At 61.6% G+C, this 57175-nt stretch carries 52 protein-coding genes (1 of these 52 only partly in view); 18 read left to right on the top strand and 34 right to left on the bottom strand.

What is annotated here, in order from left to right; genetic code table 11:
* Window positions 1-518 carry the 5' portion of a hypothetical protein gene (locus AB7828_RS07200; RefSeq protein ID WP_441229794.1) on the bottom strand. 46 nt of this gene lie to the left of the window's left edge, so only the first 518 of its 564 coding nucleotides appear in the window; the start codon lies at window positions 516-518; the stop codon falls past the left edge of the window.
* 217 nt (window positions 519-735) lie between these two features.
* Between AB7828_RS07200 and AB7828_RS07195 the strand changes: the two genes are divergently transcribed.
* Window positions 736-2079, top strand: a complete 1344-nt coding sequence (locus AB7828_RS07195) for an alpha-hydroxy acid oxidase (protein ID WP_441229793.1) — start codon at window positions 736-738, stop codon at window positions 2077-2079.
* Between the two features lie 266 nt (window positions 2080-2345).
* Complete coding sequence (locus AB7828_RS07190) at window positions 2346-2993, top strand: hypothetical protein (protein ID WP_441229792.1); 648 nt, start codon at window positions 2346-2348, stop codon at window positions 2991-2993.
* Window positions 2994-3152: 159 nt separating this feature from the next.
* On the opposite strand, the gene AB7828_RS07185 is transcribed toward AB7828_RS07190, so the two are convergent.
* The 3 genes from AB7828_RS07185 to AB7828_RS07175 all read right to left on the bottom strand — a co-directional run bounded on the left by AB7828_RS07185 (window position 3153) and on the right by AB7828_RS07175 (window position 8748).
* Complete coding sequence (locus AB7828_RS07185) at window positions 3153-3857, bottom strand: hypothetical protein (protein ID WP_441229791.1); 705 nt, start codon at window positions 3855-3857, stop codon at window positions 3153-3155.
* A 30-nt stretch (window positions 3858-3887) separates the two neighbouring features.
* A complete protein-coding gene (locus AB7828_RS07180; protein ID WP_441229790.1) occupies window positions 3888-4910 on the bottom strand; it encodes a DUF4238 domain-containing protein in 1023 nt (340 codons plus the stop codon).
* A gap of 94 nt (window positions 4911-5004) precedes the next feature.
* Window positions 5005-8748, bottom strand: coding sequence for a vitamin B12-dependent ribonucleotide reductase (locus AB7828_RS07175; RefSeq protein ID WP_441229789.1), 3744 nt, complete (start codon window positions 8746-8748; stop codon window positions 5005-5007).
* A 754-nt stretch (window positions 8749-9502) separates the two neighbouring features.
* Here AB7828_RS07175 and AB7828_RS07170 point away from each other — a divergent pair.
* On the top strand, window positions 9503-10402 hold the full coding sequence (locus AB7828_RS07170; protein ID WP_441229788.1) for a DMT family transporter: 900 nt from the start codon (window positions 9503-9505) through the stop codon (window positions 10400-10402).
* Here AB7828_RS07170 and AB7828_RS07165 read toward each other — a convergent pair.
* Entirely contained in the window at window positions 10365-10976 is a 612-nt protein-coding gene (locus tag AB7828_RS07165; RefSeq protein ID WP_441229787.1) for a cytochrome b, read from the bottom strand. The genes AB7828_RS07170 and AB7828_RS07165 overlap by 38 nt on opposite strands.
* A gap of 177 nt (window positions 10977-11153) precedes the next feature.
* Between AB7828_RS07165 and AB7828_RS07160 the strand changes: the two genes are divergently transcribed.
* Window positions 11154-12614 (top strand): glycosyltransferase family 2 protein, encoded by a 1461-nt coding sequence (locus tag AB7828_RS07160; RefSeq protein WP_441229786.1) that lies wholly within the window; start codon window positions 11154-11156, stop codon window positions 12612-12614.
* Window positions 12615-12617: 3 nt separating this feature from the next.
* Here the strand turns inward: AB7828_RS07160 and AB7828_RS07155 are convergent, their stop codons facing one another.
* Complete coding sequence (locus AB7828_RS07155) at window positions 12618-13814, bottom strand: GAF domain-containing sensor histidine kinase (protein ID WP_441229785.1); 1197 nt, start codon at window positions 13812-13814, stop codon at window positions 12618-12620.
* 200 nt (window positions 13815-14014) lie between these two features.
* Entirely contained in the window at window positions 14015-14521 is a 507-nt protein-coding gene (locus AB7828_RS07150) for a BA14K family protein (RefSeq protein WP_441229784.1), read from the bottom strand.
* Between the two features lie 287 nt (window positions 14522-14808).
* On the opposite strand from AB7828_RS07150, the gene AB7828_RS07145 reads away from it, so the two are divergent.
* Window positions 14809-15219 carry an NADH:ubiquinone oxidoreductase subunit NDUFA12 gene (locus tag AB7828_RS07145; protein WP_089264087.1) on the top strand — a complete coding sequence of 137 codons (411 nt, stop codon included), beginning with the start codon at window positions 14809-14811 and terminating at the stop codon, window positions 15217-15219.
* Between the two features lie 306 nt (window positions 15220-15525).
* Window positions 15526-16941: an aspartate ammonia-lyase gene (gene aspA / locus AB7828_RS07140; protein ID WP_441229783.1), complete on the top strand. Its 1416-nt coding sequence runs from the start codon at window positions 15526-15528 to the stop codon at window positions 16939-16941.
* A 22-nt stretch (window positions 16942-16963) separates the two neighbouring features.
* Here the strand turns inward: aspA and aroQ (AB7828_RS07135) are convergent, their stop codons facing one another.
* The 4 genes from aroQ (AB7828_RS07135) to AB7828_RS07120 form a co-directional block, all read right to left on the bottom strand.
* A complete protein-coding gene (gene aroQ / locus AB7828_RS07135) occupies window positions 16964-17401 on the bottom strand; it encodes a type II 3-dehydroquinate dehydratase (RefSeq protein ID WP_439085052.1) in 438 nt (145 codons plus the stop codon).
* Between the two features lie 14 nt (window positions 17402-17415).
* Window positions 17416-18696, bottom strand: a complete 1281-nt coding sequence (locus AB7828_RS07130) for a TRAP transporter large permease subunit (protein WP_068736733.1) — start codon at window positions 18694-18696, stop codon at window positions 17416-17418.
* Window positions 18693-19268 (bottom strand): TRAP transporter small permease, encoded by a 576-nt coding sequence (locus tag AB7828_RS07125; RefSeq protein WP_439063991.1) that lies wholly within the window; start codon window positions 19266-19268, stop codon window positions 18693-18695. Before AB7828_RS07125 ends, AB7828_RS07130 begins: the two co-directional genes overlap by 4 nt.
* Before the next feature lie 61 nt (window positions 19269-19329).
* Window positions 19330-20349, bottom strand: a complete 1020-nt coding sequence (locus tag AB7828_RS07120; protein WP_441229782.1) for a TRAP transporter substrate-binding protein — start codon at window positions 20347-20349, stop codon at window positions 19330-19332.
* A gap of 163 nt (window positions 20350-20512) precedes the next feature.
* On the opposite strand from AB7828_RS07120, the gene AB7828_RS07115 reads away from it, so the two are divergent.
* Window positions 20513-21247, top strand: coding sequence for a GntR family transcriptional regulator (locus AB7828_RS07115; RefSeq protein ID WP_184517019.1), 735 nt, complete (start codon window positions 20513-20515; stop codon window positions 21245-21247).
* Here the strand turns inward: AB7828_RS07115 and AB7828_RS07110 are convergent.
* Genes AB7828_RS07110 through AB7828_RS07100 form a run of 3 tightly spaced genes read right to left on the bottom strand, consistent with a single transcriptional unit; the run spans window position 21244 to window position 23519 of the window.
* The gene (locus AB7828_RS07110) at window positions 21244-21735 is read right to left on the bottom strand and encodes a GFA family protein (RefSeq protein WP_441229781.1); all 492 of its coding nucleotides are present in this window, start codon (window positions 21733-21735) and stop codon (window positions 21244-21246) included. The genes AB7828_RS07115 and AB7828_RS07110 overlap by 4 nt on opposite strands.
* Window positions 21736-21764: 29 nt before the next feature.
* Window positions 21765-22712: an alpha/beta hydrolase gene (locus tag AB7828_RS07105; protein WP_441229780.1), complete on the bottom strand. Its 948-nt coding sequence runs from the start codon at window positions 22710-22712 to the stop codon at window positions 21765-21767.
* A gap of 27 nt (window positions 22713-22739) precedes the next feature.
* The gene (locus AB7828_RS07100; RefSeq protein ID WP_120289342.1) at window positions 22740-23519 is read right to left on the bottom strand and encodes an SDR family oxidoreductase; all 780 of its coding nucleotides are present in this window, start codon (window positions 23517-23519) and stop codon (window positions 22740-22742) included.
* 225 nt (window positions 23520-23744) lie between these two features.
* Here AB7828_RS07100 and AB7828_RS07095 point away from each other — a divergent pair, with 225 nt between their 5' ends.
* On the top strand, window positions 23745-24665 hold the full coding sequence (locus AB7828_RS07095; protein ID WP_175368875.1) for a DUF2155 domain-containing protein: 921 nt from the start codon (window positions 23745-23747) through the stop codon (window positions 24663-24665).
* Between the two features lie 15 nt (window positions 24666-24680).
* Here the strand turns inward: AB7828_RS07095 and aat are convergent, their stop codons facing one another.
* The gene (gene aat, locus AB7828_RS07090) at window positions 24681-25367 is read right to left on the bottom strand and encodes a leucyl/phenylalanyl-tRNA--protein transferase (RefSeq protein ID WP_439079929.1); all 687 of its coding nucleotides are present in this window, start codon (window positions 25365-25367) and stop codon (window positions 24681-24683) included.
* A 287-nt stretch (window positions 25368-25654) separates the two neighbouring features.
* Here aat and AB7828_RS07085 point away from each other — a divergent pair, with 287 nt between their 5' ends.
* Both AB7828_RS07085 and AB7828_RS07080 read left to right on the top strand, forming a co-directional pair.
* The gene (locus tag AB7828_RS07085; RefSeq protein WP_441229779.1) at window positions 25655-27010 is read left to right on the top strand and encodes an NAD(P)/FAD-dependent oxidoreductase; all 1356 of its coding nucleotides are present in this window, start codon (window positions 25655-25657) and stop codon (window positions 27008-27010) included.
* 446 nt (window positions 27011-27456) lie between these two features.
* Window positions 27457-28902, top strand: coding sequence for a DASS family sodium-coupled anion symporter (locus AB7828_RS07080; RefSeq protein ID WP_441229778.1), 1446 nt, complete (start codon window positions 27457-27459; stop codon window positions 28900-28902).
* Between the two features lie 57 nt (window positions 28903-28959).
* On the opposite strand, the gene upp is transcribed toward AB7828_RS07080, so the two are convergent.
* From upp to AB7828_RS07065, 3 genes are read right to left on the bottom strand one after another with little or no spacing between them, the layout of a single operon-like run.
* The gene (upp, locus tag AB7828_RS07075; RefSeq protein ID WP_068736713.1) at window positions 28960-29589 is read right to left on the bottom strand and encodes a uracil phosphoribosyltransferase; all 630 of its coding nucleotides are present in this window, start codon (window positions 29587-29589) and stop codon (window positions 28960-28962) included.
* A gap of 40 nt (window positions 29590-29629) precedes the next feature.
* Window positions 29630-30874 carry a URC4/urg3 family protein gene (locus AB7828_RS07070; protein WP_441229777.1) on the bottom strand — a complete coding sequence of 415 codons (1245 nt, stop codon included), beginning with the start codon at window positions 30872-30874 and terminating at the stop codon, window positions 29630-29632.
* A 10-nt stretch (window positions 30875-30884) separates the two neighbouring features.
* Window positions 30885-32141 carry a GTP cyclohydrolase II gene (locus AB7828_RS07065; RefSeq protein WP_092143569.1) on the bottom strand — a complete coding sequence of 419 codons (1257 nt, stop codon included), beginning with the start codon at window positions 32139-32141 and terminating at the stop codon, window positions 30885-30887.
* A gap of 251 nt (window positions 32142-32392) precedes the next feature.
* On the opposite strand from AB7828_RS07065, the gene AB7828_RS07060 reads away from it, so the two are divergent.
* A complete protein-coding gene (locus AB7828_RS07060; protein WP_309946016.1) occupies window positions 32393-32890 on the top strand; it encodes a Crp/Fnr family transcriptional regulator in 498 nt (165 codons plus the stop codon).
* Here the strand turns inward: AB7828_RS07060 and AB7828_RS07055 are convergent.
* The 9 genes from AB7828_RS07055 to AB7828_RS07015 form a co-directional block, all read right to left on the bottom strand.
* Window positions 32817-33656: a metallophosphoesterase family protein gene (locus AB7828_RS07055; RefSeq protein WP_093758389.1), complete on the bottom strand. Its 840-nt coding sequence runs from the start codon at window positions 33654-33656 to the stop codon at window positions 32817-32819. The genes AB7828_RS07060 and AB7828_RS07055 overlap by 74 nt on opposite strands.
* A 147-nt stretch (window positions 33657-33803) precedes the next feature.
* On the bottom strand, window positions 33804-34898 hold the full coding sequence (locus AB7828_RS07050) for a response regulator (protein WP_089264104.1): 1095 nt from the start codon (window positions 34896-34898) through the stop codon (window positions 33804-33806).
* A complete protein-coding gene (locus AB7828_RS07045) occupies window positions 34895-35335 on the bottom strand; it encodes a response regulator (protein ID WP_089264105.1) in 441 nt (146 codons plus the stop codon). The genes AB7828_RS07050 and AB7828_RS07045 overlap by 4 nt, the downstream gene beginning before the upstream one ends.
* Window positions 35332-36855, bottom strand: coding sequence for a sensor histidine kinase (locus AB7828_RS07040; protein WP_309946020.1), 1524 nt, complete (start codon window positions 36853-36855; stop codon window positions 35332-35334). Before AB7828_RS07040 ends, AB7828_RS07045 begins: the two co-directional genes overlap by 4 nt.
* A 114-nt stretch (window positions 36856-36969) precedes the next feature.
* Window positions 36970-38322, bottom strand: coding sequence for an acetyl-CoA carboxylase biotin carboxylase subunit (gene accC, locus AB7828_RS07035; RefSeq protein ID WP_120289360.1), 1353 nt, complete (start codon window positions 38320-38322; stop codon window positions 36970-36972).
* A gap of 30 nt (window positions 38323-38352) precedes the next feature.
* Window positions 38353-38847, bottom strand: coding sequence for an acetyl-CoA carboxylase biotin carboxyl carrier protein (gene accB, locus AB7828_RS07030; RefSeq protein WP_089264108.1), 495 nt, complete (start codon window positions 38845-38847; stop codon window positions 38353-38355).
* Window positions 38848-38898: 51 nt separating this feature from the next.
* On the bottom strand, window positions 38899-39366 hold the full coding sequence (aroQ, locus tag AB7828_RS07025; RefSeq protein ID WP_093758393.1) for a type II 3-dehydroquinate dehydratase: 468 nt from the start codon (window positions 39364-39366) through the stop codon (window positions 38899-38901).
* A 288-nt stretch (window positions 39367-39654) separates the two neighbouring features.
* Window positions 39655-40392, bottom strand: a complete 738-nt coding sequence (locus tag AB7828_RS07020) for a DUF1236 domain-containing protein (RefSeq protein WP_441229776.1) — start codon at window positions 40390-40392, stop codon at window positions 39655-39657.
* 113 nt (window positions 40393-40505) lie between these two features.
* Window positions 40506-40712 carry a DUF6894 family protein gene (locus tag AB7828_RS07015; RefSeq protein WP_184516984.1) on the bottom strand — a complete coding sequence of 69 codons (207 nt, stop codon included), beginning with the start codon at window positions 40710-40712 and terminating at the stop codon, window positions 40506-40508.
* Between the two features lie 134 nt (window positions 40713-40846).
* Between AB7828_RS07015 and AB7828_RS07010 the strand changes: the two genes are divergently transcribed.
* Entirely contained in the window at window positions 40847-41014 is a 168-nt protein-coding gene (locus AB7828_RS07010; RefSeq protein WP_441229775.1) for a hypothetical protein, read from the top strand.
* A gap of 141 nt (window positions 41015-41155) precedes the next feature.
* Entirely contained in the window at window positions 41156-43180 is a 2025-nt protein-coding gene (locus AB7828_RS07005; protein ID WP_441229774.1) for a pyrroloquinoline quinone-dependent dehydrogenase, read from the top strand.
* 1 nt (window position 43181) lies between these two features.
* On the opposite strand, the gene AB7828_RS07000 is transcribed toward AB7828_RS07005, so the two are convergent.
* The 3 genes from AB7828_RS07000 to AB7828_RS06990 form a co-directional block, all read right to left on the bottom strand.
* Complete coding sequence (locus tag AB7828_RS07000) at window positions 43182-44090, bottom strand: cation diffusion facilitator family transporter (protein ID WP_089264113.1); 909 nt, start codon at window positions 44088-44090, stop codon at window positions 43182-43184.
* 197 nt (window positions 44091-44287) lie between these two features.
* Entirely contained in the window at window positions 44288-45070 is a 783-nt protein-coding gene (locus tag AB7828_RS06995; RefSeq protein ID WP_093758397.1) for a DsbA family protein, read from the bottom strand.
* Between the two features lie 133 nt (window positions 45071-45203).
* Window positions 45204-46463, bottom strand: a complete 1260-nt coding sequence (locus AB7828_RS06990) for a GGDEF domain-containing protein (RefSeq protein WP_441229773.1) — start codon at window positions 46461-46463, stop codon at window positions 45204-45206.
* A 105-nt stretch (window positions 46464-46568) separates the two neighbouring features.
* Here AB7828_RS06990 and AB7828_RS06985 point away from each other — a divergent pair, with 105 nt between their 5' ends.
* Window positions 46569-47786, top strand: a complete 1218-nt coding sequence (locus AB7828_RS06985; RefSeq protein ID WP_441229772.1) for an adenylate/guanylate cyclase domain-containing protein — start codon at window positions 46569-46571, stop codon at window positions 47784-47786.
* Window positions 47787-47897: 111 nt separating this feature from the next.
* The gene (locus AB7828_RS06980) at window positions 47898-49025 is read left to right on the top strand and encodes a patatin-like phospholipase family protein (protein WP_441229771.1); all 1128 of its coding nucleotides are present in this window, start codon (window positions 47898-47900) and stop codon (window positions 49023-49025) included.
* Between the two features lie 240 nt (window positions 49026-49265).
* On the opposite strand, the gene AB7828_RS06975 is transcribed toward AB7828_RS06980, so the two are convergent.
* From AB7828_RS06975 to AB7828_RS06960, 4 genes are all read right to left on the bottom strand, one after another.
* Entirely contained in the window at window positions 49266-50525 is a 1260-nt protein-coding gene (locus AB7828_RS06975) for an ATP-binding protein (protein WP_441229770.1), read from the bottom strand.
* Window positions 50522-51247, bottom strand: coding sequence for a response regulator (locus tag AB7828_RS06970; protein WP_089264118.1), 726 nt, complete (start codon window positions 51245-51247; stop codon window positions 50522-50524). The genes AB7828_RS06975 and AB7828_RS06970 overlap by 4 nt, the downstream gene beginning before the upstream one ends.
* A gap of 105 nt (window positions 51248-51352) precedes the next feature.
* Entirely contained in the window at window positions 51353-52201 is an 849-nt protein-coding gene (locus AB7828_RS06965) for a DUF3313 family protein (RefSeq protein ID WP_441229769.1), read from the bottom strand.
* Between the two features lie 114 nt (window positions 52202-52315).
* Window positions 52316-53728, bottom strand: coding sequence for a M48 family metalloprotease (locus AB7828_RS06960; RefSeq protein ID WP_439062663.1), 1413 nt, complete (start codon window positions 53726-53728; stop codon window positions 52316-52318).
* A 114-nt stretch (window positions 53729-53842) separates the two neighbouring features.
* Here AB7828_RS06960 and AB7828_RS06955 point away from each other — a divergent pair, with 114 nt between their 5' ends.
* The 3 genes from AB7828_RS06955 to AB7828_RS06945 all read left to right on the top strand — a co-directional run bounded on the left by AB7828_RS06955 (window position 53843) and on the right by AB7828_RS06945 (window position 57127).
* Window positions 53843-55045, top strand: a complete 1203-nt coding sequence (locus AB7828_RS06955; RefSeq protein WP_441229768.1) for a pyridoxal phosphate-dependent aminotransferase — start codon at window positions 53843-53845, stop codon at window positions 55043-55045.
* 11 nt (window positions 55046-55056) lie between these two features.
* Window positions 55057-55668 (top strand): biotin transporter BioY, encoded by a 612-nt coding sequence (locus AB7828_RS06950; RefSeq protein ID WP_441232206.1) that lies wholly within the window; start codon window positions 55057-55059, stop codon window positions 55666-55668.
* A 118-nt stretch (window positions 55669-55786) separates the two neighbouring features.
* Window positions 55787-57127, top strand: a complete 1341-nt coding sequence (locus tag AB7828_RS06945) for a dicarboxylate/amino acid:cation symporter (RefSeq protein ID WP_120289380.1) — start codon at window positions 55787-55789, stop codon at window positions 57125-57127.
* Window positions 57128-57175 lie beyond the last annotated feature (48 nt).

Genomic DNA, 57175 nt, shown 5'->3' with positions numbered 1-57175 from the left:
AACTGGAGGCCCAGTTGTTCGCCTTCCAGCGTCAGGACGACGCCCTTGGCGTTGCGCATCTGGATGGCGCGCCTGCCTGCACCGACCGCCACACCTGCACCGAGCGCCGTATAAATGCCTTCGATGTCCGAAGCCTGGTGCATATTTTGCGCCGCGCCGACCAGATCGGTCGAGGAGCCCCCAAACGTCAGGCCCGCGCTCACGCCGCCGATGCGAAACGGATACATCTCACCACGGAAGCTGAGGATTCCGCTCCCTGCCTGCGCTCCGATGAACCATCCGGCCTTGAAGAACTTGAAGCGGACTTTGCCGGTTTCCGCGTGAGCGGGCAGCGACAGTGCGGCGGACAGCAGAGTTGCGACGGCGAGAAGAGTGAGGCAGCGAGTCTTTGGAAAGCGCATATTGATATTCCGGTCATGGGGCTGCCGCGTGGCGGCACTGCGGCAACTAGATAGGGCATCGCGGGAATCGTCAATGACGTAGGCGCGACGCGCGGTCGCCTCCCAAGGGCGCAACATCCGACGTCAACGCGTGGCGCAAGTGCGAAGCGTATTGCGCCGATACGACGATGGTGGATCACGCAGCGCTCATCCGGCCACCGCTTGCCGATGGACATGCGACCAGAATTGTCATTATATCGCCGGAATGTCATCGCCACCCTGAAGACACTGACGTGACGACGACACAGACCAATCTGCCTAACCTGCGGCACTCATTCGCATTCGAAAGAACACGATGACAGGTCTCTCGCGCAGGACGACGCTGGTGAAGGCGACACATGCAGCCGGGGCGCCGGACATTTCAGAGCGCACGATGATCGCGCGCCGCCAACTCCTACGCTTTTTCGCCGCCAGTCCTCTTCTCACGGCGACCTCTCTCGGTACGATCTCCACCCTGTTGACGGCTAACTCGGATGCGCTCGCGCAGAGCTACGACGTGCTGCGCGGCTCGCGAAGAGCGTTCGGCCCGGACGGCATCATCACCGCTCCGGCCGATGCGCTGGACGTGTTTGAGTTCGAGCCGGCGGCGAAGAAGGCCGTGCTCAGCCAGGACGCGCCGGCCCACTGGGGCTACCTCCAGAGCGGCGTCGACGGCGACGTGACGCGCGACGCCAATCACACGGCTTTCGCGAAGTACAACATCCGCGTTCAGCGCCTCATCGATGCGCGGAAGATCGACACCAGCGTGAAGATATTCGGCGAAACCTGGGCCAGCCCCATCTTCATGTGCCCGGTCAGCAGCCTCGGCGCCTACGATCCCGAGGCGGGGGTCACCGTGGCGCGCGCCGCTGCCAAGCGCAACCATCAGATGATTCTCTCGACGGTCGATAATGCGAGCATCGTCGACGTCAACAAGGCGCACGGCCGACCCGCCTGGTTCATGTTGTATCCGACCGACGACTGGAACGTGACGCGGGCGCTGGTGCAGCGCGCCGAGAACGCGGGCTCTCCGGCGATCGTCCTCACGGTCGACCGCCAGGGCGGCCGCAATACCGAGACCCTGTTCCGCGAGCGGCGCCAGGACCTGCGTGAGTGCTCGGGCTGTCACACACCGGGCTTCACCAACGAGGTCAGCCGCAAGGCCAACTTCGCGGACATCGACGTTTCCAAGGTCACGAACCTCTACGGCACCGGGATGACGTGGGAATTCGTCGATCGCCTGCGCGGGATCGTCAAGGGCAAGCTCGTGCTGAAGGGCATCATGACGGGTGAGGATGCCAAGGAGGCGTTGCGCCATGGCGTGGACGGCCTGATCGTCTCCAACCACGGCGGGCGCGCGGAAGAGAGCGGGCAGGCGACAATCGGTGTGCTGGCAGAGGTCGTGGATTCGGTGGGCGGGCGCATCCCGGTGCTCATCGACGGGGGTGTACGCCGTGGCACCGATGTCCTGAAGGCGCTCGCCTTGGGCGCCACGGCCGTCGGCATTGGCCGGCCATACGTGTGGGGCCTGGCGTCGTTCGGCGAGGCCGGCGTGGACCGGGTGCTGCAGATCCTGGACGATGAGTTCATCACGATCATGCGGCAGGTGGGGGCGCTGGACATCACCCACATCACGCGGCGCTGCGTCACCAGTGCCTAGCCGTGCCCGACCTCCGATGAAGCAACAGCGCCTCGTGCCTCGACCATGGCCGTCGACGGTTTGACCGCGCACGACAAGACTCCAAGGGACTAGGGAAAATGCAGTTGAAGCGAGTAGGGCGCAATAGCGAAGCGTATTGCGCCGCGTAAACATCCTGACGTTGGCGGATTACGTTTCGCTAATCCGCCCTACGCTTGCTACGATTGCTGAATAGGCCAAAGGCGGGCACCCTACAGGATCTTCTTTCGCTCAGCGGTGATTACTCAATGATATCAAAAATTCTAACCAACGCTGAACGATTGATTTCGGATGCTGAGTTCATGCATGCCGGTAAAAGAAGCCGATCGGCCGCAACTCTGATTGTAATTGCCCTAGAACAGCTTGGGGCATTTGTGGAGGCTCTCACAAAAGAAACCTACCCGGATGCTGAAGTTTACATGGGGATTTTCGGCGATCGGGCCAACGCGCATGCAAGACGTCAGGACGCTCTAGCAGGCCACGTCATGAACTATGCTTTCGGCGCCTTCCACAATCGCACAATGGGAAAGCGCTATGCGATCGAGTTCAAAGACAAGTCTCCGGAAGACTTCACTGCATGGCTGTTACGGAAACAGCCTTTCCACTTCACCGACGACGAGCAGGCCGACCAGAGGTCTTGCCCCGACATAAAGGCCGCACATGTCCTGATGCATTTTGTCAGAACGAATGTACTAAAAGACCTGAGGGAGTACGGACTTTATGAGCATAACGCTCGGACTTTCACCGAGAAGGAAATCGAGCAAACAATAGAATTGGCTGCTCGCGTTCGCGCCATGCTTGAAAAATCCTGGGTTATTCCGGAGCCGTTCAAATTGGTCGGTGTTAATATGCCGGAGGGGATGACGTTCGACCTCGACGGCAAGCGGCTTATGTGAGTTTGCTCCATGCGCTAAGGGTGGCGCGCTTCAAGATACAGCGAGCGAGTAGGGCGGAATAGTGCATCGTATTCCGCCGATACGACGATGGTCGGTTGCGCTGCGCTAAGCGTTTCGAAATTAATCTCGGATGTCGCTGTGCTCTTCCGGGCTACGCTTTCAAGCTAAAGATCTTTCGCAGGCGTCCGCAAATGCAGGAATATGGTCTGTTATTCGATTGTAGGCATAGGTGAACACCTCTAGGCTATTGATAAGCGAAGCCAAAGCAAGCACCTTTGTCGACGAGTGGTCCCTCACATCTTTACCGAAGTGGGTAGTGAAGTTGTCGTCGGTCCGCTTTGAATAGATCGCAGCAGATCCCGCCCAATTGGGATGAGAAATCTCGCTTAGCCGATCATACTGTTTGGCCGCACCGGGAAATGTCTTGTCTAGTTTACCTATGAAGGTGAGCACGTTGATGGAACGCGGCATATCAGGGAAAATGTTCTTCGATCCAACAAACAATTGTCCAAGCCTCTCATAGAGAGTTTTGTGATCGATGCCCGAATTCATGTGATCTTCGATTGTCTCCAGAAGATACCAAATGGCAGCGCAGCATTCCATCATGTGGCGAACGTTTGCGATTCCAGCGACAAGATCGCCGCGTTCAATTAAATCGCAGGCAGCGCGAGCGAATTCTTCCACTCGCCAAGCTTGAGTCTCACGAAACGAAAGGGCGATTGTTGGAGCCTTTGAGCTACAAATATCTCCATCTTTGGTGCGAAAAGAGCCTGCGTCGATAATGGTGGGAAGGCTTTTGGAAAGCAATCCGACACGCTCTCGAGCCTCAGCAAGCGTCCGCTGTTCGTTCAAGGAATTTGGCATGAGCCCTCAGGGAATTGACGATTCGAAGTCTCACGTAAACTGAATTCCGACGCCTTCACGCCAATGCGGTCTCTCAGTTATGGCTCGAATTGCGAAGTCAAAAGTCTTGCGAGTGCATGCAATATATCTGAATGAGCTCAGCACCTGTAGGGAGTTCAAGAACAGCAGAGTGTCCGGGGTCATAGGAATAACGCGCTCATTTTTTATCAACGCATAGTAGTCCCTTGCTCGGCGAACCTCTTTCCGTCGAGACTCAATTTCCAGTATATCCACTGGCGACAGGCCTGTCGGCGAGAGAAATCCCTTGCCGAAGATCGCGTTCGTCTCAGAGTCGGTTGCTATGTGGGCTGCTTCGGTCTCTTGCATGGTGAGCGGGCACATGTACGCAAGGACAACGTCGCGTGACAGGGGATAGTATATTTCGATATGTGGAACGGCGAGGCCGATGTTTCCATATGGGCCATATTGCTTGCTGTTGTGCATTACCGCCGGGTTGTCCGAGATGTACAATTCTCCGGTGCAGTCTTTAACTATCAGATAGAAATGCTTCGAAATTAGCGCGCCCGCCAATTCGTCCAGTTTTGAAAAGGTGGCGTTCAGTGCTGCGAATTTTTCATATTCATCGTCGGGCATTTCCTCCTTAAGTGGGTTTTGGTCGATCTCCGGCCAGCGGCGCCGGATCTCCGCGCCGACTGCGGCTTGATCCAGTCGCCGCTTCTTTGATCGTAAAAATTGCACAACAACAAAGGTGTGCAAAATAGCCTCATCCATCGGGGTGAGAAAAGTCAGCGATTTTCGCGCAACTATCTGAGTGATTATCGGGGCAGCTTGATCTTCGATGTACGTGAACCGATTCTCAAACGAGAGAATGTCTTCACCAATGCGGACGTTTGTGAAATCCTTCTCGCCCATGGCCCGATAAGGCGGAAGCTTGAATTGTTTTAGAGTATGCTTGTCCAGTATTGAGAGTTGTCCATTGGTGGCAAAATTCTCGAGTATGAATCGAGGAACGTAGTGATTGTAGCGCGGAAGCTTGTTGTGAGATTTTCCCATTGAATGTCCGCTTTTCTAGTTCTCCTGATTACTTCTCTTCAAAAATAGAAAAAGGCCGCTCTTTCGAGCGGCCTTTTTGATTTAAGTTAAGGTGTTAAGAACACCCTGTCGTGCTGCCGCACGTATCGCACTTCATACAGGTCCCATTTCGCACTAGCGTGAAGTTCGAACACTCTCCGCACATGTCGCCTTCATAGCCCTTGGCTTTGGCTTCGGCGCGGCGTTCGGCCTTGGAGGGCGCGGCGGCTGCGGCGCTTCCCGCTTTGCTCCAGGCTTGCGCCTCGAGTTTTTCGGTCGGCGAGAGCGCGTGCTCTGGCTCGGCGGTCTTGAGGGCCACCGCGGCATCTCCGCTTCCGTGACGGGCGGTGGCGCCCGACGCGTTCAGCGAGGTGACGTTGCCCGACGCGCGGGCGTCGGTGTTGTCGGCCGGGGCCGGCGCGCGCATGACGACGAGGTTGTCGGTGCGCGAGCGGGTCAGGCCCTTGGAGACATACTTGTTCTGATCGGCCGGCGCCTTGCCTTCGTCCTCGCCCTTGCCGAGCGCATCGAAGCCCGACTCGGAGACGTCCACATGGCCGAGATCGAAGCGCGACATGTAGGAGACCGCGAGTTCGCGGAACACATAGTCGAGGATCGAGGTCGCGAACTTGATGCTGTCGTTGCCCTGTACCGGGCCCGCGGGTTCGAAGCGGGTGAAGGTGAAGGCGTCGACATATTCCTCCAGCGGCACGCCATACTGGAGGCCCAGCGAGACGGCGATGGCGAAGTTGTTGATGAAGGAGCGGAGCGCCGCGCCTTCCTTGTGCATGTCGATGAAGATCTCGCCGAGGCGGCCGTCATCATATTCGCCGGTGCGCAAGTACACTTTGTGACCGCCGACGACGGCCTTCTGGGTGTAGCCCTTGCGGCGATCCGGCATCTTCTCGCGGTCGCGCATCACCACGATGCGCTCGACCAGACGCTCCACCACCTTCTCGGAGATCGCGGCGGTGCGGGCCGCCATCGGCTTCTCCATCAGGTTCTCCAGCGCATCCTCATCCTCGTCATCATCGCTGATGAGCTGCGAGTTGAGCGGCTGCGAGAGCTTGGAGCCGTCGCGATACAGCGCGTTGGCCTTCAGTGCGAGCTTCCACGACAGCAGGTAAGCGGACTTGCAGTCCTCCACCGTGGCGTCGTTCGGCATGTTGATGGTCTTGGAGATCGCACCCGAGATGAAGGGCTGCGACGCCGCCATCATGCGGATGTGGCTTTCCACCGACAGATAGCGCTTGCCGATCTTGCCGCAGGGATTGGCACAATCGAACACGCTGTAGTGCTCGGCCTTCAGATGCGGGGCACCTTCCACCGTCATCGCGCCGCAGATGTGCACGTTGGCGGCTTCGATCTCGCGCTTGGTGAAGCCGAGCGCGGCGAGGAGGTCGAAGCCCGGAGCCGCAATGGCTTCGGCTTCGATCTTGAGGGTGTCGCGCAGGAAGTCTTCGCCAAAGGTCCACTTGTTGAAGGCGAACTTGATGTCGAAGGCGGTCGGCAATGCGGCCTCGACCTTCTTCAGCGCTTCATCGGTGAAGCCCTTGGCCTTCAGGGTCGAGGCATTGATGCCCGGCGCATTGGACAGTGAGCCGTGACCGACGGCATAAGCCTCGATTTCGGCGATCTCGCTTTCGCGATAGCCGAGCACGCGGAGTGCGGCCGGGACGGCGCGGTTGATGATCTTCCAGTAGCCGCCGCCGGCGAGCTTCTTGAATTTCACCAGCGCGAAGTCAGGCTCGATGCCGGTGGTGTCGCAATCCATGACCAGGCCGATGGTGCCGGTCGGCGCCACGACGGTGGTCTGGGCGTTGCGATAGCCGTGGAGTTCGCCGAGTTCGAGGGCGAGATCCCAGGCGATCTTGGCGCGGGTGACGATGTCGGCCTGCGGGCAGGAGGCATGGTCCAGCGCCACAGGGGCGACGGCGAGGCCTTCATAGCCGCGGGTTTCGCCGTGGGCCGCGCGGCGATGGTTGCGGATGACACGCAGCATGTGGGCTGCGTTCTTCTTGTAGCCGGGGAACGGGCCGAGCTCCTTGGCCATCTCGGCCGAGGTCGCGTAGCTGACGCCGGTCATGACAGCGGTGAGGGCGCCGCACAGCGCGCGGCCTTCCTTGGAGTCATAGGACAGACCCATGGTCATCAAGAGACCGCCGATGTTCGCATAGCCGAGGCCGAGGGTGCGGAACTCGTAGGAGAGTTCGGCGATCGGCTTCGACGGGAACTGCGCCATCATGACAGAGATTTCGAGCACCATGGTCCACAGACGGCAGAGATGCTCGTAAGCGTGGATGTCGAAGGTCGCCGAAGCGGTGTCGTAGAAGGTCAGCAGGTTGGCCGAGGCGAGGTTGCACGCCGTGTCGTCCAGGAACATGTATTCCGAGCACGGATTGGACGCGCGGATATCGCCCGACGACTTGCAGGTGTGCCAGTCGTTCATGGTGGTGTTGAAGTGCAGGCCGGGATCGGCCGATGCCCAGGCGGCGTAGCCGATCTTTTCCCAGAGATCGCGGGCCTTGATGGTCTTCATGACCTTGCCGTCCTTGCGGGCGATCAGGTCCCAGGTGCCATCGGTCTCGACGGCGCGCAGGAAATCGTCCTTCAGCGAGACGGAGTTGTTGGAGTTCTGGCCGGCAACGGTGAGATAGGCTTCGGAATCCCAGTCGGTGTCGTAGATCGGGAAGTCGATGTCCTTGTAGCCCTGCTTGGCGTACTGGATGACGCGCTTGATGACGTTGTCATTGACCAGCGAGCGGCGGGCGAGCTTGATCTCGCGGCGCAGCGCCGGGTTCTTCTCGGGATCGAAGCAGTCGTCGCCCGAGCCTTCGCAATTGACGCAAGCCTTCAGGATGGCCTTGAGGTGCTTCTGGTTCATCTTCGAACCAGTGACCAAGGCCGCGACCTTCTGTTCTTCCTTCACCTTCCAGTCGATATAGGTCTCGATATCCGGATGGTCAGCATCGACCACCACCATCTTGGCGGCGCGGCGCGTGGTGCCGCCCGACTTGATCGCGCCGGCGGCGCGGTCGCCGATCTTCAGGAACGACATCAGGCCCGACGAGCGGCCGCCGCCCGACAGTTTTTCGCCTTCGCCGCGCAGTTTCGAGAAATTCGAGCCGGTGCCCGAACCGTATTTGAACAAGCGGGCTTCACGCACCCACAGGTCCATGATGCCGCCTTCATTGACCAGATCGTCTTCGACGCCCTGGATGAAGCAGGCATGCGGCTGCGGATGTTCGTAAGCCGACTTCGACTTGGTGAGTTTGCCGGTCTTCCAGTCGACGTAATAGTGGCCCTGGCCGGGACCATCGACGCCGTAGGCCCAGTGCAGGCCGGTGTTGAACCACTGCGGCGAATTCGGCGCGACCATCTGCTTGGCGAGCATGAAGCGCAGCTCGTCATGGAAAGCGTGGGCGTCGGCTTCAGAGGTGAAGTAGCCACCCTTCCAGCCCCAATAGGTCCAGCAGCCGGCGAGGCGGTCGAATACCTGCTTGGACGAGAGCTCAGAGACGAAGCGCTCTTTCTCGGGCAGCGCGGCGAGGGCCTCGGTGTCGGGCACCGAGCGCCACAGCCACGACGGCACGGTCTCTTCCTCGACCTTCTTCAATTTGGCGGCGACGCCGGCCTTGCGGAAATACTTCTGGGCCAGCACGTCGGAGGCGACCTGCGACCACGAGTCGGGCACTTCAACGCCTTCAAGCTTGAACACCACGGAGCCATCCGGATTGCGGATCTCGGACGTGGTGTGGCGGAAGTCGATCCCGGCATAGGGCGACTGTCCTTCGGTGGTGTAGCGGCGTTGAATCTGCATCGTGGTCGTGCCCCGTCTTAAGCCCGACACCCCATCTGGCGGCATCGGCGATTTCTGTTAGCGACGTTCGGGTTGCCCCAAATTCGCCGCAGCTTGGCCGGGTGAACCGGTCCTGTTTTCTCTGTGGAGCATGTGCTGGCCGTCATCTCGGCCACCCGGGACTGCCGGGGTCATGCTTCCTTGGATCGGGCTTCCTCGCTGTTGCGGGTCGACCTGATCCTAACGCCTCACCACGCTGTTTGAGCCGGTTTCCGGCCCGTTTTTTAGTGCTCCAAACGCCGGTTTTCCGGCCCGGATTCCAGGACGCAAATCCCCGATCCCGTAGCCTCGACTGGAGGACGGAGCGGTCAATCTGGAACCCGTTTGGGAGCGTCCGACGGGACAAAAAACGACCCGCGCCGAACAGTTCGAAAACTAGGCCAAACCGATCTCACCCGTCAAGGAGTAGTCGGGGTTCCTGAATCAAATACTAAATATGGTGGAAAGGGTGGATAACCAAGGGGGCAGAGCGCGCCTCGATTGAGGTCAAGTATCAGTGAGTCCTCATGGATTCGGAAGTCAAAAATATTTCTAAAACTGTCCGGAATCCGAGCTGCGCCCACTGTTCACAGCCCAACTTTATTTTGTCATCCAGGGATTGCGTTTGGGGGGACTCAGGCGCAGCGGTGGTTGCCGGGCAGGTTCCCTCCACCGGCAGTGGTCAGACCCTTCAACTGCGCGCATGGTCCCGCCGATTTCTCAGCCGGTTCCCTCCATGACAATGCCCAGTCCCCCCGTTTCGCGCGCGCGAATCGCTCCCTTCGGTCTCGTGTTGCTCGCCATCGCGTCGATCGCCTGGGGTCTGAACTGGTCGGTGTCGAAAGCGCTGCTGTCGGAATGGCCACCGCTGTCGGCGCGCGGCAGCACCGGCATCGTCGGGGCATTGCTGCTGGCCGGGATCGCCGTCTGGCGCGGCGAGAGTCTTCGCGTGCCGCATCATCAATGGTTGCATCTGGTCGTGCTGGCGGGCCTGAACGTGTTCGGCTGGATGGCTTTCGTCGGCTTGTCGCTGCTGTGGTTGCCGGCCGGCGAGGCCGCGGTGATTGCGTTCACCATGCCGGTCTGGGCTGCCGGACTGGCCTGGCTGATCCTCGGCGAGCGCCTGTCGATGCAGCGGATCGTGGCCATGCTGATGGCCTTTGCCGGCATCGCCGCGTTGATGGGAGGCGGTGGGCTGGCCGCGAGCGCGGAGAAGCTCCCGGGAATCGCTCTGGCGCTGCTGGGTGGGTTCGGCTTTGCGCTCGGCACGGTGCTGGCCAAGAAGTTCGGGCTCACGCTGCCACTGGTGACGTCATCCGCCTGGCAGATCGGGATCGGTTGTGTGCCGGTGCTGTTGTTGGGTCTGATCTTCGAAAGCCCGCATTTTGCAGCACTGACGCCGTTGGGCTGGGGGCTGCTCGCCTATGTCGTGCTGGTGGGGTTCTGCATCGCTTACGTCTGCTGGTTCGCGGCGCTCAAGCAGTTGCCGGCCTCGGTGGCCGCAATCGGGACCATGGCGGTGCCCGTGATCGGCGTGGTCAGCTCGGCCATCGCCCTGCGGGAACCGCTCGGCGTCATGCAGATCGCGGCTCTGGTATTTACGCTGGCGGGCGTTGCGCTGGCGACAAGGGGCTAGGCGCGGGCGCGTCGCCGCCGGGCCACATCCGCTGCAGTTCGGGATGGCCGTCCCAGAACTGATGTTTCAGCGCGGCGGCGATGTGCAGGCCGACCAGCGCATAGAGCGCATAGGACAGCCACACGTGAATGCCGCCGAAGATGTCGTGCAGGCGTTCCTTGAAGGCCGGCTCGATCGACATGATCCAGCCGATGCGTGGCCACTGGAACAGGCCGAACAGGTACATTGGAATCTCGCCGGCCGCCTTCCAGGCGGAATCGTGCATCCAGCCGGACAGCGGCAGTCCGATCATCAGCACATAGAGCGCGATATGCGCACCATGTGCGGCGGCCCTCTCGGCGGGCGGATAGGTCTCGGGCAGATCGGGTGGCCTGTTCGCCGCGCGCCACAGCAGGCGCATCAGCACGAGGCCGAGCACGGTGATGCCGAATGACTTGTGCGCATCGATGACGAAGCGGATGTAGTCCTCGGGAATGAGGTTCACGCTCCAGATCAGCGCGACATTGAGTGTGATCAGAACGGCAATCAGCCAATGCAGAATCATGGCGATGCGGCTGTAACGTTGAATCGGCATTTTCTGTGCGTGCATGGAATAAGTTTAAACAGGATTTGCCTCTTGAGGCATGACGACTTTGTGTGTTCGTCGTGACCGCAATCACGCGCTATTTGATCGCGGCTCCGCAACTCGATCACGATTCACGCGTAGCTCTCGCAGGATCGGTTTGCTCGAACGCGCGATTGAATTGACGGCATGACAATATCCCTTCAGGCGGCCTTCGCCGCCGCATCGCCGCGTATCACACCGCGCCGGATGCCGTTCATCAGCCTGATGATCTATCTCGCCGTGCTCGCGCTCTGGGCGCTGCTGTTCGGCCGCGCGTTCTTTTTGAACAGCATCTGGGCGTGGTCAGCGGGCATGGTCTATATCGCCTATGACACAGTGCTGATGCTTTATGTGGTGTGGCAGACGCTGCCGCTGGCAGTGTCCGCGCGCGGTCCATCTGCGGCGGTCGCCGGGCAATCGCGTCCATCGGTGGGCATCCTGATAGCCGCGCATAACGAGGCGCTGAATCTGCCGGAGGCACTGGCGGCCATCGCGCGGCAATCCGATGCGCCGGATCTGATCCTGATCGCGGATGACGGCTCGCGCGATGCAACCGACACGCTCCTCCGTGACCGCTACGGTCTCGCCATTCCGGCCGTCGGCCAGAGCAGCATCGGCCAGTTTGGCAGATCGAGACTGCAATGGCTGCGCCTGCCGCATCAGGGCAAGGCGCGGGCGCTGAACACGGCGATCCTCAAGGCCGATACCGACATCGTCATCACGCTGGATGCCGATACGTTTCTGGCTGACGATGCCATCGCCGAAATGCGCGCGGCCTTTGCTGCAGATCCCGCGCTGGTCGCGGCTGGCGGCATTCTCGTGCCGGTCTGCGACGACAGCGCCAGCGGCCGCGTGATGCAGTGGTTCCAGACCTACGAATATATCCGCAACATCATCTCGCGCTTCGCCTGGATGCGCGGCAACAGCCTGCTCCTGATCTCCGGCGCCTTTGCTGGCTTCCGCAGGGAGGCGCTGGTGGCCGTCGGTGGCTTCGATCCGGAGTGTCTTGTCGAGGACTATGAGCTGACCCACCGCATGCATCGCTATGCCGTCGATCACGGCCTCGACTGGCAGCTTCGCATGATCGGCACGTCGCTGGCGCGCACGGAAGCGCCGTCTCACGTCATGACGTTCCTCCGGCAGCGTCGGCGCTGGTTCGCGGGCTTCCTGCAGACGCAATACTGGAATCGCGACATGACCGGCAATGCGCGTTACGGCCGGCTCGGCCTGCGCATGCTGCCGATCAAGGCGCTGGATACGCTGCAGCCGATCTACGGCCTCACGGCCTTCGTGTTGCTGCTGGCTTTGCTCGTCACCGGCAAGACCGCCATCGCCGTGCCAGTGTTCGGTCTGATCACCGCGAAGATCGTCGCGGATTTCCTGGTCTATCTCTGGACCGTGCATCTCTATCAGCGCCTGACAGGCGGCCGCACGCGGACGAGTTTCGCCGCAGCGGTATTCGCGGCGATCCTCGAACCGTTCAGTTTTCAGTTGCTGCGTCACGCCGGTGCGGCGTGGGGCTGGATCGCCTTCCTGCGCGGCAACAATGATTGGGGCTTTGCGCCCGTTACGTCGCCCTCGCGTGAGGCGCCCAATGCGGGCGAGTAGTCGCTAGGCCGGTTTCGCCGCCAACGGCACTTTCACGGTGAAATGCGAACCGTGGGTGAGGTCAGACTTCACCTCGATCACATGGCCGAGCGCTTCGGCCGTGCGCCGAACGATCGACAGGCCGAGGCCAAGGCCCTCGCTGGCCGGATTGATCTGGTGGAAGGCATCGAAGATCGCGGTGAGCTGTTCGGCGGGAATGCCGGTGCCGGAGTCCAGCACCTCGATGGTCACCGCGTTGGCGTGCTTGCGACAGCCGACCAGCACGCGACCGCGTTCGGTGTATTTGATGGCATTGCCGACGAGATTGCCAAGGATCGCGCGCAGCATGCCGGGATCGCTGACAACCTGCGCCTTGCTCGGCACAATGACGAGGTCGAGGCCTTTGGCTTCGGCATGCAGGCGCCAGTTGGCGCTGATCGACTCGAACACGTCAGAGATCGGGAACGATCGCAGGTTCGGAATCCCAAAGCCGGCATCCAGCACAGATGTCTCGGCGAGACGGTCGAGCTCTTCCGCCATCCGCATGCCGGCATCGATGGCATAGCCGAGCCGCTCACGATCCTTCTCGTCGGTCAGCTTGTTGCGGATGCGGTCGATCGCCATGATCATGACCTGCAATGGCTGTTTCAGGTCGTGGCCCGCCACCGCCATCAGGCGACTGATATTGCGCTGAAGCCGATCCGACAGATGCAGCGCCCGGCGGAATTCCATCTGCGCCATGACCTGGCGGGCGAGGGCGGCCAGCACCTCGCGCTGTTCGACCGAGAGCACGCGCGGCTTGTCATCGAGCACGCAGACGGTGCCGAGCGGCAGGCCGTCCGGTGTGCGCAGCAGTGCGCCGGCATAGAAGCGCAAATGGGGCTCGCCGGTCACCAGCGGATTGCAGTCGAATCTTGGATCCTTGGTGACGTCCTCGACTTCGAGAAAACTGTGTTCGAGGATCGCGTGCGCGCAAATCGATTGATCCATCGGCGTCTGCCGCACGCCAAGACCGATCTCCGACTTGAACCACTGCCGGCCGTCATCGACGAGGCTAATGATCGAGATCGGCGTCTGGCAGACATAGCTGGCGATCTTGGTGATGTCGTCGAAGGATGGCTCAATGGCGGTGTCGAGGATGCCGTAGGAGCGCAGCGCCTTGAGGCGTTCGGCTTCATTGGGATGGAGCCTGGCGATCTTCGGCTTGTCTGACGCGTCCACTGAACCTGCTCACACCCGACGTCGACCCATCGAACCGGTAGATAGGTCCACATGTCTACCAACACTACGCGCGAGTTCCCTGAATGTCCCCCGTACGCTGCACCCACGTTCTTAGACCTTGAGACAGCAGGCGCAAACCAGAAACGACAAAAGACGATGCCGCGAGGCACCGTCTTTTGCGTAACGCTTAGATCGTCGTGTTACGGGCAGGCGTGACGCAGGCCGTCATAACCGAGATAGGTGCCCGTGCGGACATTGTACGACTTGTAGGTGCGGATGCAGTAGTCAACGTCGCCGCCGCCGGTGTCAGGAGCGACTTCGACCACATCCGGCGCGTCGTCATAATAGCTGCTGCCGTAATACGGGCTGCCGCCGTAATAGCCGTAGGAATTCCCGTAATAGCTGCTGGCGGCCAGACCGCTGCCAATAATGGCGCCGGCTGCGAAGCCCGGGCCGTAACCGCCGCCACGCCAGCCACCACCGCGCCAGCCGCCGCCGTGATTCCAGCCACCGCCGCCGGGGCGCTGGCCGCCATGCCAGCCGCCACCAAAGCGCTGACCGCCGCCAGAGAACGTGCCGATCGTGCGCGCACCGCCGGGGCCGACGCCCACGACCTTGGTGTTTTGTGCGTAGCTGGGGGTCACCGCGAAGGCGGGGATGGCCACAGCGACGGCTGCTGCGACACTCAAGATTTTCAAATTCGTCATCGTTTGCTCCTGTCTGGGATGCATCTTCAACCCCCTGAAGGGACTGCCGTTCCCTGCCGCCACGCGGTTATTGCGCTACGACAGAATGATCGTCCGGAACTGTATGCGGCATGAATGGATTGCGCCGTTTCTGCGACCGCCGGTACTTTGGAGGTAGGGTTCGGGGGAGGCCGATACGAGGCTTGTCACGATCAGTTGCAGGCGGCGATCGGTCGCGGCGGCAACTGGACATTTGGCGGCCCGGATGGCATCAACAACCCGACGAAAACCTTCGAACGGTTCAAAATATGAAACAGTTTCTGCTGAAATTCTTCACGTGGTGGAGCGGGACGACCTTCGGGACGAACCTGTGGACGTCGCGATTCGGCGAACTGGTTGGCACCGACGAGCAGGGCAACACATATTACCGCACCAAAGGCGGCAAGATCGACCCGACGCTGGGCTTCGAGCGCCGCTGGGTGATTTATAACGGCTATGCCGAAGCCACCAAGATCCCGCCGGACTGGCATGGCTGGATCCACCACACCGTGGACGTGCCGCCGACCGAAGAGAATTATACGCCGCGCGAATGGCAGAAGCCGCATCAGCCGAACCTGACCGGCACGCCCGCGGCCTATCGTCCGTCGGGCTCGACACTGGCCAGCGGCCGGCGTCCCAAGGCGACCGGCGACTACCAGGCCTGGACGCCGGGCTCGTAACAACTCACCCGCTCTGGACGACCGGTTGTGCGTGCCGCTCTGCGGCGCGCGCGGCCTCGCATTGTTTCCAGCCGCCAGCTCTTGCAGTGAGACCGGCAAGCGCGTCCGGCGTGCCGCCTCGGATGAGCCCGCCTTGCAGGGCGGCGCCGGATTGTACTCGATCGACTGGGCTGGGGCGGATACGATATAGCCGTAACATGTGAGTTCGAGATGTTAGGTTTCGAAAGCTCACTGGGCATGATCGGGGACGGGGACGGCTGACGAGATCAATCGTCTGTTCACAGCGACAACTCAGGAAAATCCGACATGACCAACGACACGCGCAGTGAGCACGACCTGTTGGGCAACCGCGATGTTCCGGCCGACGCCTATTACGGCGTTCATACGCTGAGGGCCGTTGAAAATTTTCCGATCACCGGGATTCCGATTTCCATCTATCCCGAACTCATCAGCGCGCTCGCCGCGATCAAACAGGCGGCGGCACTGTCGAATATGGAGCTGGGGCTGCTCGACAAGTTACGCGGCGATGCGATCATCGCTGCCTGCGAGGAAATTCGCGCCGGTCGCCTGCATGACCAGTTCGTGGTGGACGTCATCCAGGGCGGCGCCGGTACCTCTACCAACATGAACGCGAATGAGGTGATCGCCAATCGTGCGCTGGAAATTCTCGGTCACGGCAAAGGCGACTACGGGTACCTGCACCCGAACGAACAGGTCAATATGAGCCAGAGCACCAACGACGTGTATCCCACGGCGTTGAAGATCGCGACCTATCACGGCGTGTTTCACCTGATCGATGCGATGGCCGTATTGCGTCAGGGTTTCGAACGCAAGGCCGAAGAGTTCAAGGATGTCCTGAAAATGGGCCGCACCCAGTTGCAGGATGCGGTGCCCATGACGCTCGGTCAGGAGTTCAGCACTTACGGCGTCATGATCGGCGAAGACGAGGACCGGTTGCGCGAGGCAGCACTGCTGATTTGCGAGATCAACATGGGTGCGACAGCCATCGGCACCGGGATCACGTCCCATCCGGACTACGCGCGTCTGGTCTGCCAGCATCTCGTCGCCATCACCGGCATGCCGCTGGTCACCGCTGTAAACCTGATCGAAGCCACGCAGGACTGCGGTGCGTTCGTGCAGCTCTCAGGCGTGCTCAAGCGGGTGGCCGTCAAGATTTCCAAGATCTGCAATGACCTCCGGCTGCTGTCGAGCGGCCCGCGCGCCGGTCTCAACGAGATCAATCTTCCGGCGGTACAGGCTGGTTCTTCGATCATGCCGGGGAAGGTGAACCCCGTTATTCCCGAGGTCGTGAATCAGGTTGCGTTCGAGGTGATCGGCAACGATCTCACGGTGACCTTCGCCGCCGAGGCTGGCCAGCTTCAGCTCAACGCGTTCGAGCCGATCATCGCGCACAGCCTGTTCAAGAGCGTCAGTCATATGCGGGAGGCTTGCCTGACACTGGAAAAACGTTGTGTCGCGGGTATCACCGCGAACCGCGAACGTCTCCGCGCCTATGTCGAGAATTCGATCGGCCTCGTCACTGCGCTCAATCCCTATATCGGCTACGCCAATGCCACCGCCGTCGCGGTCGAGGCCCATGCGACCGGCCGCAGCGTCTACGATCTGGTGTTGGAAAAAGGTTTGCTACCCGCAGCGACCCTTGCCGCCATTCTCCACCCCGACGTACTCACCAAGCCCCAGAGCATGTTGATCCGCGAATGAAGGCCGCATCGGCCCGGCGAGATCAACGCGTGGGCATTTGCGCGACCGCCAGCATCGCTGCGACATAGCCGTACGGTCCGAGACCGCAGATCACAGCGGTGGCAGCCTGCGAGAGCACAGAATGGCGATGATACTTGTCGCGCGCGTGGATGTTCGAAATGTGCAGCTCCACGATCGGTCCCTCGAACGCTTTCATCGCGTCGAGCATGGCGATCGAGGTGAACGAATAGCCCGCGGGATTGATGATGATGGCGTCGGCATCCTGACGGGCCGACTGGATGAGGTCGACCAGAATGCCCTCGTGGTTCGACTGGTGGAACGCCAGCGTCAATTTGAGTTTGACCGCCTGTTCCTCACAGCTGGCCTTGATCTGGTCGAGCGTGGTGGTTCCGTAGATGTGCGGCTCCCGCACCCCGAGCAGGTTGAGGTTGGGACCGTTGAGGATCATCACGCGTTTCATTATCGAACTTCCTTCTAGCCGCCGAGCCACTTCGCCGGCACCATCACGAGCGACGGAAACAGCGTCAGCAGCGCCAGCACCACCAATTGTGCGATCATGAACGGCCAGACGCCGCGCATGATCTCGTCCATGCTCACCTTCGCCACGCCGCACACCACATTGAGCACCACGCCGACGGGTGGCGTGATCAGTCCGATCGCGTTGTTGATGATGAACAGCACCCCGAAATAGACCGGATCGATGCCGGCCTCGCGGACAATCGGCATCAACACGGGCGTCAGGATCAGGATGGTCGGTGTCATGTCGAGGGCGGTGCCGACGATGACGACGATGATCATCAACACAATCATGAGCAGCGTCTGGTTGCCCATGAAGGGCCGGGCGAGTTCGACGATCTGGCCGGAGATCTCTGCGACTGTGATCAGCCACGACGACACGAGCGCTGCCGCGACCAGGAACATCACCACGGCAGTGATCTGGGCTGAACTGATCAGGATGTTCATCAACTGCGCCAGCGTGAGCTCGCGATAGACGAACGTTGCCACGATGAAGGAGTAGACCGCAACAACGACGGCAGCCTCAGTCGGCGTGAATATGCCGAAGCGGAGGCCGACGATGATGATCATCGGCAGCATCAAGGCCCAGAAGCCGTCGATCAGCGCGCGAAAGATCTGCGCCAGGCTCTGGCGCGGCGGGCTCACCGAGTTCTCGTTGCGTGCAACCCACCACCAGGCGAAGCACAGGCTGCCGCCGAGCATCAGGCCCGGCACCACGCCGGCGAGAAACAGTTTTGAGATGGAAACGCCGGCGGCAACGCCGAAGATCACGAATCCGATCGAAGGCGGGATCACCGGCGCGATGATGCCGCCGGCGGCGACGAGGCCGGCTGCGGAGGCGCGGTTATGCCCGGCCGCAACCATCATCGGGACCAGCAGTGCCCCGAGCGCGGCGGCGTCGGCAACGGCAGACCCGGACAGCGACGCCAGGATGCAGGATGTGAGAATGGCAACATAGCCGAGGCCGCCGCGCAGATGGCCGACCAGGGCGATGGCGAAGTTCAGGATGCGGCGGGCAAGGCCACCTGTGTTCATGATCTCGCCGGCCAGGATGAAAAACGGCACCGCCATCAGCGGGAAGGAATCGACGCCATTGATGACGTTCTGCGCGATGATCTGGGAGTCGAATATATCCAGATAGGTCATCAGCGCGACGCCGCAGATGATCAGGGCGAATGCGATCGGCATGCCGATGGCCATCGCGCCGAGCAGCGAGAACGTGAAGATGCTGATGGTCATCGGCGGTCGTTCCCGTTGGCAGGGGCGGGCGCCGCAGGGACATGCTCCTCGGATTCACTGATGGTGATCAGCTCCGACGTGGCGAGTTGGCCGCTGAACAGGCGATAGAGGTCATGCAGCAGGATCGGGATCGAAGCGACGCCGAAGACGAGACCTGCGGCGTAGAACAGGCCGACGGAGAGACCGGAGGCGGGCGCCGTCGTGTCCCAGTTCAGCACCGTCTGTTTCCACGAGCCTTCGGTGAGCAATACAGAGGCGTAGAGCATCAGCGCGTGACTGAGCGCGTAGCAGATCTTGCGGCCCATCGGCGACAGCAGCTTCACGAAACTGTCGACGCCGAGATGGGCGTGTTCGCGGAGGCCGACGATGGCGCCGAGAAACACCATCCAGACGAACAGCCAGCGCGACAGTTCTTCGGAGATGGCGATGCCGGAGTTGAAGACGTAACGTAGAACTACATTGCCGAATACCAGGACCACCATGGCGGCAAGCAATACCGCCATGACGATCTTGATCGACCGGTAATAAGCTTCGACGATCCTGCTTGTCGCAGTAGTTGATGAAGCGGGCATGGATGCTTTCGCAGTGAGCGTGGGGTCGCCGCGTAGTGACGGTTGGTGATGCGCGGCTCACTCAGTCCTTGTGAACGCGCTCAAGTTCACTATTGAACAGCTTGACGATCTCCTGATCGTAGTCGGCGGAGAATTTTGCCGCGATCGGCTTGGTCTTGTCGCGCATCTTCGCAAGCTCGGCCGGAGCGATCTCGTTGACCTCCATGCCCTTGGCCTTTAGCTCGCCGATGGAAGCCGCTGCGGCATCGCGGCTGACCTTGCGCTGATAGTCGCGGGCCTCGTTGGCAGCATCCTGCAGGATCTTTTGCTCGTCCTTGGAGAGCTTGTCCCAGAACACCTTGCTGACCAGGATGATGTTGGTGGAGTAGGTGTGGTTGGTGACGCTGAGATATTTCTGCACCTCATAGAACTTGTTCGACAGGATCACCGAGAACGGATTTTCCTGGCCGTCCACCGTGCGTGTTTCCAGCGCGGTGTAGAGCTCGGAGAAGCTCATCGGCACCGGATTGGCGTTGAACGCCTTGAAGGTCTCGAGATAGACCGGGTTCGGGATCACGCGGATCTTGATGCCGTCGAGGTCTTCGCCCTTGGTGATCGGGCGGCGGCTGTTGGTGACGTTGCGGAAGCCGAGATCCCAGTAGCCCAGACCGATCAGACCCTTCTCCGGCAGCTTGGCCAGCAGGGCCGAGCCGAGCGGACCGTCCAGCAGCGCATCGGCCTGCTTCGGCGTCGAGACGATGAACGGGAAATCGATCAGCCCGTAGTCCTTGACGATGCCGACCAGCGACGTCGTGGCCGGCGACTGCATTTCCTGCGTGCCGGCGCGCAGCGCCGATTGCTGCTGCATCTCGGAGCCAAGCTGGTTAGCGGGATATTCGCGCACCTTCATCTTGCCACCGCTCTTCGCCGCAACGAGTTCGGTGAACTTCTGCACTCCCTTGCTGACGGGATGATCGGTGTTGTTGAGGTGACCCCAGCGGATCGTGCGCTCCTGCACCTGCCCGGATGCAGGGCCGCCGGCGATGGCGAGGGTGGCGGCGATGGCGGCAAGCCAGACGGCGGACTTCGAGTGTGCGGACATGTTGAAGCTCCCTTGGATGGTATTTTTACTTCTTGGCGTCACCGTCATCTACGACAAAACAAAAATCAACCGATATTTTACATTATATATGATGATTTGTGTCTGAGGTGCGGGGTGATGTATGGTGGCGCAGCGCGACCATTCCTCGTCACCAGGACCTTTCATGCTGGATACCCCCATTGCGGACCGCGCCGGAGAGACCGTCGGCGACAGCGCTTATCGGCGTATCCGCAACGACGTGATTTTCGGCACGCTTGAGCCCGGCCAGAAGCTGAAGCTGGAGAAGATGAGTGTCGCCTACGGCACCAGCGTCTCGACGCTGCGCGAGACACTGAACCGGTTGTGCTCGGAAGGCTTCGTCGTCGCTGAAGGCCAGCGCGGCTTCGAGGTTACGTCGATCTCGGCAACCGAATTCCAGCAGATCGCCGAATTGCGCGAACTGCTCGAGGGCCATGCCATCGAGCAGTCTTTCAAATCAGGCGATCTCGATTGGGAAGCGCTGGTGGTCTCGGCTCATCACAAGCTGTCCGCCATGGAAAAGGCCATGCTTGCCGGCGACAAGTCGAAGACCGAGGCCTGGAAGCAGTGCGACTGGCAATTTCACCGCGCGCTGATCGCGGCCTGCGGCTCACAGGTGCTGCTCGATGCGCTGTCAGCGGCTTACGACAAATATCTGCGCTACCAGATGCTCGCTGTCGTGTTTCGCGGGGAGGTCGCCGCCGTCGAGCATCGCGAATTGATGAATGCCGCGTTGGCACGGGATTCCGCTAAGGCGCGAAAACTGCTGCACACCCACATCCATGACTGCGTGAAACATGCGCTTGGCAATTCGGACTGGCTGAGACCGGCTCCGTCGCGGCAGCAGGTCATCCAGCAGCGCAGGAAACCGAAAACCTAGAACGGCTCGTCGCTGGGAGTCCGTTTCTTCTTTCTTCCCGGACGTTCCCAGACGACGCCCGGAAAGCCCTTGAGCGGAACCAGCGGCTCGCCGGTGTAGGTCCACTCCTGCAATTCCTCGATGCCGATATGATAAAGCGGCTGCCGGCCGGTGCGGCTTTCAAACAATGCGCGGGGAATGTTGACCATGTGCGGCGAGCGGGCACGTTCGTAAAATAGTGGCGTGCCGCATCGCGCGCAGAAGCTTCGCGCTGTTCCCGACGCCTTGTCTTCGAAGCGTGTGATCTTCGATTCGCCTGCGGTGACGCGGAAACGCTTGCGCCAGCTGCCGACATAGGTGGCGTAGGCCGCGCCATGCGCCTGTCGTGTTGCGCGGGAATGATCGTGCCACGCCCAGCGCGCCGGAAAGTCGATTTCGAACTGAACCGTGCCGCACAGACAACGGCCCCTGACCGGACCGCCGGATGCGATCTTCTCCGGCTTCTTCATCGCGATTGCTCCTGGGGACGTCGCCGGCGCTAGTCCAACCCTTTCAGCCATTCGCCCATCTCATGCAGCGCCGTATTCGCCTTGGGCAGGATCTTGCCCATGGTGATGAAGCCGTGGAATTGCCCGGGATAGGTTTTGTAGGCCACGGCGACGCCGGCGTCTGACAGGCGCCTGGCATATTCGTCGCCTTCGTCACGCAGCGGATCGGCGCCGGCGGTCAGCACATAGGCCGGCGGGAGGTCCTTCAGGTTCTCCACGCGGGCAGGTGACGCCCGCCAGTTGTCCACGTCGGCCTTGCTGGTGAGATAGTGATCGGCGAACCAGCGAATGACGTTGTGCGTCAACAGGCAACTCGTCTCCGGCTCGCTGTGAGAGGGATGGCTCATGCGGAAATCGGTGGCGGGATAGATCAGCAACTGGCCGGCGAGCTTGGGCCCGCCATTGTCCCGCGCATCGATGGCGACGATGGCGGCGAGATTGCCGCCGGCGCTGTCGCCGCCGACGCTGATCTGCTTCGCATCCACATTGAGTTGCACGGCATTGTCGGAAATCCAGCGCGTCGCGGCGATGGCGTCGTCGATGGCTGCCGGAAACTTGTTCTCCGGCGCGAGGCGATAGTCGACCGAGATGACGATCATCTCGCCTTCATGGGCGAGGATGCGACACACCACGTCGTGGCTGTCGAGATCGCCGATCACCCAGCCGCCGCCATGGAAGAACACCAGGCATGGCGACATGCCGTCCTTTTTCCGTAGGGTCTTCGGTGTGTAGAGGCGCACGGGAATAGTGCCGGCCGGGCCGGGCACCGTCATGGATGTCACCGACGCCAGTTCCGGCGGTTCGGGATTGGCGACCGGGCGCGCCTTCAAATACCACTCGCGCGCTTCCTGGGGCGAGATCGTCTCATAGGGCGGACGGCCGGCATCGCGGAAGACGTTGAGGACGGCGGCGGCATCGGGATCGAGAACAACGGGCATGTGATCTGCTCTTGGTTTTCTTGATGTTTAAGCGGAGGTGCGGCCGCCATCGACGGTGTAAGCGGAGCCGGTGACGTAGCTCGCATCATCGGAGGCTAGGAAGGCGACGATCGGCGCGACTTCCCGGGCGAGGCCGAGCCGGCGCTGCGGCACGCGATCGACGACCTTGTCTACAGGGGCAGGCGCGCCGCGGCCGACGCGTGCGTCCACAATCGCGCTCAGCATGCGGCTGTCGATCAGGCCGGGACACACGCAGTTCACGCGCACATTGGTGCCGGTGCATTCCTGCGCCGCGCTCTTGGTGAGGCCGATCACTGCGTGTTTGCTGGCGCTGTAGACCGCGACTTCGGCCGAGCCGATGACGCCGGCGATGGACGCGGTGTTGATGATCGAGCCCTTGTTGGCCTTCAGCATCACTGGCAGCACGTGCTTCATGCCGAGAAAGACGCCGACCACATTGACGTCGAGCACTCGCCGGAAGTCGGTGAGCGACATCTTCACGATGGGCGTGATCGTGCCCTCGATGCCGGCGTTGTTGTAGAAGATATCGATGGTGCCGAAGCGTTTCATCGTGGCGGCGACATAGCCGATGACGTCTTCCTCGCTCGTCACGTCGGCGGTGAGAGCGAGCGCTTCGGCGGAGGCGGGGAGTTCTGCGACGGCGCGTTTCAAGGCGGCGACATCGCGATCCACCGCGACGATTCTGGCGCCGCGCGCCGCCAGCAGCTTGATGGTCTCGGTGCCGATCACCCCGGCCGCGCCGGTAACGACGGCGATTCTGCCGTCCAGACGGATTCCGTCAGTCATCTTGAACGTTCTCCCCATGCTCCGGTTTGTTCCGGATTGATGGCTGGTCGCGTATCGCGCGCCTGCCTGATGTGGACTATTTCACGGGGAGAATGACCTGACCAGCCGGGCGGTATGGGGAGCAGGGTGCCCTTTCGCCGCCGCATTCGGCGTGTTAACCGGAGGCGATTACGCGGCCATTCTCCTACAATGTCGCGAGCCTGATTCTCGATTGAGCCGCGCCGCATGTTGCGAACCCTGACCATTGCCGGATTTGCGGCCCTTCTGGCCGCCACCTCACTGTCGCCTGCACCTGTGCAGGCGCAGTTCGGTCCGCTGTTCGGCGACACGCCGCCGCGCCCGCCGGGTGCCGTGCCGCGTGGCCAGCAACCCCCGCCGCCCATGGACGACGAGGAAGAGGTGCCGGAACTGCCGCAGGGCCGTCTGTTGCCGACCCGTCCCGGCATGGGCGCACCGCCGCCCGGCGCCGTCCAGTCGCAGCCACTGGCACCACCGCCTGGCAGCAACACCACTATCGTTCCACAGAACCCGCCGGGGCAGGGACAGGCCCAGCAGCCGGCCGTGCCAGGGCAGCAACAGCCCGGCGTCGCCAACGCGCCGCCTGCCGCCGCTCCCGGTGGCCGTCAGCCGCCGAAGGTGGCGCCGCCGACGCCCGCCACGCTGCAGCCCGGCGATGAAGTCGTCACCGAGCCGCCGGCGCAGAAGATCGTCAACAAGAAGGCGAGCTTCTCGGGCCTCGACAAGATCACCGGCCGCATCATCAATTTCGACGCTGACATTGGCGAGACTGTGCAGTTCGGCGCGCTCCGCGTGAAGACCGATGCCTGCTACACGCGTCCGGCGACCGAGGCCGCTAATACAGACGCCTTCGTCGAGGTCGATGAAATCACGCTGCAGGGCGAGGTGAAGCGGATCTTCTCCGGTTGGATGTTCGCGGCCAGTCCGGGCCTGCACGGCGTCGAGCATCCGATCTACGATATCTGGCTGACCGATTGTAAGCAGCCGGAAGCCACGGTTGCGACGACACAGCCCGACGCACCGCGTGCCCCGCCGCCGGCCCAGAAGCGTGCGCCGCCGAAACAGCAGCCGCGTGCCCAGCAGCAGCCCCTGCAGCCGCCGCCGGGCTTCCCGGCGTTCCGGCAGTAAGCGTTACGGCGCGTCTTAAGAGGCGCTATTCCGTCCCGCGATGATGTCCAGCACCGTCGCGCCCTTGAGCGGGAAATCCATCGGCAGTCTGTCGAATTCCGCAATGCCGTCGAGCGACGCGTCGAGCAGCTTGCGATAGCGGGCCCGCGGCACTTCCTGTGCGCCGAAGCTCAGCAGGTGATCGGTGACATATTGGGTGTCGAGCAGCTTGAAATCGCCGGCGATCAGCCGGGCGACCAGATGCACCAGTGCCACCTTCGAGGCGTCGCGCGCATGATGAAACATGCTCTCGCCGAAGAACGCGCGGCCGAGCGAGACGCCATAGAGCCCGCCGGCCAGTGTGTCGTCCTGCCAGACTTCGACGCTGTGCGCGTGGCCCATCTCGTGGAGCTCGCCATAGAGATCGCGGATACGCGTGTTGATCCAGGTGTCCTCGCGGCCCGGCTTTGGCGCGGCACATTCGGCCATCACGCGCTTGAAGGCGGTGTTGACGGTCACGGTGAAAACGTCGGAGCGCACGGTGCGGGCGAGGCGCGAGCTGATGCGAAACCCATCCAGCGGAATGACGCCGCGCATCTCGGGCTCGACCCAGAACAGGCCGGGATCGTCGGCGCTTTCCGACATCGGGAAGATGCCGCAGGCATAGGCGCGCAACAGCAGTTCGGGCGTGACCTCGGAAGAGGCGGAGTCGCGTGAGCTCATGCGGCCAGCATAGCAGGCCGAGGCGGCGCGGGCGACGGTCTCTGCGCTCGACAGGCGCCGAGTGGATTGAGGGTGCCTCGGAGGATCGGGGCCACGAACCAAGCAATGCTTATGCCCGGCATTTGGCTTACTTATTGGATCGGTCCTGGTCGCGCAGGGCACACTGACGCCAACGCGGGCTGATCAATCTGGAACCGCTCAACAACCGGCCTGGCGCGCCCGATTGTTGCTTGATTGTTCGGACGACGGGCATAGCTATCAGGATGCAGGCAGGGAGCCTGTTCACCATGACGAATATCGTGACAATCGACGGCAAGGCATCGATCAGATCGACAACGCCTCATCGGGTGGTCGTTGTCGGCGCCGGCTTCGGCGGGCTGGAGACCGTATATCGGCTGACCGGTGCCGATATCAGCATCACCATTGTCGATCGCCGCAATCATCATCTGTTTCAGCCGCTGCTGTATCAGGTCGCGACCGCATCGCTGGCGACATCGGAGATCGCCTGGCCGATCCGCTATCTGCTGCGTGGACGCAAGGATGTCACGACACTGCTCGGCACCGTGACCGGCGTGGATGCGGCGGCGCGCCGGGTGCTGCTCGATGACGGGCAGACGCTGCCCTATGACACACTGGTGCTCGCCACGGGTGCCGGCCACGCCTATTTCGGCCATGATGAATGGGAGCCGTTCGCGCCGGGCCTCAAGACGCTGGAAGATGCGACCACGCTGCGCCGCCGTATTCTCACGGCCTTCGAGCGTGCCGAACGCGAGAGCGATCCCGTCAAGCGCGCGGCATTGCTGACCTTCGTGATCATCGGCGCCGGACCGACGGGTGTCGAACTCGCCGGCACCATCGCGGAGCTCGCGCGGGTGACGCTGCCGGAAGATTTTCGCAATATCGATACGCGCGAGACGCGCGTGGTGCTGATCGAGGCGGGGACACGCGTGCTCGCTGGATTTCCGGAGGACCTGTCGGCCTATGCGCAACGCTCGTTAGAGAAGCTCGGCGTTGAAGTCGCGCTCGGACATGCCGTGTCCGATTGCAACATCGATGGCGTTGTCTATGGCGACAAGGCACTCGGCGCCAGGACGATCATCTGGGCGGCAGGCGTGCGCGCGTCGCCGGCTGCCGAATGGTTGGGCGTTGCCGCTGATCGCGCCGGACGTCTGCAGGTCAACCCGGATCTTACAGTGCCGGGTCATCCCGAGATATTCGCTGTCGGTGATACCGTGACCATTGCCGGCCCTGACGGCAAGCCGGTGCCCGGCATCGCGCCGGCCGCAAAGCAGGAAGGGCGCTACGTCGCGTCAGCAATCAAGCAGCGTCTGCGCGGTGAGGCGCCCGTGCCGTTTCGCTATTCGCACGATGGCAGTCTCGCACAGATCGGCAAGAAGCTCGCCGTGATCGACTTCGGCCGCGTCAGGCTGCGCGGCGCGCTAGCGTGGTGGATCTGGGGCATCGCCCATATCTATTTTCTAATCGGGCTACGCAATCGTCTTGCCGTTGCGATCAACTGGCTCTGGATCCACACACTGGATCAGCGCGGCGCGCGGCTGATCACGCAGGGGCGTGCCGTGGTCGACAGCCAATCCGTGCCGTCGCATAGCGGCGAGGAAAAGCGCGTCAGTTCGGCGCGCTGATATCTCGGGACAGTTGCCAGGGCGGTTTGGCAAAAATAGACGCCATGGATGCCGCCAAGCGTGGGCGGCGGCTGATCCAGCCTGAGAGCGTTGCCTGACTGTGCGCCCACAGGCCGCGCACGCAATGTGCTGGTGATCGGCAGTGGCAGCTTCACTCATAATCAGTCATCGGCTTGCTCCCCATGCGGTGAAGAAAACGATCCGATAGACGAGCATTTCCTGCCGCTCCATGTCGCGTTCGGAGCTGCCGGCGCAACGCCGCGCGTAACCGGCTGCATGACAGCGCGACCTTTGCTGCGGATGCGAAAGGAAAGAGAGGCGCGCTCTAAGATGGTGATACATGCGGCGCAGATCGCGTTGGCGGTTGCTCGCCGGGCAACAACTGGTGTTACGTTGCCGGACGTATTGTCGCAGGTACGGCGGCTCGGTTCGCCGGGGGAGAAGCTGTGTCGCTGAGCTGGAAGAAGATTGCACCTCTCGCTGTCTGGCTGGTGCTGTACGTCATCCCGATTCCGGCAGGGCTTGTCGCCAATCAGTGGCATTATTTTGCCGTTTTCGCTGCGGTGATTACCGGCCTGATCCTGGAATCCATGCCCGTAGGCGCGGTCGGTCTGATCGGTCTGACCTTTGCGGGCGTGATGGGATATGTCGAACACGATCCCAACAAGTCGCTGCGCTGGATGCTGAGCGGATTCTCCGAAAGCACGGTGTGGCTGATTGTCGGCGCCTTCGTATTCTCGATCGGCTATCGCAAGAGCGGTCTTGGCAGGCGTCTGGCCTTGCTGCTGGTTCGCAGCCTCGGGCGCAACACGGTGGGACTGGGTTACGCCGTTGCGCTGTCCGATCTCGTTCTCGCGCCAGCGACGCCATCGAACACCGCGCGCAGTGGCGGCACGGTCTATCCGATTGTCAGCAACATCCCGAAGATCTACGGATCGGAGCCGGGTCCGACAGCCGGCAGGATCGGAACCTATGTGATGTGGACCGCCTTCGCGGCGACCGCTGTAACGAGCTCGATGTTCCTCACCGCGCTTGCGCCCAATGCGGCTGCTCTGAGCATCGCCAAGAAGATCGTGAGCGTGGACGTCGGCTGGTCACAGTGGTTCATCGGCTTCGCGCCGCTCGGCGTCCCGCTGATTTTGCTTCTGCCACTGCTGAGCTACGCAATTTGCCGACCGGAGGTGAAAGAAAGCCCGGAGATCGTGGCGTGGAGCGCGAGCGAACTCGCGTCGATGGGGGCGTTGTCGCGCAGTGAATGGATCATGGCCGGACTGGTCGTGCTTGCGATGTTCCTGTGGATCACCGGATCCAATCCCGACATCTCGCTGCCGGGCGTCGGTTCGAACTTCATCAATGCGACCATGGTGGTGTTCGTTGTGATCTCGCTGATGCTCGTCACCGGCGTCATCACGTTTTCCGACATCATCGCCGAGAAAGCAGCGTGGGAGGTGTTTTTCTACTTCACATCGCTGCTGACGTTGTCATCCGGCCTCAACGACATCGGCTTCATCAAATGGGCTGCCGCCGGCCTGGCGGCTCCACTCGCCACATTCAGCCCGACCATTGGGATGATCCTGCTGGTCTCGATCTTCTTCTGGATCCACTATTTTTTCTCGAGCATTACGGCGCACGCGGCGGCGATGCTGCCTGTCGTGCTGGCGGTGGGGTCGAGCATTCCCGGAATCCCGATGTCGACTCTGACATTGCTCTGCATCTATTCGCTTGGCCTGATGGGCGTGATCTCGCCCTATGCCACCGGACCGGCGCCGATGTATTTTGGCAGCGGCTATATCGGCAAGGCCGACTTCTGGAAGTTCGGTCTGATCTTCGGGTTGATCTATTTCGCCGGCTTGCTGCTGGTCGTGATGCCCTGGCTGCTGATGATCAACTGAGCCACAGTCCAAGGAAATGTCGCGTGGTAGGAGGCGCCCGCGTGTCGGTGCATCTCGCTACCTGGTGCCGTAAGCACGGTCACCAGCGTCACCGAGACCCGGCTCGATATAGGCGTGATCGTTCAGCCGGTCATCGATCGCCGCGGTCCAGATCGGGACGTCCGGATGATAGCCGCGCAGACGTTCAATGCCTTCCGGCGCTGCCAGCAGGCAGACGAAGCGGATATCCTTGGCGCCGCGTTCCTTGATGCGATCGATGGCAGCCACCGCGGTGTTTGCCGTGGCCAGCATCGGATCGATCACGATGACGAGGCGCTCGTCGAGATTGGTCGGCGCCTTGAAGAAGTACTCCACGGCCACAAATGTTTCGGGATCGCGATAGAGGCCGATATGCGCGATACGCGCTGACGGGACGAGGCCGATCATGCCTTCGACGAAGGAGAGGCCGGCGCGGAGGATGGGCGCAAATACCAGTTTCTTGCCGGCGATTTCCTTGCCGGTCATCTTCATGATCGGCGTTTCGATCTCGACATCGGTGAGCGGCAGGTCGCGCGTCACCTCGTAGCATAGCAGCATGCCGATTTCGTTGAGCAGTTCGCGAAAGCCCTTGGTGGAGCGGTTCTTGTCGCGGATCAGCGTCAGCTTGTGCTGCACCAGCGGGTGATTAACGATCGTGACGCCGTCCATGAACCTCATCCGTTGCGAGAGTGTAAAAATCGTCTTTGAGCTAGAACACCGTGCCGTCGCTGATGACCTTCACCGGCGGCGAATGATCCTCACGGCGCTCGCGCGCCAGGATGCGACCGGCGGCCCATGTGCCTCCTTCGAGCACCTTGGCCAGCGGCAGCGACGTCGCGTCGAGCTTCAGTCTTTGTCGCAGGCCGCCGGCGACGCGGTCAAGTAGCGCCACGGTCAGTGCCCGCCATTCCACCACCAGCGGCGACGATACGTCGTGCTCACGTGCGGCGTCAGCAGGATCGCGGAATTTCAGGACACCACCATCGACGAAAAGACCACCATTGCGATATTCGGCCAGTCCCGTGAGGCCGTCGATATCGGTCACATCGATGCCTGCGGTCTGCAGCGGTTCGATTAGCGAATAAGCCAGCCATTGCGACAGCTTGTGGAGGGGCACAAGGCCGCTCGTCGCATCCGAGGTCGTCATCGCTGGATGCTTCCAGCAATCGCCGAGCGCGATGCCGTCCAGCGTCAGCCGCGACGGCCAGATCGGACCGAGTTGCAGCAGCAGTTCCGAGAGGATGGTGGGAGCGGGCAGGCGGCCATTGTCAGCCAGCGACGCCAGGCGGTCGAACAACCCACCGGGCCGCGGCGTATCCTTCGTGCCGAACACATCGGGCTTCGACGCCACGTGTTCGCCAAGCCGGTGCAGCAGATCGGCGCGGCCGTCGATGCCGACCATTGGATTGGTGTCGGAGATCTGCATGCCGCGCTTGAGATCGCTGACGTCGAGCTCTGCGAGCTTGCTGGCATCGGCGCGCAGCGGCTGTGCGGGATCGGCAGAGAATGTGCCGCCGGCGAACATCGCGAGGCTCGCGAGACCGAGACCTTCGGAGCGGCCAATCGCCGCGCCGGTTTTGGGATCGGTATAGCGCCAAGTCGGACCGGCACCGGCATCGAGGAACACGCTGGTGATAGCGAGATCGAATTCCGCGCGTCCGCGTGCTGCGCGATCAGGCCATGAAATGCCGCCGGCGACATCGGCCCAGCGATTGTCGCCGGCATTGACGAAGTGACGCCAGCGCGAATGGAACGGGACATCGAGCGACGGATAGGAGGCGCGCGTCGTGTCCAGCACCAGGTTGATCACGTCGTCCATGCGCGTGAGATCGATGCGGAAGTTCGGCAGTTTGTCGTCGAGGCCGAGGGTCAGCATGCGTTGCGCACGGGTGCGCACTGCGTGAGCTGACAGCAAGGAGAGGGCGGCAGAGGCTTCCGGGGTCTGGGGATTCACTGCTGATATCTCAATACTTCTCAAGCCCGCGACCGACGGAGTCGATCAGATCCTGCGGTGTCACCGGGTCCGGCGTGAAGTAGCCGGCCGCCTTCTTGGCGGCGATCTCCACATGCGCATCGGCCGGGATCATGTCGTCGGGAATCGGCACGCGCTCCACGATCTCGACGCCCTGACTGGTCAACGCATCATGCTTCATGTCGCTCATGGAAATGAAGCGATCGATGCGCTTGAGGCCGAGCCAGTGCACCACATCCGGCATCAACTGCTGGAAGCGCGCGTCCTGCACGCCAGCAACGCATTCGGTGCGTTCGAAATACTGCGCAGCGGCGTCGCCGCCCTCCTGGCGTTTGCGCGCGTTGTAGACGAGGAATTTGGTGACCTCGCCGAGCGCACGGCCTTCCTTGCGGTTGTAGATGATGATGCCGAGACCGCCGGACTGGCCGGCGCGCGCGCATTCCTCGATACCGTGAATCAGATAGGGGCGGCAGGTGCAGATATCGGAGCCGAACACGTCGGAGCCGTTGCACTCGTCGTGAACGCGGCAGGTGATCTTGGTCGTGTGATCCGGTAGCTTGCTGACGTCGCCGAACAGATAGGCGGTAGTCCCGCCGATGGGCGGCAGGAACACCTGCAGGTCAGGCCGCGTCACGAGTTCGGGAAACATGCCCGCGGTCTGTTCGAACAGCTGGCGGCGCAGATTGTTCTCGCTGGTATCAAAGCGTTTGGCGAGACCGGGCAGATACCATACGGGATCGATGGCAATCTTGACGACGGAGACGCTGCCATTGGCATGCACGACGTCGCCGTCGTGTTTGAGGCGACCGCCAGCGATCGCGGCCTGCAGCTCGGGCAGATCGAGCCGCGCCTTGGTGATCGCGATGCTCGGGCGGATATCGATGCCTTCGGCGATCTCGGGCGCAAAGTTCTCGGCAACGAGATGACCCCAGGGATCGAGCGATACGATCTTCTCGGGATCGGTCCATTGTCCGAAAGGCCCGACGACAGCAGCGGGATGGGTGTTTGTGAGGTCGGGGCGCTTCAGCGGATCAAGTGCGCCAGATGAAACCGCGAGCGCGCGATAGACCGAATAGGAGCCACCATGGGTGCCAATGACGTTGCGGTCCTGCGGGCGGGAGACGGTGCCGATGACCGGTCCACGTTCGCGTGCGGAGGCTGCGCCCCACTGGATCGGGAAGTGATGCTTGGCGCCCGGCGCAGGATGCGACGTCAGGCGAATATGATCGATCCGGTTGGAACGGCTCATCGCAAAGGCCCCCTAAAATGGCAACGGCCCGTCTGGAAGGACGGGCCTTATTGCTAAGGAAGCAACTAACTATAACTATCTCCCGAACAAATGCAACAGGGTGAAAGACGCGGTAGCCGGCACGGGACGTCTCGCAAGCTCCGACGCACCCAATATGCGCCGGTTGCCGACAATTTCGGCGCATTCGGGCCTTGTGTCACGCGATCGTCATGGCCAGCATACGCTTTATCAACCATGTTGGAGTGCCTGATATGCGCGCCGTTCTGGATCATTGCAGCGATGGCGTGAAGCACAGCGTTGCGGCGGGCGATACGATCATCCGGGAAGGACAGACAAGCGGGCATTTGTTCGTGCTGATCGAAGGGCAGCTCGATGTCGTCAAGGGCGACACGGTGGTTGCGAGTTTGACCGAACCCGGTGCTGTGGTCGGTGAAATGTCGGTGCTCCTCGAACAGCCGCATACCGCGACCGTGCGCGCCGCGATGGAGACGCAAGTCTATGAATTCGAGAATGCGACGGATTTCTTGCGGGATCACCCGACCGTCGCGCTGATGATCGCGCGGCTGCTGGCGCAGCGGCTCAATGTGGCGACGAGCTATCTTGCCGATATCAAGCAGCAATATGCCGGCCATGGTACGCATCTGTCGATGGTCGGCGAGCTCCTGGACAACATGGTCAACCTGTCGCCGACGAAGGTGTCACCAGGTTCGGATCGGGGCTCGGATCGACACAACGATCCACGGATGTGAGCCATGCGGGCGCGACCTTGATCGGTAACGCCGGACGCTGCAGCGGAGCGTTCAGATCGATATGGTCAGCGCCTTCCGCCGATAGCCAGAATGCTGTGCCGTCATCGAGGTCGAGCACGATGTAAGTTGGCGGCCGACCGAACTGTCGGCCTGCATTGAACACCCAGGTCTCACCAATCCGGTCGTACCATGAGCCGTCTTGGACAAACGGAGACTCATGCACGTGGCCTGAGATCACCATCGCGGGCCGATGCGCCTCGATCCATTGCACCAGTTCGACATCGCCGAAGTAACGCTTGCCGCCCCAGCTCGTCGGCGAGTTGGTCGGCGGTGCGTGATGGACCCAGATCCAGCGTTTTGCGCTTTGTGCGGATGCTTCGCTGAGTTGTTGCACGATACGCTGCTGCACCAGCGGACCGTCCCACCATGGGCAAACCGTGAAGAGCGTATCACCGATGGTGAGACTGTCACCATCACAAGCAATGCCGAGTTGTCTGACATCGCCAACCCATCGCGCGATCTTCTCGCCTTCATCGTTGCGTTCGTCGAGATCGTGATTGCCAGAGCACAGGATCACCTTGGTGCGTTGGGCAAGCAGGCCGAGATACTTTTTCACCACCAAGATTTGAGCGCGGAAGTCGACGACTGAGGCGATATCAAGAGCGTCGCCAGCAAAGATCACGAGGTCGAATTGCGGCGCGACGCTGAGTAGCCAGTCGAACTGGGGCAGCGAATAGTGGAGATCGGCTACGACAAGGCAGCGCATATGAAATCCGAGGTCCGGAAAGAAAGAGAAATATCAGCAGACTGAAAGGTGCAGTCTAGGCATGCGATGGAACCGCGCAAGGCGAACGGGCGCGGCATATTTGTGCAGGTTGGGGGTGTTTAAGGCGCGGCCGCAGCGCAGGCAGGCCTAGCCCGCCGCACTCACAGGCGGCTTGGCCGCGGGCTTGGTGACGGCACAGAACCGCAGCACGATGCGGGTGCCGGTATGGTCGGGATCCCGCTCGACGGAGGCTTCGAGCTTGCTGGCCATGGCATTGACGATCCGCTGGCCCATGCCGGTGGAGCGCGGATCGACTTTCACGTTGAGGCCGACGCCATCGTCAGTGATCGACAGTTCGAGTTGGTCGCCCTGCGCGGTGAGAACGACATGGATCGGGCCGGCTCCGTCGGGATAGGCGTATTTGACGGCGTTCATCACCAGCTCGTTGACAATGATGCCGATGGCGACGGCGCGGTCCGGGTCGATCTCGACGGACTCAGCTTTCAGCGTCAGGCGCGACATCCGGTTGCCTTCGGCCGAGCGGCGGAGATCTTCCAGCAGCGCTTCGAGATACTGATTGAGCAGCACGCTGTTGAGGTCGTGCGAGGTGTACAGCCGGCGATGGACCTGCGCCACGGCGGCGACCCGGCCCATGGCGTTGGTCAGCGCCACCTTGACGTGATCTTCGCTGGTTGAGTTGGCCTGCAGATGCAGCAGCGAGGCGATGATCTGCAGCGAGTTGCCGACGCGGTGATTGACCTCGCGCAGCAACACCTCGCGCTCGGCTGCAAGGGCCGCATAACGATCGCGCGACGCGTGGACTTCGGCTTCGGCGTCGTCGCGTGCCTTTGATATCAGGGCCTGTTTGATGGCGGTCGTGCAGGCGACATGCAGCAGCGGCAGGAAGTCGCCCTGGGTGTCCTTCACCAGATAGTCGGCGGCACCCGCCTTGAGGGCGGTCACGGCAATCTTGCTGTCCTGCGACGCCGTGACGAACACCACCGGGGGCGGCGAGGGCAGTTTCTGGATCTGCTCAAGCGTTTCCAACCCGTCGAGGCCTGGCATGTATTGATCGAGCGCGATGACGTCGATGCCACCCTGCTTGATCCGTTCGATACCGGCTTCGCCATTGTCGCAATGCTCGACGCCAAAGCCCTGCCGCGTCAGGCCGCGCGACACCAGCCGCGCAAGACCTGCGTCGTCATCGATATACAGCAGCGTAGGCGTCGTGGCAGATGTCATGTGGACGCTTGTGGAACCTGAATGACGGAGAAAAACAGACCGAGTTGGCGGATCGCGTTGGCGAAGCTCTCGTAGTTCACGGGCTTGGTGATGTAGACGTTACATCCGAGCTCGTAGCAGCGCTTGATTTCCTGCGCATCGTCGGTGGTGGTGAGGACCACGACGGGCGCACATTTGAGAAATTCGTTCTCTTTGACCCGCTTCAGGATATCGATCCCGGTCATGTCGGGCAGGTTGAGGTCGAGCAGAATCAGCAGGGCTTCGCCCTTGTGATCGAGGCCAGTGCTATCCTTGCCGAACAGGTAGTTGACGGCGTCTGTACCGTTGGTGAACGGGATGATCTCATTATTGACACCCGAGCGCCTGATATTGCGTTCGATCAGACGGGCGTGACCCTCGTCGTCCTCGATCATAATGATGGTGACTGGCTTACTCATGTTTGTTTATCCCGGTTATGCCCCGTCCATCTGGCCGGCAGCGTGACGGTGAAGTTGCTGCCGTTGCCGAGTTCCGATGACACCGACATGGTGCCGCCCATTCGTCGCACCAAAGCGCGCACATGGGCCAGTCCGATGCCCTGGCCGGGCTTGTCCTGTGTACCCGCACGGCGGAAAAGATCAAAGATGCGCTGATGATCCCGGGGATCGATGCCGCGGCCGTTGTCGATGATCTCGAAGATCGCAAAGCCCATCTTGGTGCGGCCCTTGACGAGAATGTCGCCAGGGACGCCGGGCTTCAGATATTTCAGCGCATTGTCGATCAGGTTGCCGAAGATCTGTTCCATTGCGAGACGATCGCTCTCGATGTCAGGCAATGGCTCGATGCGGATCTGGGTTTCGGTCTCGGCTGCCTGATGCGCTACAGTTGAAGCGATGCCTTCGATGAGTTCGCGGGTGTCGATCTTCACCGGCTTGAACTCCCGCCGGCCCTCGCGGGTCAGATTGAGAATAGCGCTGATCAAGCGGTCCATCTTCCCGATCGACGATTTGATGAAGCCGAGCGCTTCGGTGAAATCGGCGGAGAGTTGCTTGTCCTGTTCGGGCAGCGCCGGCTCCGGCAATTCGCCGTTCACATCGGCCACGACGGGGTCTGCATTGGCGAGCGTTGCGATGCGCCTGAAGATATCGCCGCGCAGCTCTTCGAGCTCGCTGGTGAAGCCCATGATGTTAACCAGCGGCGAGCGCAGGTCGTGGCTGACGATATAGGAGAAGCGCTGCAGCTCGTCGTTGGCTTCGCGCAAGTCGGCGGTGCGCTCCTCAACGGCGGCTTCGAGGTCGATGTTGCTGTCGCGCAACCTGGCCTCCGCCTCATCGCGGGCGTTTGACGAGCGGCGCACGAGGAAGATCGACAGCGCCGCCAAGAGTACCACCAGACCGGAGCCGGCCACGGTGACTAACGAGGCCCATTGCTGACTCTGGTCGGCCGTCCGGGTGCGTTCGACAAACAGGCGGCCTTCTTCGGCGCGCATCGCGCGGGTGATATCGGCGATGTCCTGAACGGCCTGATTGGCGCCGCCGCGACGAAGGATGTCGATGCTCGACTGGATATCGTTGTTCTTGATGCGGTCGATCCCCCTGGCGAATTCCGCCAGTCGCTGCTCGACGGCTGCACGCAGTTTGACCGTGTTGGCGACCTGTGCCGGATTGTCGTTGGCGAGGGCCACCAGTCTGTCGACGGCCGGCAGGATCGCTGCCGCCGAGGTTTCGTATTCGGAAAGGAATTGTGGACCGCTGGACAGCAGATAGGCGCGGGTCGCGCTTTCGGTCCGGCGGATTTCCAGCAGCAGGTTCGATATCTGGTTCTGGACTTCGACGGTGTGGACCACCCACCTGGAATCGTCACGTGCCTGGTTCACCAGGATAACGGAGGCCGCGCTGATGGCGGCAAGCACCAGCAATCCCGCCAAGAGCACCAGGATTTGCCATAGCGCTCGCCTGCGGGCGGCGTCAGCGGTCACGTAGTACTCGCTTGGATTGCAGATTGGACTTCAATATGGCCCCCGCCGCCGAACGTCTCCCGGCAGCACAAAAACCCGGATCGAGGCGATTGGTTCCAGCTGATCCCAAATGTTTCAGGTCTTGGGAGCCTTGCCGGCCAGATACTGTTCCAGCCAGTGGATGTGGTAGTCGCCCTCGATAATGTCGCTTTCCCGGGCCAGGGCCCGGAACAGCGGCAGGGTCGTCTCGACGCCGTCCACGACGATCTCGTCCAAGGCCCGGCGCAGCCGCATCAGGCATTCCGGCCGGTTCTTGCCGTGGACGATCAGCTTGCCCACCAGCGAGTCGTAGTAAGGCGGGATCTTGTAACCCTGATAGACCGCGGAATCGATGCGGACGCCGAGGCCGCCGGGGGCGTGATACTGGGTGATCGTGCCGGGCGAGGGCCGGAAGGTTTCCGGGTTCTCGGCATTGATACGGCACTCAATGGAATGGCCGATGATGTTGACCTCTTCCTGGGTGCAGGGCAGGTCGCCACCGGCGGCGATGCGGATCTGCTCCAGCACGAGATCGATGTCGGTGATCATCTCGGTGACGGGATGTTCGACTTGGATACGGGTGTTCATTTCGATGAAATAGAACTCGCCATCCTCGTACAAGAACTCGATGGTGCCAACGCCGAGATACTGCATGTCCTGCATCGCCTTGGCGCAGATGCCGCCGATCCTGGCGCGCGCTTCCGGTGACAGGATCGGCGAAGGGCCTTCCTCCCAGACCTTCTGGTGCCGGCGCTGCAGCGAGCAGTCACGCTCGCCGAGATGCAGCGCACCGCCGCGGCCGTCGCCGAGCACCTGAATTTCGATGTGGCGCGGCTTCTGCAAGTACTTTTCGAGATAGACCGACGCGTCGCCGAACGCAGCCTTGGCCTCGTTCGAGGCAGTGGACAGCGCCATCAGCAGATCGGCTTCGGTCTGCGCGACCTTCATACCCCGGCCGCCGCCGCCGGCGGCTGCCTTGACGAGGACCGGGAAACCGATCTCGCGGGCTATCGCTATGGCATCGTCTTCGGGGCCGACGCCGCCGTCCGAGCCGGGCACGACGGGGATGCCGAGCCGCTTGGCGGTCTTCTTGGCCTCGATCTTGTCGCCCATCAGACGGATGTGCTCGGCCTTGGGGCCGATGAACTTCAGATTATGGTCGGCGAGGATCTCGGCGAACCGCGCATTCTCGGACAGGAAGCCGTAACCGGGATGCACCGCATCTGCGCCGGTGATCTCACAGGCGGCGAGCAGCGACGGAATGTTAAGGTAGCTGTCTTTCGAAGCTGGCGGGCCGATGCACACGCTCTCGTCAGCAAGGCGCACATGCATGGCGTCGGCATCCGCAGTTGAATGCACGGCCACGGTCGCGATACCGAGCTCCTTGCAGGCCCGCAGGATGCGCAATGCGATCTCGCCGCGGTTGGCGATCAGGATTTTCTCGAACATGGCGTTCCGAAGTCAGAGGACGTTGTGGTGTTACTCGATGATGACCAGCGCTTCGCCGTATTCGACCGGCGAGCCGTCTTCGATCAGGATCTGCGTCACGGTACCGGCCCGCGGTGCCGGGATCTGGTTCATGGTCTTCATCGCCTCGATGATGACCAAAGTCTGTCCGGCAGCAACCTTGGCGCCGACTTCGATGAAGGCCGGCTTGCCCGGCTCCGGGGCGCGGTAGACGGTGCCGACCATCGGCGAGGGCACAGCGCCGGGATGCTTGGTCATGTCGGCGGCGGCCGGTGCGGCAGCAGCTGCGGCGACAGGCGCGGGTGCAGCAGCCGGTGCGGGCGCATAAGCCGGCACAGCGGCAGCAACGCTGATGTTACGCGCGACGCGCACGCGCAGACCGGCGCGCTCGACCTCGATCTCGGTGAGGTTGGTTTCATCCAGCAGCAGCGCCAGTTCGCGGATCATGCCGCTATCGTTGCTGGCTTTCGGCGTTGCGGTCTGTGTGTCGTCAGGCTTGCGGGCCATGGGCAATCCAATGTCTGAAGTGAAAGACGAATAATGAGCGGAGCGGGCGCGTCACGCGATGGCGTTGGCACCGATTTTTGCGGCGAGGCCGCTGATGGCAAGGCGATAGCCCTCGATGCCGAAGCCGCAGAGGCTGGCAAAGGCTGCCTTGGCGATGAAGGAATGGTGGCGGAAGCTTTCGCGGGTGTAGACGTTGCTGACATGCACTTCCACGGTGGGAATGCGCACACCGACGATGGCGTCATGCAGGGCGATCGAGGTGTGCGAATAAGCGCCGCCATTGATCACGATGCCGGCCACGTGTTTCTCGCGGGCCTGATGGATATAGCCGATGAGCTCGCTCTCGCTATTGGACTGCCGGCAATCTGCGGTCAGGCCATATTGCGCGGCCGTGGTCACGCACAACTTCTCGACATCGGCCAGAGTTGCATGCCCATAGGTGTCCGGCTCGCGGATTCCCAGCAGGTTGAGGTTGGGGCCGTTGAGCACGTAGATGGTGTTGGTCGTGGTATTGGCCATCGGACATCCCGGGCAATCGCAATGGGCGCGGGTGGGCGCCGTTCTGCGGGGGTTATAGGTAACCTGACTGCGGAGGGGAAGCCTCTAGACCCCCGGTTCCCCCAGTCAAATACCTCACCCAATTCATAAAAAGCCCGATGGAACCTGTGGAAAATGCTTATTAACCAAGGTTAAAGCCACTGGCGCCATTCCGGCAATCTGCCGGCTCACGACAGGGGCGGAGCGTTCCGGATAGCAAACGGGCGGACCCTTTCGAGCCCGCCCGGGTGTCACATCAGATGACCCGCCTTAGGCGTCGATGACTGCGACGATTTCGAGTGTCCGCGGGTTCACGACGATAATCTCGTTGCGAACCAGGAAGAACTCATAGCCGCGCCAATCCGGATAGACGGTGATGATCTCAGCCGGAAGCGGGTGGAAGCGGACCTCGCGCGGCACACGGGTGCCGACCGAGATCGAGAAGTTCACATTGGTCACCGGCTGGATATTTTGCTGCTTGATGACCGTGGTGACCTTGGTGCGCTGCTCGGTGGTCAGCTTGGCGCCCGCGCCGGCCTGACCGGTGGTCGTGGTCGACTTGGTCTCCGTCGATGTCGACTTGGTGTCGGCACCTGACTTGGAGTCGGTCGACTTGGAATCGGCCTTCATATCCGTGCCGGCTTTTCCGCTGTCACGGGTCGAGTCGGGCGTACGCTTGTCGTCGCGCTGCATCTTGTCGTCGGACTGCGTCGACTTCACCGCCGGCTTCTGCTCGGACTTGTTGGTGGTGTCGGTCGCTTCGTCCTTGTTGACTGGTGCGTTGCGTTCGGCCGGCGCAGCACGATCAGCAGCCGCGCCGCCTGCGGGCGCGCTCGTTGCGCCGCTACGTGCAGCACCGCCCGCCGGCGCCTCACGGGTCATTCCGGCACCTCCGGCGCCACCACCCGACGTTGCAGCTCCTGCGCCGCCGGGATTTTGCGCGCTAGCCAAACCCGAACCTGCAATCAGTGCAGCGGCGGCGACGCTCATCAATAAACGGTTGTTCATCTTGGTTCTCCTCGCGATGCATTGCCCGCCGTACAACGGCATTGGCGGAGGGATGTTCCTGAGAAAGTGTAGTTCCATTGCTTTTGTTAGGCTTGAGTATACGTCACGCCGCGTCAGGGCTTGATCTTCGTCTTGTAGACTTCATCGCCGTTGTCATCGATGACGACGACCTTCCGGTCACAGTCGCCTGCGATATCAACTGCGATTTGATGAGCAATATTCTTGGCGACATCCCTGGCTTGCGTGTCGTCGCTACAATCCAGACCTATGGGGTCCTCAAGCCGGAAACCATCGACAATCTCGAAATGATATTTTGGCATTGCTCTTTCTCCTCCTCCGTAAAGGGCAATCCACCACCGTTGGGGATGTTCCTAAGTCGGAAATGGAATGAAGACGGTCTCAGCCGGAACCAAATGGCAGCACGTGCATTGCACCATCGAATAAGGAAAATGCGATGCCTGCCTTTGTGGAGATGATCGTTCAGAAGATAGCGGAAGCGGCGCCGATCGAGAATTCGGTGTCCGATTTTGTCGCCGGCGTCCTGGAAAATACGGCAAACAAGCTATCGCGCTTTGAGCAGCGCCCGGAGGACGGCGAGACGACAATCGAGAACATCGCGTAACCATCGCTATAATATTTATCGAGTTTCAAAGAGGCCGGCTGTTACGCAGCCGGCCTCTTTACTATGCGTTCGACATGGACAGGGCAGGCTCAACGACTAACATCAGGTCATGTCAGTCGGGATCTGCGGAGCTGTGCTTTGATGAGGAATTGGATTGGAGGAATCCTGGCGCTGGTAGTCTTGTCGGCTGTGCCCGCGCTCGGATGGGAGCATTGGGGTGGCGACCGTGGTGGCTCTCGCTTTGCGCCGCTTGAGCAGATCACCTCCGACAATGTCGGCCGCCTGATCGAGGCTTGGCGCTTCCAGACTGGCGATCTCCTGCGTCGCACACCTGCGCAGATGGCGCGCACCAAGTTCGAAGCGACGCCGCTCCTGGTCGAAGACAGCCTCGTCTTCTGTACGCCATTCAACGAGGTGATTGCACTCGATCCTGCTAGCGGTCGGCAGAAGTGGTGTTTTGATGCGCGGGTCGCAGCGGATGTGCGTCCGGCCAATCGATGGGTGTGCCGCGGCGTCGCCTATTGGCGTGACGATCGCGCAGCATCTGGCGCTATCTGTCGCAGCCGCATCTTCATGGGTACCAACGATGCCCGTGTCATTGCGCTGGATGCCGCGACCGGACTGCCATGTGCCGACTTCGGCGCGCAGGGTGAGGTCAAGCTCGACCCGGGAATGCCGCTTGATGGCCCCGGTGAATTTCAGATCACATCGCCGCCGGTGGTCGGGCGCGACGTCGTCGTGGTCGGTTCTGCACTCGCCGACAATCGGCGTGTGAGCGCGCCCAAAGGGACCGTCCGCGCGTTCGATGTGCGCAGCGGCGCGCCGCGATGGTCGTGGGATCCGCTGGTCCATGACGGTATCGAAGCCGGGCACGCCAATGTCTGGGCGCCGATGTCGGCGGATGACGAACGCGGATTGCTGTTTCTGCCCTCATCGTCGCCCAGTCCCGATTTCTGGGGCGGCAAGCGGCCCGGTAACAATGCGCACGCCAATTCGGTCGTTGCGCTGAAGATCGACACGGGTGAACTGGTCTGGTCGTTCCAGACCGTGCATCACGATGTCTGGGACTACGACGTGCCGGCGCAGCCGACGCTGGCCCGCATCGATCTGGCAAGCGGTCCGCGCGACGTCGTGATCCAGGGGACCAAGCAGGGCTTTCTGTTCGTGCTGGATCGCAGCAGCGGCACGCCGATCTGGCCGGTGGAGGAGAGGGCCGTTCCGCAAGGCGGCGTCGAGGGCGAAGCGCTGTCGCCGACGCAGCCCTTTCCCACGCATCTTCCGACGTTGGTGCCGCAACGCGTAACACCGGATGACGCCTTTGGCGTGACATTCTGGGATCGCGGCAAGTGCCGGGATGAACTGGCCAATGGACGCAACGAAGGCCTCTACACGCCACCTGCGACGGGGGCCGGCACCTTGCTGTTTCCGATGACCGGTGGCGGCGTCAACTGGGGCGGCGTTTCCTTCGATCCTGTTCGGCAGGTGCTCTATGCCAATACGAGCCGAGCTGTGCATCGGGTGACGCTGATCCCACGCGCCGAGGCGCAGAACTACAGGCCGCCGGCCGGTGTCGATTTCGGCGCGCAGCGCGGCGCGCCTTTTGCTATGACGCGGGCGCTTGTAACGTCGCCGCTCGGCATGCCCTGCAACAAGCCGCCATGGGGCGCGATGGTTGCGGTGGACCTCAAGGCGGGCAAAGTGCTGTGGGAGTCGAAGGTCGGCACCAGCGAGGACACCGCGCCACTGGGGCTCGCACTGGCCACCGGCATGCCGCTGGTCAACGGTCTTCTGGCCACGCGCGGCGGCGTGATCTTCACCGGCGCGATGGATGCCTACTTGCGTGCGTATGATGCGAAGACTGGCGCCGAACTCTGGCAGGGGCGACTGCCAGTGCCCGGCGTCGCCAATCCGATGACTTACGCCGCGAATGGAGAGCAATATGTGGTCATCGCCGCCGGTGGCCATTCGGAAGTAGGCACCTCGATCGGCGACAGCGTCGTGGCGTTTCGTCTTGCGCGCGACGGAGAGGCGCCATCGCTACGCTCGCTATACATCGATCGTCCCGGCGGCCGGCTTCGCGCCGGCGCGATCGTGCTTGGCGCGTTGCTCGTCCTGTCTCTTGCCTTTGTTCTAGCCTGGCGTGTTCGGCACAAAGCGCTGATGTGACTTACACCCAGCGCTTGTCGGCGGTGAAGTCCACTGTCAGCCAATAACCCGGGCTGAGGCCGCCCATGGCCAAAGCGATCTCGGCGCGGATGGCGTCAAGTTCGGCGAAGGTTTTGCTGATCTCGCCGGACGGTGCCACCAGCCCGATCTCGATGAATTGCTGGCGGCCGGAGCGCATCACATGCGAGCTGCAGTCGCTGAAGCCGTGCTTGTGCGCGATCGATTGCGCGAGCTCGCGAACCTCCTCGTCGAGATCGCTCGGTGCGACCTGCAGGATGTCGCGCCCGGCATTCCAGATCGTCGAGAGCGGAAACGGCAGCAGGCAGATCGCAACCACCAGCAGGATCAGCGGATCGACCAGCGGCGCATAGGCCGCTGCAGGAGTCTTCGCCATCACCGCTCCGAGCAGGAAGCTTATGCAGACCGCCAGACTGAGTACACCGCCCATCAGCCAGGCACGGGCATCGATGTCGAGCAGTTGCGAGCCGTGTTCGCCGGCCGAGCGGCGGATATAGATGCTCATGCCGAAGCTGATGGCACCCGCCACCGCGGCGAAGATAGCGCCGGGGCCGAATTCGATGGCGCGACCGCCGGTGATCAGCCCGTTAAGGCCGTCGATGAAGGCATAGGCGCAGGCGAAGCTGAGCACCGTGCCGTTGATCAGCGCGAGGATTGGTTCAAGGTGCCAGTAGCCATACTGGAAGCGGTCGTCTTCGCCTCTGCTGATCAGTCTTGCGGTCAGCAATGCAACGCCGGTCATGGCTGCGTCGATCAACGTGTAAAAACCGTCGAAGGCGATGGCGCGCGAACTGATGGCGAGCCCGAAAGCGATGCTGGCAAATGAAATGAGAAGCGTGACGTAAATCGAAATCTTCAGGAGCCGCTGCTCCTGTTTGGTATCGGTCAACATTGGGAACTTAGGCGGGGTGTCCGCTGCATCCTTTTACCGTTGGGGATAGGTTACCCTATCACAGATGGCGTTCAGCCGCTTTGACCGCTACCGCAAGATAAATAAAAAACCGGCTGCGATGCAGCCGGTTTGTCATATTTCCGAGATGTTCGTGTCGGCGCGGGCGATGGTATGAATCACCCTGCCGGTGTCTGGATTTACGAACAGAGCGCCTTGCCGCAGCGGGCCTGATTGATCTTCTCCTTCAGCGCGTCTGCGCCGACGGCACCGATGATCACCTGCTTGCCGATGACGTAGCTCGGCGTGCCGTTCATGCCCATGGATTCCGCGAGCTTGAAGTTCTCTTCGATGGTCGCGCGCACTTCCGGGCTGGCCATGTCCTTTTCCAGTCTGGCGACGTCGAGACCTGCTTCCTTGGCCGCTGCCAAGGCGCGGGCCTTGTCGGCCTGGCCGCGGCCGCTCAACAGCTTCTGGTGGAAGTCGAGATACTTCTTGCCGGTCGGGTCCTGCATGCGCACGGCAACAGCAACCTGGGCGGCTTCAACCGAGCCGGGCCCGAGCACCGGGAATTCCTTCAGCACGACCTTGAGCTTCGGATCGTTCTTCATGATGCCGACCATGTCGTCCATGGCGCGCTTGCAGTAGCCGCAATTGTAATCGAAGAACTCGACGAAGGTGACGTCGCCATCCTTGTTGCCGACGACGACGCCGCGTGGCGAGTTGAAGATGGTGTTTGCGTTCGCGGCGATCGCAGCCTGATGCTTCTCGGCTTCAGCCTGGGCCTGACGCTTGGTCAACTCGGCCGAGACCTCTTCGAGAATTTCCGGATGGGTGATCAGGTAGTCCTTGATGATCTTCTGGATCTCGCCGCGCTGGGCGTCATTGAACGTCTGCGCCGATGCGACCGCGGGCGCGCCACACAGCGCGAGGGCCAAAGCCAGGGCCGGGCCGGCGGAGGCGAGAAAACGGAACGAAGGCATGGGCAAATTATCCTTTGGAAAAGGCCGAGTCAGAAAGCCAAGTGTCATTCGGGAAGCTGCTTAGCATTTTGAGGGCGAAATACGCGTTATTTGTGAAGGCGGTCACGCGCAATTCATCATGGCGCCGCAGGTCTCAGAAGCCGGAATGGTGGTGATCCGGCCCGGTCATTGCAGTGAGGGCATGCGGTGCCGGCAAGGGAGCGCTTCCGATCTCGTCATCGAAGATCGGTGCCAGCGGTGGTGCGGGCTCATAGAGCACGACCCGGTTCTTGCCGCTGTGTTTGGCCTGATACAGGGCGTGATCGGCAGCCGCCATCAATCGCTCTGGGGAGGCGATGAGGTCGGGGGACCACTGCGCGACGCCGATGGAGGCGGATAGAGTCCTCACTGTGTGTCCGGCATTGCCAAATTGTCGCGGGCAGGCCGCCAGCACGCGCCGCGCGATCTCGCCGGCCTGCTGCAGGTCGGTGTCGGGCAGCACGATGCAGAACTCGTCGCCGCCGCATCGGGCCAGCGTATCGCCGGGGCGCAACTGATCTTGCGCCGCTTGGGCGAATTGCTTCAGGCAGTCGTCGCCGGCGCTGTGACCGAAGCCATCATTGACCGCCTTGAAGCCGTCGAGGTCGATCGCCAGCAGTGCGTATGGGCGTGCGGTCCGCCGCGCCATCGCACATTCCTCGTCCATCCGCTGCAACAGGCGGCGGCGATTGCCGGCGCCGGTCAGATCGTCGATCAGCGCCAGTTCGGCTGCGTCGCCACGCAGGCGGTCGATGGCCATCATCAGCAGTCCGTAATTCCATGTCATGGCGAGGAATGCCGCCACCAGCATGAAGCCGGCCTGTACCGCATCGACCGTCACCATGGTCGTCTCGCTGCCGCCCAGATGAAGCAGCGCGGCGATCGCGCGGCAGGCAAAAGCAACAAGCAAGAGAATCGAGAGGTAGCCGGCCATCCGTGCGCCGTGATTGCTGCGCCGATGATCACGCGACAGTAGCAGCGGTAGCGTCAGCGCCACGGGAACGCCCTGGCTCAGCGAGTAGACGACAACGCGCATCGCATATTCGTCGAGGACCAGTCTGAAGAACAGGAATCCGGACAGGCTCGCGGAAATCACCAGAGCGGTGGCGATCCAGGATGTAGGCCTGTCGTAAAAGCGGCGGATACCGACCTCTGACAGACAGAAAGCGAGAACTGTCATCTGCGCGGCGAACAGCAGGCCGACGGGATTGGGAAACAGCAGGCCGAGAGCAGGGCCGATCGACGCGCTCAGTGAAGCGGCGCTCCAGTAGCGGGCCGGGACGAAGTTCGGATAGCAGCGTGCGACATAGGCCCAGACGAGACCTGATGACAGGAAGTTGGCGAGCGTGAACCAGAAGATGGTCGTCGTGCTCATTGCCGCCGGTCCCACGTGCGTGTGACGCCGCTGTGTGCGGTTTCGTGCTCCGATGGCTGCATTGGTCTCCCCGCCGGACGCGATGAGCGCATCCATTTTCACTAAATGCAGCGAGTTCCGTTAACGGAACCTGACCGCTGCCGGCGAGAAGCTTGGGGTGGTTGTAAAAGGATGAAGATCATATCGGCGTGCACGGCAGGGCCCGGTGAGGCCGCCGCAGGCGGGCAACGTTTGCCATCGGCCCGTGCCAGCCCTCCCTCGGACGATCTGATATACCCCCTCCCGTCGGCTGTGCCGATGGGAGGGACCATGAACGCCAGGCTTGAACGGAAACTAAGGGTCCTCACGACGATCATAGCTGCTGGCGGCGCGGCCGGCGTGGCGTTCAGTGCCACCCATGATCTGCCCATTCTGCCCGGGCTCGTCATCGGATTGGTGATCAGCACGGTTCTGGGCGGCTTCGAAATCATGGTGGCCGATGGTCCGATCCGGATCTGGCTGAGCGGTCGCTCGTTCACCGCCAACTTCCTGATCAAGAGCGCGTTCTACGCCGTCGTGATTTTGGCCGTGCAATGGTTTCGGCTTGCGGATGTGCTGATCGGGCGGACGGTCGAGATCGCGGAGGATACGTTCTGGTCGAGCCTGGTCTATTCGGTCGTCGTCTCCATCGTCGTCAATCTGGCTTTGGCAATCACCAATCTCGTCGGCAGACGCGCGTTGTTGAACTTCTTCACCGGGCGCTATCACACGCCGGTCGAGGAAGAGCGTTTCGTCTTGTTCGTGGATATTGCGGGCTCGACCAGCTTGGCCGAGCAACTTGGTGGCGTCGGTATCCACCGTTTCCTCGATCGGACCTTTCGCCTGCTATCGCTCCCGGTCGTCGATTATCGTGGCGAGGTGCTCGCCTATGTCGGCGACGAGATGATCGTGACCTGGACGAAGCGGGACGGTGCGGTCGATTGCCGTCCGTTGCGCTGCTTCATCGCCATGCGCGACGAACTGGTGCGCAAAGCGGGGCAGTTTGAACGCGAGTTTGGCGCAGCGCCCCGCATTCGCGGCAGCCTGCATTTCGGGCCGGTGATCATCGGCGAAATCGGCGACGTCAAACGTGCGATCGTCTTCAATGGCGACGTCATGAACACCGCCTCGCGGCTGGAAGAGCTCAGTCGTGGTGTAGAGGGCGGCTTTGTCGCATCGAAGGCGGCGATGGATTGCTTTGCCTCGGCGCCGCCATTCACGGTCAGCGCACTCGGTCATCTTCCCATTCGTGGACGCGTGGATGGAATTGTCGCATTCGGTTTGCAGCCGCCGCACGAAACATAATGAAATAAACGCGCAAACAAATGGCAAATCAACCGTGCAAGAGTTTCCGGACATGGAAACCCGCATGGCCCAGTATTCAAGATTCACTTTGATCGTTGCAGAGCTCGCGTGATGCCTCGCGCGACGCTTCCCATTATTTGCACGGCGCTGCTGCTGTCGGCCTGTGCGTCGCTGCCGCGCGCTCCGCTGATCGCAAGCGCGCGCGCGACGATCCCGCACATTCCGTTGGCCAGGATATCGCCCGACGAAGGCTATCGCATCTTCGCGGGATCGCGGCGCGGTGCCGCACCGCTCACCATTCTTGCCTTGTCCGGCGGCGGCGCTGACGGCTCCTATGGCGCAGGATTCCTGCAAGGCTGGTCCGACTCCGGACTGCGCCCCGAGTTCGATATCGTCACCGGCTCCAGCGTTGGCGCCCTGATTGCGCCATTCGCGTTTCTCGGCCCGGGCTATGACGGCCGTCTCGAAGCGATCTTCACCAGCGGCGCTACTGAAAATCTGATGCGTATCGCGGGGATCAACGCCGTTGTTGGATCGGGCGTCTTCAAGGCGGGGCCGATGAAAGACCTCATCTCGAAATATGCCGATGATCGGATCATCGATGCGGTCGGCGCACGGTATCGCAAGGGCAAGATGCTCATCGTGGCCACCACGAACCTCGACACCCAAGGGACGACGCTCTGGAATATGGGGGAGATCGCAAGCAGCGATAGTTCTGGCCGCTATGAGTTGTTCCGGAATGTTCTCGCTGCGTCAGCCGCTATCCCCGGGATTTTCCCGCCGGCCTTGATCGCCGTCGAGTCCGGCGGAAACATGTATTCCGAGATGCATGTCGATGGCGGCGTGACATCGAATATTCTGGCTGCGCCGGAAAGCGTGTTGACGGCCCATGCGGGATCGCTGGCTACGAAGTCTCGGGTCTTCGTGATCGTTAACGGCAAGCTGTCGCCCGACGCATCCTATACGTCGGATCTGACGCTTCCGATCGTGGCGCGCTCGTTTCAGACCTCGGTGAAGGCCAATACGCGCAATGCGATGATCGCGACATACGATTTCTGCAAACGCAACAACTGGGATTTCAAAGCAACGGCCATCGATGCGGGCAAGCTCACCACGAGCGATCCAACCAATTTCGATACTGATTATATGAAAGAGCTCTACGCCTACGGTCGTGCCAGGGGCGGTTCGGCCAGTGGATTTCAATCGAACCTGGAAGGGTTGAGGGGGCAGGGTAGCTAGATGTGTCGTATCGCTCCAACAGCGTCCTTGGAACGCTCCCGAATACGGATATCCGTTCGGCGCCTCTGGTCTCGTACAAAAGACATCGCATTCCTGAGCGTGGAGGTTGCGTATTATCCGTTGCTCGTTTTCGGGATCGCGATGATCCTGTGGTCCGGCTGAACAGGTGTTGCTTACGAAGGATCATTCTTCAGTGATGGTCTGCAGCGGCACCGTGTGGTCGCATGGCGAGCGCGTCGTTCAGGCTGCGACCGACGATACGTTCGCGATATCGATCTCAATGGAAAGCGTCTGCCTTAACCCGTGAGGTTGCCGGTTCTCGATCTCGAGCGTGCCTCCCTGTCGTTCGACAATTTCCTTGGCGATGGCCAGGCCGAGCCCGGCGCCGGGGATTGACTGGCGGCGGGCCGGATCGGCGCGAAAGAACGGTTCGAAGGCACTTGCCAGGAATTGTTCGGGAATGCCGGGACCGTTGTCATCGATCAGGACGACAGCGCGGCGATCGTGAACGCGCAGGCTTACGATGGCGCCGCCGCCATGGGTCGCAGCATTGATGATGAGATTGCGTAGGGCGCGCTTGAGTGCGAGCGGTGAGATCTTGACGCTGCTGTGATCGAGTCCGGCAATTGTCACCCGCATCTTGATCAGGGTGAGTTCGGCACAAACGTCCCCGACGAGTTCGTCGAGTCTGACGTGTTCGGTGCCTTTTCCGACGGTCTCTTCCCGAACGAGCTGGATGGCGCTGTCGGCAATATGATCCATTTCATCGAGGTCATGCAGCCACTCCTCACGCTCTCGTTCGTTGAGAAATTCGGCGCGCAGACGCATGCGTGTCATGGGTGTCCGCAAATCGTGCCCTGCGGCAGCCACAAGTCTGATCTTGCTGTCCATCGCTTTTTTCAGACTTGCGCCCATCATGTTCAGTGCCTGAGCGGTTGCCTTGATTTCGATAGACCCTTCTTCTTTGAGCACGGGCAGCACGCCGTCCTTGCCAACGGACATCGCCATGCTCTGCAGCAATTTGAGCTGGTTCGTCGTCTGATGGGCGACCGTAAGAGCAACCCCGATGACGCCAACCGTGATCAGTACCATCCAGCCGGCGAGGCCCCACCACACTTCAGGAGGCGGCGCGTGCTCGCGTATGGGCCAGCTCAGCCAGCCGGGGCCCATCTTGATGGACGCCCATCGTTGGCCATCCGGCGTTTGCTTGACGAAAATGTCGAAATTGGCTTGCGATTTCTGAAATGCTTCCTGCAGAAGCTTGGTCGGCGCTTCCAGAAGCTTTCCCTCGATGGGCGCCGTCTGAAGATGAAAGACTGCATCGTTTCCGCGAAAGGTGATGCTGTTGGAAAATGCAGCGACGCGAGACGTCAATCCGTCACGAAAATCCTTTTCGACCAGCCCGAGTATCATTTGCGACATCACGGCGCTGGCCAGGATCACCACACAGAGGACCGAGCCCACCAGCATCAAGGAAAATCGAATGCGTATGGAGTTCATGTGTCTGCGCCAATGGTTTCAACGCGTGCCGAGAAAATGTAACCGCCGTTGCGCACGGTTTTGATCAACTGGAAATCATCATTGTCGCCAAGCTTCTTGCGCAACCTGCTCATCAACACGTCGATCGAGCGATCGAACACGTCGTCGGAGCTGCGGTTCGTCAGTTCGATCAACTGATCACGCGAGAGTAGGCGACCCGGCCGTCTGACGAGCACGAGCAACAGTTCAAATTCAGCTGTCGTGAGATCGAACGGCTGCCCGTTTTCGTCCAGCAACTGCCGCGCGCCGGGATGGAGTTTAAATCTGCCGAAGTGATGTTCGAGCACCTGGGAGAGCTGGATGTCCTGCGTCACCTTGCGACGAAGAACCGCGCGGATGCGGGCGAGCAACTCGCGCGGATTGAACGGCTTGCCGAGATAGTCGTCCGCGCCGATTTCGAGGCCGATGATCCGGTCGACATCCTCCTTCAGCGCCGTCAACAGGATGACGGGTATCTCGGAGCCCTCCCGCCGAAGATCGCGGCAGATATCGAGCCCCGACCCATCGGGGAGCAGGACATCGAGAACGATCAGGCTGACCTCGTTGGTCTGCAGCGCTTCCTTCATCGTTCGCTGGTCGGAGGCGATGGATACGCGGTAGCCTTGTTCGGTCAGATAGCGTCCCAGCAGTTTTCGTATTGCAAGATCGTCATCGACGATGAGGATGTGAGACATGGTCTGCATTGGGCGGCATCCGGCTCCAGGCGGTTGTTCGTTCAACGTGACTGCTGATGTTGTAGCATAGCTGTCTTGGGCAGAGGGACGGTAATCACTGTCATGCATGTCCGGTCATTCCGTCACCGGCATCGCGTCGTCATTCCACTCGGGAGGTGCTCCCATTTTCCCGCCGATGAAGGCGGAAACGCCGGTGCGCCCGAAAGCATCACAGGCGGCGTATTTGGGCTTCCCCCCAAGGGCCGAATTCACGCGCTGCATACTGGGCGCAGACAGCTTCTTGTCGAACGGATTTTCACCGGTAATGAGGAGCTTGCTGAAATCTGCGCCGAACTCGCCCGCCAGATCGTAGGCATCGCCGGATGCCGCAACGCGCGGCGTGCTCGTCAACATGTCGGCATCGCGGGCCCAGACGAATGCCGCTTTCTGCTGGCCTTGTACGTCGCGGGCTTCCGCCTCGACCGACAGGCCGCCCATGCCGTACGGGATTCGGGGCACGACGATGGGAAAGCCTGCACTGATGAACATAGGTGCGGCGGAGGCAACCTTGGCGGCCCCAGCGACATTCGGATCGGTGACGGTCACACGCGTCACGGTGACATGCACCGTCAGGTCGGCGGGTTGCCCGGATGGGACCACATTGAAGCGGTCGCTCAGTCCGATACAGACGGAACGGTCGACAGCATTCGCGATGACGCGACGTTGCTTGTCGGTGAGGGCGGCTCGAGATGCGGCATGAGAGAATGACGTGGGTATGATGCTGACACTCCTGGCCGCCAGGACACCGGCCTTGTCGACGCGCATCTTGGACTTGGTAGTGATGCCGTCGGCCGGCGCGAGGTCGTTATACGAGGCGAGAGACCCTGATGTCTCCAGCTGCGCCGTGGCGCATCCAGCGACAGTTGCTGTCAGAGCGTGCAGGCATATCAGTTTCAACACGTGGTTGATGGCGTTCGCGCGCATAGAGATGTCCCCCAATAGTCAGGGACACTGCGTACGGAGACAAATTGTCAGCCACATTGCGAAAGATTACGGATCAGCCGCCATTTGTTTCAGAACATTGCAGAGGGAGGCGCGCTAGTTCTTGCCCGGCATTTTCGCGGCGATGATGTCATCGGCCTTGACCCAGCCGGGCGTGCCCACGGCAAACCGCGCCTTGGCGCGCGAGGCAAGGTCGCGGGCGGTCTTGTTGTCGCCGCGAAGGAAGGCGGCCTGGGCCGACGCCAGGTCGGCCTCTGCGAGTTCGCCCTTGCGGCCATAGGCCATGGCGAGCTGCATGTAGCCGACGGGCGCTTCACTCTCACGCGCCACGGCAGTGCGCAGGATGCGGATCGCCTCGTCGGTATAGGCCTTGTTGTCGGAGGCGACGAGCGCCTGGCCGAGCATCATCTCGATCAGTGGCGCGTTGTTGGAGAGCTGCACCGCACGGCGCAGCGGCGCAATCGCCTCGTTGGGCTTGCCGCCTTCGAGCAGCGCCTGGCCGCGTAACTCGTAGAAATATGGATTGTTAGGCTGCGCCTTGATCAGCGCATCGATCTGCTCGACAGCCACGCGCAGATCGCCATGGCGATAGGTGGCGATGGCGCGGGCATATTGCGCGGGCAGGCTGGTGTCGGACGGCGGATAGCGCCGCAATACCGTGTCGCGCTGCTCCATGAAGCCGGCGGTCTTGGCGCGCATCAACTCGTGGCGCAGCATCAGGGCGGGATCGTCCTTCTTGTCCCAATAGGGACTCGACTTCGCGAGTTCCTCGAGGGCGGCAACGCGCTCTCGAGGCATCGGATGCGACATCATATACGGGTCGCTTCCGCGTGCTGCGAACAGGCTGTCGGTGCCGAAGCGCTGGAACGTCTCGTACATGCCCTTGGACGATTGGCCGGTCTGGTTCAGGAATTTGACGCCGGCGCGATCGGCGTTTTCTTCCTGCTGCCGCTGATAGGACAGCATCGTATTCATCATCATCGCTTGCGGCGCGGCGACCGCTGCGGCGCCGATATTGCCGGCAGCACCATTGGAGTTGCCGCCGCGCGCTCCGGCCGCCATGGCGCCGACGCCGAGCAGCATCGCCACGATCATCTGGGTCTGCGCCTGCGCCATGCGCTCGCGCAGCTTCGACAGATGGCCGCCGGCGAGATGGCCGGTTTCGTGGGCGAGTACGCCGATCAACTGGTTCGGCGTCTGTGACTGCATCAGCGCGCCGTGATTGACGAAGATGCGGCGACCGTCAGCGACAAAGGCATTGAAGCTGGCGTTGTTGATGATGACGACCTGGATGTTTTGCTTTTCGAGGCCTGCGGCGCGCAGGATCGGGCGCGTATAGTCGCGCAGCAGCTGTTCGATCTCGGCGTCGCGCAGCAGGCGCGGAGCGTCGCCTTGCTGCGCATGGGCGGCCATTGGCGTCAGCGTCAGCGCCGCCGCGGTCAGCAGCGTGGTCAGCTTCGAGAACAATCGAGATGCAGCCCTTTTAGGCTGCAGCTGCAGGTCTTTCATCATTGGCCGAGGTTCGGATTCGATATAAGCCCTAACAAGTCAAATATTGCGGCGGGAGCGCGGCGTTGCTCCCATGCCGTAACGTGCATAACGCCGCGCAGATAGCAGATTTCCATGCCAGATACGATCCTCAAAACCCGGGCACACAGCCTTCTTGCGGCGTCCGGACGCAGCGATGTTCCCCCGTTCATGGTGATGGATGTGATGGCCGCCGCGGCGCGGATCGAGGCCGCTGGCGGGCATGTGATTCACATGGAAGTCGGGCAGCCGGCAGCGCCCGCGCCCAAGGTGGCCATCGAGGCTGCACAGGCTGCACTGGCGCACGGGCGGATCGAATATACCGCTGCGCTTGGCACCCCGTCGCTGCGTGCGCGTATCTCCAGGCATTATCGCGACGTCTATGGTTGTACGGTCGATCCGGAGCAGATCGTGGTGACCACCGGCTCCTCCGGCGCGTTCATCCTGTCCTTCCTGGCCCTGTTCGAGCCCGGCGACCGCGTCGCCGTCACCGTGCCCGGCTATCCGCCGTATCGGCACATCCTCACCGCGCTGGGCTGCGAGCCGGTGCTGATCGAGACCCATGCCGACAAGCGGCACGCTCTGACTGCCGAGGATTTGCTCGCCGCGCATCGCGAGAAGCCGCTGAAGGGCGTGCTGGTCGCGAGTCCGGCCAATCCTACGGGCACCATGATGTCGCGTGAAGCGCTCACCAGCCTGATCCACGCGGCCGATGACGCCGGCATTCGTTTCATCTCCGACGAAATCTATCACGGCCTCGATTACGCATTTCCCGCAGTGACCGCGGCCGAGCTGTCGCCGAACGCGCTGGTCATCAATTCCTTCTCGAAATACTTTTGCATGACCGGATGGCGCGTCGGCTGGATGGTGGTGCCCAAGCCGCTGGTGCGGTCCATGGAACGGCTGCAGCAGAACCTGTCGATCTCGGTGCCGACACTGTCGCAGATTGCGGCAGAAGCTGCGTTCGACGGTCATGCGCAGATGGAAGATATCAAGCATGGTTATCAGGAGAACCGCCGCATCCTGACCGCAGGATTGCCGCAAGCCGGCCTCACGGACTTCCTGCCGGCCGATGGCGCCTTCTATCTCTATGCAGACGTGTCGAAATTCACCGCTGACAGCTTCGATTTCGCCAAGCAGATGCTGGAACAGGCGCATGTCGCGGCAACGCCCGGCAGCGACTTCGATCCGATCCACGGCAAGTCCTATATTCGCTTTTCGTATGCGAGCTCGACCGAGGACATGCATGAGGCGGTCGCGCGGATCAAAAAATGGCTCGGGCAGGGTGGTCCGAAGTGAGCGAGCCCATCTTGTCGGATGCATCCACCGCGAACGCGCGTCACGTCCCCATCGCCGGAGTATGGTGGCCAAGCCGCAGGAAAGGTTTTGCCGTTCTGCGGCGCGCCGTGGTGCTGGCCGCGTTTGGCGTCGCGTTGTTGGCGGTTTCGGCGAAGATCAATCTGCCACTGCCATATGTGCCGATGACCCTGCAGACGCTGGTCGTTTTGATGATCGGCGCCGTCTATGGCTGGCGCCTCGGCACGTTGACGATCATCGCCTATCTCGCTGTCGGTGCATTGGGATTGCCGGTGTTCGCCGGGCCCGTTGGCGGTCTCAAACCGCTCGCAGGGGCGACGGCCGGCTTCCTGTCGGGCTTTGTCGTTGCTGCGTTCATCACGGGCTGGTTCAGCGAACGCGGATGGGATCGCTCGATGGTCCGCCTGTTCGTTGTCATGGCCATCGGCCACATCGTGATCATGGCCATGGGCTTTGCCTGGCTGGCTTACGGTATGAAGCTCGGCGCCGAGAAAGCCTGGTTGGTCGGCGTCATGCCGTTCCTGGCGGGGGCATTAGTGAAGAACACATTGGGCGCGATCCTAGTGCCCGTCCTGCGCGGAATGGTTGATCGCCGGTATCGCTGAACGCTCGGCGCGATATTTGTTCGTTAATCGCCCAAGTAATTCCGCGTGGCGGCTTGCAAGAGGCCGCCCATGTGACTAATGACCGCGGCAGTAAAAATGCTCAGGGAGTTGAAGCGGAATGTCTGCGGTAACGGCAACGGCGGGTCCGGGAGCGGCCGCTCCGGTCAAAAAGCCCTGGTACAAGGTTCTCTATATTCAGGTGCTGATCGCTATCGTGATCGGTGTGCTGGTCGGGTGGCTGGAGCCTCAGTTCGCCACCAATGAATGGATCAAGGCGCTCGGCGACGGCTTCATCAAGCTGATCAAGATGGTGATCGCGCCGATCATCTTCTGTACCGTGGTGTCTGGCATTGCCCATATCCAGGACGCCAAGAAGGTCGGCCGCGTCGGCATCAAGGCGCTGGTCTATTTCGAGATTGTCTCGACCTTCGCGCTGATCCTCGGCCTTGTGATGGGCAACCTGTTCCAGGTCGGCCATGGTCTGGTGACCAAGACCGAAGGTAGCGCAGGCGCAGTCGCCAATTACGTCAAGCAGGCTGAAGCAACGAAGTCGGTCGATTTCGTGCTCAACATCATTCCCGACAGTGTCGTTGGCGCCTTCGCCAAGGGCGACATCCTGCAGGTGCTGTTGTTCGCGATCCTGTTCGGTTTTGCGCTGATGGCGCTGGGCGAGCGTGGCCACAGGTTGCGCGACATGATTGATGAGACGTCGCATGCCGTGTTCGGTGTGATCGCCATTGTCATGAAGGCAGCCCCCCTCGGCGCATTCGGCGCGATGGCCTACACCATTGGCAAGTTCGGCCCGGCGGCGCTCACCAACCTGTTGAGCCTGATCGTGCTGTTCTACGCGACCGCAGCACTGTTCGTGGTGGTCGTGCTCGGCATCATTGCCCGCATCGTCGGCTTCAACATCTTCAAGTTCATCGTCTACATCAAGGATGAGCTTTTGATCGTGCTCGGCACTTCTTCGTCGGAAAGCGCGTTGCCGCAGCTGATGGAGAAGCTGCAGCGTCTGGGCTGTTCGAAGTCGGTCGTCGGCCTCGTGGTGCCGACCGGCTATTCGTTCAACCTCGACGGCACCAACATCTACATGACCCTGGCGACGCTGTTCATCGCCCAGGCGCTCGGTGTGGATCTGTCGTTCGGCCAGCAGGTGACTATCCTGATCGTGGCGATGCTGACCTCCAAGGGCGCTTCGGGCGTCACCGGCGCCGGCTTCATCACGCTGGCAGCCACGCTGTCGGTGGTCGATCCGCGTCTGGTGCCTGGCATGGCGATCGTGTTCTCGATCGACAAATTCATGAGCGAGGTGCGCGCGCTTACCAACATCACGGGCAACGGCATTGCTACGGTGTTCGTGTCGTGGTGGGAAGGCGAGCTTGATCACGACACGATGCACGCCAATCTCAACAAGACCATCGATCCATCGGATGTCGAAACGGCAATCACGACGGACTGATCCGCAGTAGATTGCAGCATTAAAAAAGCCGCCCGGTTTTGCCGGGCG

The organism is Tardiphaga sp. 215_C5_N2_1, from assembly GCF_052076055.1.
In the GTDB taxonomy this organism is placed as follows: Bacteria; Pseudomonadota; Alphaproteobacteria; order Rhizobiales; family Xanthobacteraceae; genus Tardiphaga; species Tardiphaga robiniae.
Note: the sequence above shows the minus strand (reverse complement) of the source record. Positions and strands in the feature narration are given on the sequence as shown.

Coding starts and splice junctions, on each gene's coding strand:
- AB7828_RS07195 (WP_441229793.1), top strand. CDS start 736: ATGACAGGTCTCTCGCGCAGGACGACGCTGGTGAAGGCGACACATGCA.
- AB7828_RS07190 (WP_441229792.1), top strand. CDS start 2,346: ATGATATCAAAAATTCTAACCAACGCTGAACGATTGATTTCGGATGCT.
- AB7828_RS07185 (WP_441229791.1), bottom strand. CDS start 3,857: ATGCCAAATTCCTTGAACGAACAGCGGACGCTTGCTGAGGCTCGAGAG.
- AB7828_RS07180 (WP_441229790.1), bottom strand. CDS start 4,910: ATGGGAAAATCTCACAACAAGCTTCCGCGCTACAATCACTACGTTCCT.
- AB7828_RS07175 (WP_441229789.1), bottom strand. CDS start 8,748: ATGCAGATTCAACGCCGCTACACCACCGAAGGACAGTCGCCCTATGCC.
- AB7828_RS07170 (WP_441229788.1), top strand. CDS start 9,503: ATGACAATGCCCAGTCCCCCCGTTTCGCGCGCGCGAATCGCTCCCTTC.
- AB7828_RS07165 (WP_441229787.1), bottom strand. CDS start 10,976: ATGCCGATTCAACGTTACAGCCGCATCGCCATGATTCTGCATTGGCTG.
- AB7828_RS07160 (WP_441229786.1), top strand. CDS start 11,154: ATGACAATATCCCTTCAGGCGGCCTTCGCCGCCGCATCGCCGCGTATC.
- AB7828_RS07150 (WP_441229784.1), bottom strand. CDS start 14,521: ATGACGAATTTGAAAATCTTGAGTGTCGCAGCAGCCGTCGCTGTGGCC.
- AB7828_RS07145 (WP_089264087.1), top strand. CDS start 14,809: ATGAAACAGTTTCTGCTGAAATTCTTCACGTGGTGGAGCGGGACGACC.
- aspA (WP_441229783.1), top strand. CDS start 15,526: ATGACCAACGACACGCGCAGTGAGCACGACCTGTTGGGCAACCGCGAT.
- aroQ (WP_439085052.1), bottom strand. CDS start 17,401: ATGAAACGCGTGATGATCCTCAACGGTCCCAACCTCAACCTGCTCGGG.
- AB7828_RS07130 (WP_068736733.1), bottom strand. CDS start 18,696: ATGACCATCAGCATCTTCACGTTCTCGCTGCTCGGCGCGATGGCCATC.
- AB7828_RS07125 (WP_439063991.1), bottom strand. CDS start 19,268: ATGCCCGCTTCATCAACTACTGCGACAAGCAGGATCGTCGAAGCTTAT.
- AB7828_RS07120 (WP_441229782.1), bottom strand. CDS start 20,349: ATGTCCGCACACTCGAAGTCCGCCGTCTGGCTTGCCGCCATCGCCGCC.
- AB7828_RS07115 (WP_184517019.1), top strand. CDS start 20,513: ATGCTGGATACCCCCATTGCGGACCGCGCCGGAGAGACCGTCGGCGAC.
- AB7828_RS07110 (WP_441229781.1), bottom strand. CDS start 21,735: ATGAAGAAGCCGGAGAAGATCGCATCCGGCGGTCCGGTCAGGGGCCGT.
- AB7828_RS07105 (WP_441229780.1), bottom strand. CDS start 22,712: ATGCCCGTTGTTCTCGATCCCGATGCCGCCGCCGTCCTCAACGTCTTC.
- AB7828_RS07100 (WP_120289342.1), bottom strand. CDS start 23,519: ATGACTGACGGAATCCGTCTGGACGGCAGAATCGCCGTCGTTACCGGC.
- AB7828_RS07095 (WP_175368875.1), top strand. CDS start 23,745: ATGTTGCGAACCCTGACCATTGCCGGATTTGCGGCCCTTCTGGCCGCC.
- aat (WP_439079929.1), bottom strand. CDS start 25,367: ATGAGCTCACGCGACTCCGCCTCTTCCGAGGTCACGCCCGAACTGCTG.
- AB7828_RS07085 (WP_441229779.1), top strand. CDS start 25,655: ATGACGAATATCGTGACAATCGACGGCAAGGCATCGATCAGATCGACA.
- upp (WP_068736713.1), bottom strand. CDS start 29,589: ATGGACGGCGTCACGATCGTTAATCACCCGCTGGTGCAGCACAAGCTG.
- AB7828_RS07065 (WP_092143569.1), bottom strand. CDS start 32,141: ATGAGCCGTTCCAACCGGATCGATCATATTCGCCTGACGTCGCATCCT.
- AB7828_RS07060 (WP_309946016.1), top strand. CDS start 32,393: ATGCGCGCCGTTCTGGATCATTGCAGCGATGGCGTGAAGCACAGCGTT.
- AB7828_RS07055 (WP_093758389.1), bottom strand. CDS start 33,656: ATGCGCTGCCTTGTCGTAGCCGATCTCCACTATTCGCTGCCCCAGTTC.
- AB7828_RS07050 (WP_089264104.1), bottom strand. CDS start 34,898: ATGACATCTGCCACGACGCCTACGCTGCTGTATATCGATGACGACGCA.
- AB7828_RS07045 (WP_089264105.1), bottom strand. CDS start 35,335: ATGAGTAAGCCAGTCACCATCATTATGATCGAGGACGACGAGGGTCAC.
- accC (WP_120289360.1), bottom strand. CDS start 38,322: ATGTTCGAGAAAATCCTGATCGCCAACCGCGGCGAGATCGCATTGCGC.
- accB (WP_089264108.1), bottom strand. CDS start 38,847: ATGGCCCGCAAGCCTGACGACACACAGACCGCAACGCCGAAAGCCAGC.
- aroQ (WP_093758393.1), bottom strand. CDS start 39,366: ATGGCCAATACCACGACCAACACCATCTACGTGCTCAACGGCCCCAAC.
- AB7828_RS07020 (WP_441229776.1), bottom strand. CDS start 40,392: ATGAACAACCGTTTATTGATGAGCGTCGCCGCCGCTGCACTGATTGCA.
- AB7828_RS07015 (WP_184516984.1), bottom strand. CDS start 40,712: ATGCCAAAATATCATTTCGAGATTGTCGATGGTTTCCGGCTTGAGGAC.
- AB7828_RS07010 (WP_441229775.1), top strand. CDS start 40,847: ATGCCTGCCTTTGTGGAGATGATCGTTCAGAAGATAGCGGAAGCGGCG.
- AB7828_RS07005 (WP_441229774.1), top strand. CDS start 41,156: ATGAGGAATTGGATTGGAGGAATCCTGGCGCTGGTAGTCTTGTCGGCT.
- AB7828_RS07000 (WP_089264113.1), bottom strand. CDS start 44,090: ATGTTGACCGATACCAAACAGGAGCAGCGGCTCCTGAAGATTTCGATT.
- AB7828_RS06995 (WP_093758397.1), bottom strand. CDS start 45,070: ATGCCTTCGTTCCGTTTTCTCGCCTCCGCCGGCCCGGCCCTGGCTTTG.
- AB7828_RS06990 (WP_441229773.1), bottom strand. CDS start 46,463: ATGAGCACGACGACCATCTTCTGGTTCACGCTCGCCAACTTCCTGTCA.
- AB7828_RS06985 (WP_441229772.1), top strand. CDS start 46,569: ATGCAGCGAGTTCCGTTAACGGAACCTGACCGCTGCCGGCGAGAAGCT.
- AB7828_RS06980 (WP_441229771.1), top strand. CDS start 47,898: ATGCCTCGCGCGACGCTTCCCATTATTTGCACGGCGCTGCTGCTGTCG.
- AB7828_RS06975 (WP_441229770.1), bottom strand. CDS start 50,525: ATGAACTCCATACGCATTCGATTTTCCTTGATGCTGGTGGGCTCGGTC.
- AB7828_RS06970 (WP_089264118.1), bottom strand. CDS start 51,247: ATGCAGACCATGTCTCACATCCTCATCGTCGATGACGATCTTGCAATA.
- AB7828_RS06965 (WP_441229769.1), bottom strand. CDS start 52,201: ATGCGCGCGAACGCCATCAACCACGTGTTGAAACTGATATGCCTGCAC.
- AB7828_RS06960 (WP_439062663.1), bottom strand. CDS start 53,728: ATGAAAGACCTGCAGCTGCAGCCTAAAAGGGCTGCATCTCGATTGTTC.
- AB7828_RS06955 (WP_441229768.1), top strand. CDS start 53,843: ATGCCAGATACGATCCTCAAAACCCGGGCACACAGCCTTCTTGCGGCG.
- AB7828_RS06945 (WP_120289380.1), top strand. CDS start 55,787: ATGTCTGCGGTAACGGCAACGGCGGGTCCGGGAGCGGCCGCTCCGGTC.